This is a genomic window from Aeromonas sp. V90_14, assembly GCF_029967615.1.
Lineage (GTDB): Bacteria > Pseudomonadota > Gammaproteobacteria > Enterobacterales > Aeromonadaceae > Aeromonas > Aeromonas hydrophila.
The window spans coordinates 1-57,347 of sequence record NZ_JASCAS010000048.1 but is presented as its reverse complement, the minus strand read 5'-3'; the positions used below and the strand labels follow the sequence as shown (position 1 = coordinate 57,347).

50 protein-coding genes and 1 pseudogene (1 of these 51 running past the window's edge) are annotated in these 57,347 nt (G+C 63.1%); 21 read left to right on the top strand and 30 right to left on the bottom strand.

What is annotated here, in order from left to right; translation table 11 throughout:
- From nagA to ast, 3 genes are all read left to right on the top strand, one after another.
- Window positions 1-1,153: the 3' portion of an N-acetylglucosamine-6-phosphate deacetylase gene (gene nagA, locus QLG02_RS20945; RefSeq protein WP_215783273.1), read on the top strand. The gene continues 47 nt to the left of window position 1, outside the view; only the last 1,153 of its 1,200 coding nucleotides appear in the window; its start codon lies beyond the left edge, outside the window; the stop codon is at window positions 1,151-1,153.
- Window positions 1,144-1,998: a tagatose bisphosphate family class II aldolase gene (locus QLG02_RS20940; protein ID WP_029302393.1), complete on the top strand. Its 855-nt coding sequence runs from the start codon at window positions 1,144-1,146 to the stop codon at window positions 1,996-1,998. The genes nagA and QLG02_RS20940 overlap by 10 nt, the downstream gene beginning before the upstream one ends.
- Before the next feature lie 102 nt (window positions 1,999-2,100).
- Entirely contained in the window at window positions 2,101-4,011 is a 1,911-nt protein-coding gene (gene ast, locus QLG02_RS20935) for a thermostable cytotonic enterotoxin Ast (protein ID WP_282466041.1), read from the top strand.
- Between the two features lie 88 nt (window positions 4,012-4,099).
- Here ast and pdxJ read toward each other — a convergent pair whose 3' ends face one another.
- The 10 genes from pdxJ to rpoE all read right to left on the bottom strand — a co-directional run bounded on the left by pdxJ (window position 4,100) and on the right by rpoE (window position 12,844).
- On the bottom strand, window positions 4,100-4,837 hold the full coding sequence (gene pdxJ / locus QLG02_RS20930) for a pyridoxine 5'-phosphate synthase (RefSeq protein WP_029302395.1): 738 nt from the start codon (window positions 4,835-4,837) through the stop codon (window positions 4,100-4,102).
- Between the two features lie 140 nt (window positions 4,838-4,977).
- Window positions 4,978-5,685: a DNA repair protein RecO gene (gene recO / locus QLG02_RS20925; RefSeq protein ID WP_017410656.1), complete on the bottom strand. Its 708-nt coding sequence runs from the start codon at window positions 5,683-5,685 to the stop codon at window positions 4,978-4,980.
- On the bottom strand, window positions 5,686-6,585 hold the full coding sequence (gene era, locus QLG02_RS20920; RefSeq protein ID WP_011704750.1) for a GTPase Era: 900 nt from the start codon (window positions 6,583-6,585) through the stop codon (window positions 5,686-5,688).
- Window positions 6,582-7,253: a ribonuclease III gene (rnc, locus tag QLG02_RS20915; RefSeq protein ID WP_011704749.1), complete on the bottom strand. Its 672-nt coding sequence runs from the start codon at window positions 7,251-7,253 to the stop codon at window positions 6,582-6,584. Before rnc ends, era begins: the two co-directional genes overlap by 4 nt.
- Window positions 7,254-8,177: a signal peptidase I gene (lepB, locus tag QLG02_RS20910; protein ID WP_016349520.1), complete on the bottom strand. Its 924-nt coding sequence runs from the start codon at window positions 8,175-8,177 to the stop codon at window positions 7,254-7,256.
- A 3-nt stretch (window positions 8,178-8,180) separates the two neighbouring features.
- On the bottom strand, window positions 8,181-9,974 hold the full coding sequence (lepA, locus tag QLG02_RS20905; protein ID WP_016349519.1) for a translation elongation factor 4: 1,794 nt from the start codon (window positions 9,972-9,974) through the stop codon (window positions 8,181-8,183).
- Between the two features lie 120 nt (window positions 9,975-10,094).
- Entirely contained in the window at window positions 10,095-10,556 is a 462-nt protein-coding gene (locus QLG02_RS20900; protein WP_011704746.1) for a SoxR reducing system RseC family protein, read from the bottom strand.
- A gap of 93 nt (window positions 10,557-10,649) precedes the next feature.
- Complete coding sequence (locus QLG02_RS20895; RefSeq protein ID WP_016349517.1) at window positions 10,650-11,630, bottom strand: MucB/RseB C-terminal domain-containing protein; 981 nt, start codon at window positions 11,628-11,630, stop codon at window positions 10,650-10,652.
- 19 nt (window positions 11,631-11,649) lie between these two features.
- A complete protein-coding gene (locus tag QLG02_RS20890; protein WP_011704744.1) occupies window positions 11,650-12,240 on the bottom strand; it encodes an RseA family anti-sigma factor in 591 nt (196 codons plus the stop codon).
- A 22-nt stretch (window positions 12,241-12,262) separates the two neighbouring features.
- On the bottom strand, window positions 12,263-12,844 hold the full coding sequence (rpoE, locus tag QLG02_RS20885) for an RNA polymerase sigma factor RpoE (RefSeq protein ID WP_005309371.1): 582 nt from the start codon (window positions 12,842-12,844) through the stop codon (window positions 12,263-12,265).
- 182 nt (window positions 12,845-13,026) lie between these two features.
- Here rpoE and nadB point away from each other — a divergent pair, with 182 nt between their 5' ends.
- Complete coding sequence (nadB, locus tag QLG02_RS20880) at window positions 13,027-14,634, top strand: L-aspartate oxidase (protein ID WP_282466040.1); 1,608 nt, start codon at window positions 13,027-13,029, stop codon at window positions 14,632-14,634.
- 224 nt (window positions 14,635-14,858) lie between these two features.
- Here the strand turns inward: nadB and QLG02_RS20875 are convergent, their stop codons facing one another.
- Both QLG02_RS20875 and QLG02_RS20870 read right to left on the bottom strand, forming a co-directional pair.
- Window positions 14,859-15,236, bottom strand: coding sequence for a protein YgfX (locus QLG02_RS20875; protein ID WP_282466039.1), 378 nt, complete (start codon window positions 15,234-15,236; stop codon window positions 14,859-14,861).
- 19 nt (window positions 15,237-15,255) lie between these two features.
- On the bottom strand, window positions 15,256-15,525 hold the full coding sequence (locus QLG02_RS20870; protein WP_011704741.1) for a succinate dehydrogenase assembly factor 2: 270 nt from the start codon (window positions 15,523-15,525) through the stop codon (window positions 15,256-15,258).
- Window positions 15,526-15,638: 113 nt separating this feature from the next.
- Here QLG02_RS20870 and ygfZ point away from each other — a divergent pair, with 113 nt between their 5' ends.
- Window positions 15,639-16,544: a tRNA-modifying protein YgfZ gene (ygfZ, locus tag QLG02_RS20865; RefSeq protein ID WP_282466038.1), complete on the top strand. Its 906-nt coding sequence runs from the start codon at window positions 15,639-15,641 to the stop codon at window positions 16,542-16,544.
- Between the two features lie 13 nt (window positions 16,545-16,557).
- Here ygfZ and QLG02_RS20860 read toward each other — a convergent pair whose 3' ends face one another.
- Window positions 16,558-17,436: a LysR family transcriptional regulator gene (locus QLG02_RS20860; RefSeq protein WP_011704739.1), complete on the bottom strand. Its 879-nt coding sequence runs from the start codon at window positions 17,434-17,436 to the stop codon at window positions 16,558-16,560.
- A gap of 124 nt (window positions 17,437-17,560) precedes the next feature.
- Between QLG02_RS20860 and QLG02_RS20855 the strand changes: the two genes are divergently transcribed.
- Window positions 17,561-17,998, top strand: a complete 438-nt coding sequence (locus tag QLG02_RS20855; RefSeq protein ID WP_011704738.1) for a PACE efflux transporter — start codon at window positions 17,561-17,563, stop codon at window positions 17,996-17,998.
- 95 nt (window positions 17,999-18,093) lie between these two features.
- On the opposite strand, the gene QLG02_RS20850 is transcribed toward QLG02_RS20855, so the two are convergent.
- The gene (locus tag QLG02_RS20850) at window positions 18,094-18,435 is read right to left on the bottom strand and encodes a hypothetical protein (RefSeq protein WP_016349513.1); all 342 of its coding nucleotides are present in this window, start codon (window positions 18,433-18,435) and stop codon (window positions 18,094-18,096) included.
- Between the two features lie 193 nt (window positions 18,436-18,628).
- On the opposite strand from QLG02_RS20850, the gene cutA reads away from it, so the two are divergent.
- The 4 genes from cutA (at window position 18,629) to QLG02_RS20830 (ending at window position 21,698) form a co-directional block, all read left to right on the top strand.
- Window positions 18,629-18,946, top strand: a complete 318-nt coding sequence (gene cutA, locus QLG02_RS20845; protein WP_201905936.1) for a divalent-cation tolerance protein CutA — start codon at window positions 18,629-18,631, stop codon at window positions 18,944-18,946.
- The gene (locus tag QLG02_RS20840; protein ID WP_282466037.1) at window positions 18,943-20,724 is read left to right on the top strand and encodes a protein-disulfide reductase DsbD; all 1,782 of its coding nucleotides are present in this window, start codon (window positions 18,943-18,945) and stop codon (window positions 20,722-20,724) included. Before cutA ends, QLG02_RS20840 begins: the two co-directional genes overlap by 4 nt.
- Window positions 20,714-21,205 carry a GNAT family N-acetyltransferase gene (locus QLG02_RS20835; protein ID WP_076362660.1) on the top strand — a complete coding sequence of 164 codons (492 nt, stop codon included), beginning with the start codon at window positions 20,714-20,716 and terminating at the stop codon, window positions 21,203-21,205. The genes QLG02_RS20840 and QLG02_RS20835 overlap by 11 nt, the downstream gene beginning before the upstream one ends.
- A 79-nt stretch (window positions 21,206-21,284) precedes the next feature.
- A complete protein-coding gene (locus QLG02_RS20830; protein WP_024946158.1) occupies window positions 21,285-21,698 on the top strand; it encodes a hypothetical protein in 414 nt (137 codons plus the stop codon).
- A 181-nt stretch (window positions 21,699-21,879) separates the two neighbouring features.
- On the opposite strand, the gene QLG02_RS20825 is transcribed toward QLG02_RS20830, so the two are convergent.
- The 10 genes from QLG02_RS20825 to QLG02_RS20780 all read right to left on the bottom strand — a co-directional run bounded on the left by QLG02_RS20825 (window position 21,880) and on the right by QLG02_RS20780 (window position 35,131).
- On the bottom strand, window positions 21,880-23,184 hold the full coding sequence (locus tag QLG02_RS20825) for an FAD-binding oxidoreductase (protein ID WP_282466036.1): 1,305 nt from the start codon (window positions 23,182-23,184) through the stop codon (window positions 21,880-21,882).
- Between the two features lie 220 nt (window positions 23,185-23,404).
- Window positions 23,405-24,484 (bottom strand): class II fructose-bisphosphate aldolase, encoded by a 1,080-nt coding sequence (fbaA, locus tag QLG02_RS20820; RefSeq protein WP_282466035.1) that lies wholly within the window; start codon window positions 24,482-24,484, stop codon window positions 23,405-23,407.
- Between the two features lie 115 nt (window positions 24,485-24,599).
- A complete protein-coding gene (locus tag QLG02_RS20815; RefSeq protein WP_120415498.1) occupies window positions 24,600-25,763 on the bottom strand; it encodes a phosphoglycerate kinase in 1,164 nt (387 codons plus the stop codon).
- A gap of 62 nt (window positions 25,764-25,825) precedes the next feature.
- Complete coding sequence (gene epd, locus QLG02_RS20810; protein ID WP_010635047.1) at window positions 25,826-26,836, bottom strand: erythrose-4-phosphate dehydrogenase; 1,011 nt, start codon at window positions 26,834-26,836, stop codon at window positions 25,826-25,828.
- A 49-nt stretch (window positions 26,837-26,885) separates the two neighbouring features.
- On the bottom strand, window positions 26,886-27,815 hold the full coding sequence (locus QLG02_RS20805) for an ROK family protein (protein ID WP_282466034.1): 930 nt from the start codon (window positions 27,813-27,815) through the stop codon (window positions 26,886-26,888).
- Window positions 27,816-27,927: 112 nt separating this feature from the next.
- Window positions 27,928-28,995, bottom strand: a complete 1,068-nt coding sequence (hemE, locus tag QLG02_RS20800; RefSeq protein ID WP_282466033.1) for a uroporphyrinogen decarboxylase — start codon at window positions 28,993-28,995, stop codon at window positions 27,928-27,930.
- 142 nt (window positions 28,996-29,137) lie between these two features.
- Window positions 29,138-29,917, bottom strand: a complete 780-nt coding sequence (gene nudC / locus QLG02_RS20795; protein WP_282466032.1) for an NAD(+) diphosphatase — start codon at window positions 29,915-29,917, stop codon at window positions 29,138-29,140.
- Window positions 29,918-30,117: 200 nt separating this feature from the next.
- Complete coding sequence (putA, locus tag QLG02_RS20790; protein ID WP_282466031.1) at window positions 30,118-33,282, bottom strand: bifunctional proline dehydrogenase/L-glutamate gamma-semialdehyde dehydrogenase PutA; 3,165 nt, start codon at window positions 33,280-33,282, stop codon at window positions 30,118-30,120.
- A 269-nt stretch (window positions 33,283-33,551) separates the two neighbouring features.
- Window positions 33,552-34,157: a TIGR04211 family SH3 domain-containing protein gene (locus QLG02_RS20785; RefSeq protein ID WP_011704726.1), complete on the bottom strand. Its 606-nt coding sequence runs from the start codon at window positions 34,155-34,157 to the stop codon at window positions 33,552-33,554.
- A gap of 152 nt (window positions 34,158-34,309) precedes the next feature.
- A complete protein-coding gene (locus tag QLG02_RS20780; RefSeq protein ID WP_011704725.1) occupies window positions 34,310-35,131 on the bottom strand; it encodes a potassium channel family protein in 822 nt (273 codons plus the stop codon).
- A gap of 31 nt (window positions 35,132-35,162) precedes the next feature.
- On the opposite strand from QLG02_RS20780, the gene QLG02_RS20775 reads away from it, so the two are divergent.
- The 4 genes from QLG02_RS20775 (at window position 35,163) to QLG02_RS20760 (ending at window position 41,273) form a co-directional block, all read left to right on the top strand.
- A complete protein-coding gene (locus QLG02_RS20775) occupies window positions 35,163-36,413 on the top strand; it encodes a methyl-accepting chemotaxis protein (RefSeq protein ID WP_029302409.1) in 1,251 nt (416 codons plus the stop codon).
- A 77-nt stretch (window positions 36,414-36,490) separates the two neighbouring features.
- The gene (locus QLG02_RS20770; protein WP_011704723.1) at window positions 36,491-36,931 is read left to right on the top strand and encodes a GNAT family N-acetyltransferase; all 441 of its coding nucleotides are present in this window, start codon (window positions 36,491-36,493) and stop codon (window positions 36,929-36,931) included.
- A gap of 131 nt (window positions 36,932-37,062) precedes the next feature.
- A complete protein-coding gene (gene glnE / locus QLG02_RS20765) occupies window positions 37,063-39,936 on the top strand; it encodes a bifunctional [glutamate--ammonia ligase]-adenylyl-L-tyrosine phosphorylase/[glutamate--ammonia-ligase] adenylyltransferase (RefSeq protein ID WP_282466030.1) in 2,874 nt (957 codons plus the stop codon).
- Between the two features lie 245 nt (window positions 39,937-40,181).
- Window positions 40,182-41,273 (top strand): type I restriction endonuclease, encoded by a 1,092-nt coding sequence (locus QLG02_RS20760; protein WP_016349498.1) that lies wholly within the window; start codon window positions 40,182-40,184, stop codon window positions 41,271-41,273.
- 62 nt (window positions 41,274-41,335) lie between these two features.
- Here the strand turns inward: QLG02_RS20760 and QLG02_RS20755 are convergent.
- The 3 genes and pseudogenes from QLG02_RS20755 to QLG02_RS20745 all read right to left on the bottom strand — a co-directional run bounded on the left by QLG02_RS20755 (window position 41,336) and on the right by QLG02_RS20745 (window position 46,558).
- Window positions 41,336-41,872 (bottom strand): annotated as a pseudogene (locus QLG02_RS20755) (GNAT family N-acetyltransferase).
- A gap of 175 nt (window positions 41,873-42,047) precedes the next feature.
- The gene (locus tag QLG02_RS20750) at window positions 42,048-44,207 is read right to left on the bottom strand and encodes an AsmA family protein (RefSeq protein ID WP_282466029.1); all 2,160 of its coding nucleotides are present in this window, start codon (window positions 44,205-44,207) and stop codon (window positions 42,048-42,050) included.
- Window positions 44,208-44,410: 203 nt separating this feature from the next.
- Window positions 44,411-46,558, bottom strand: a complete 2,148-nt coding sequence (locus tag QLG02_RS20745; RefSeq protein WP_282466028.1) for a prolyl oligopeptidase family serine peptidase — start codon at window positions 46,556-46,558, stop codon at window positions 44,411-44,413.
- A gap of 235 nt (window positions 46,559-46,793) precedes the next feature.
- On the opposite strand from QLG02_RS20745, the gene QLG02_RS20740 reads away from it, so the two are divergent.
- The 5 genes from QLG02_RS20740 (at window position 46,794) to QLG02_RS20720 (ending at window position 51,089) form a co-directional block, all read left to right on the top strand.
- The gene (locus QLG02_RS20740; protein ID WP_282466027.1) at window positions 46,794-48,005 is read left to right on the top strand and encodes a threonine synthase; all 1,212 of its coding nucleotides are present in this window, start codon (window positions 46,794-46,796) and stop codon (window positions 48,003-48,005) included.
- Window positions 48,002-48,667 carry an amino acid ABC transporter permease gene (locus tag QLG02_RS20735; protein ID WP_011704716.1) on the top strand — a complete coding sequence of 222 codons (666 nt, stop codon included), beginning with the start codon at window positions 48,002-48,004 and terminating at the stop codon, window positions 48,665-48,667. Before QLG02_RS20740 ends, QLG02_RS20735 begins: the two co-directional genes overlap by 4 nt.
- A gap of 168 nt (window positions 48,668-48,835) precedes the next feature.
- Window positions 48,836-49,498, top strand: a complete 663-nt coding sequence (locus tag QLG02_RS20730; protein ID WP_282466026.1) for an amino acid ABC transporter permease — start codon at window positions 48,836-48,838, stop codon at window positions 49,496-49,498.
- The gene (locus QLG02_RS20725; protein WP_113995501.1) at window positions 49,495-50,256 is read left to right on the top strand and encodes an amino acid ABC transporter ATP-binding protein; all 762 of its coding nucleotides are present in this window, start codon (window positions 49,495-49,497) and stop codon (window positions 50,254-50,256) included. Before QLG02_RS20730 ends, QLG02_RS20725 begins: the two co-directional genes overlap by 4 nt.
- Window positions 50,253-51,089: a transporter substrate-binding domain-containing protein gene (locus tag QLG02_RS20720; RefSeq protein ID WP_043160407.1), complete on the top strand. Its 837-nt coding sequence runs from the start codon at window positions 50,253-50,255 to the stop codon at window positions 51,087-51,089. The genes QLG02_RS20725 and QLG02_RS20720 overlap by 4 nt, the downstream gene beginning before the upstream one ends.
- 304 nt (window positions 51,090-51,393) lie before the next feature.
- Here the strand turns inward: QLG02_RS20720 and QLG02_RS20715 are convergent, their stop codons facing one another.
- Together QLG02_RS20715 and QLG02_RS20710 are read right to left on the bottom strand one after the other, a co-directional pair.
- Window positions 51,394-53,340 carry a MacB family efflux pump subunit gene (locus tag QLG02_RS20715; RefSeq protein ID WP_282466025.1) on the bottom strand — a complete coding sequence of 649 codons (1,947 nt, stop codon included), beginning with the start codon at window positions 53,338-53,340 and terminating at the stop codon, window positions 51,394-51,396.
- Window positions 53,341-53,342: 2 nt separating this feature from the next.
- On the bottom strand, window positions 53,343-54,503 hold the full coding sequence (locus QLG02_RS20710; protein WP_282466024.1) for an efflux RND transporter periplasmic adaptor subunit: 1,161 nt from the start codon (window positions 54,501-54,503) through the stop codon (window positions 53,343-53,345).
- Window positions 54,504-54,664: 161 nt separating this feature from the next.
- On the opposite strand from QLG02_RS20710, the gene QLG02_RS20705 reads away from it, so the two are divergent.
- Window positions 54,665-55,345 carry a response regulator transcription factor gene (locus QLG02_RS20705; RefSeq protein WP_045529234.1) on the top strand — a complete coding sequence of 227 codons (681 nt, stop codon included), beginning with the start codon at window positions 54,665-54,667 and terminating at the stop codon, window positions 55,343-55,345.
- Entirely contained in the window at window positions 55,342-56,625 is a 1,284-nt protein-coding gene (locus QLG02_RS20700) for an ATP-binding protein (RefSeq protein WP_282466023.1), read from the top strand. Before QLG02_RS20705 ends, QLG02_RS20700 begins: the two co-directional genes overlap by 4 nt.
- 29 nt (window positions 56,626-56,654) lie before the next feature.
- Here the strand turns inward: QLG02_RS20700 and QLG02_RS20695 are convergent, their stop codons facing one another.
- Window positions 56,655-57,155, bottom strand: coding sequence for an NUDIX domain-containing protein (locus tag QLG02_RS20695; protein WP_282466022.1), 501 nt, complete (start codon window positions 57,153-57,155; stop codon window positions 56,655-56,657).
- Window positions 57,156-57,347: the final 192 nt, after the last annotated feature.

Genomic DNA, 57,347 nt, shown 5'->3' with positions numbered 1-57,347 from the left:
GCGGGAACATCAGGTACTGGCCCATGAAGGGGGCGTCATCACCGCCATCGACCCCATCCCGGCCGACGACCCGGTGAGGGAGGTCGAGCTGCTGGTGCCCGCCCTCATCGATGGCCATGTCCACGGCGGGGCCGGCGTCGACGTGATGGATGAGGCGGCCGACGCCCTGGCCCGCCTCTCCCTTGCCAAGGCGGCAGAGGGGGTGGGCGCCTTCCTCGCCACCACGGTCACCGCCCCGCTGCCCGCCATCCTCAGCACCCTGGGTCGCATCGCCGATGCCATGGCCAGTCCCCTGCCGGGCGCGCAACTGCTCGGCAGCTATCTGGAGGGGCCCTATTTTACCCCGGACAACAAGGGGGCCCATGATCCGGCCCTGTTCCGGGAGCTGGATCTGGCGGAGCTCGACCGGCTGCAACAGGTGGCACGAGGCACCCTGAAAGTGGTCGCCCTCGCCCCCGAGAAGGCCGGGGCGCTGGCCGCCATCCGTCATCTCAAGCAGGCCGGCATCCGAGTGATGCTGGGTCACTCCGCCGCCGACCACGACACCACCATGGCGGCACTGACGGCGGGAGCCTCCGGGCTGGTGCACTGCTTCAACGGCATGCGCGGCCTGCACCACAGGGAGCCCGGCATGGTGGGAGCCGGCATGGTGCATCCCACCGCCTGGCTGGAGCTCATCGCCGACGGCCACCACGTCCATCCGAGCGTGCTCAGGCTCTGTCACTGCTGCGCCAGGGATCGCCTGCTGCTCATCACGGATGCCATGCGCGCCGCCGGCATGCCGGACGGTCACTACCTGCTCGGCGACTACCGGGTGGAGATGAAGGACGGGGTGGTGCGCACCGACACCGGCGGCCTGGCGGGCAGCACCCTCACCCTGCTCGGCGCCGTGCGCAACATGGTGCAGCTGGCCGGCGTACCGCTGGAGGAGGCCATCCGCATGGCTTCGCTGGCACCGGCCCGGATGCTGGGGATGGAACATCGCCTCGGCTCGCTGGCCGTCGGCAAGCAGGCCAACCTGCTCGCCCTGACCGCGGAACTCAATCAACAACACATCTGGGTGGCCAGCCGGGAGATCCTCCCCGCCCCTGCCCCGCTCTCTTTCCCTGAAGCTGGTGCCCGCCAGGGTGCCAAGGAGTCCTCATGTATCTGATCTCGTCCCACGAAATGCTTAAAGATGCCCAGCGCCGCGGCTATGCGGTGCCCGCCTTCAACATCCACAACCTGGAGACCGTCGAGGTGGTGGCCCGCACCGCCGCCAAACTGAACTCCCCGGTGATCCTGGCCGCCACACCGGGTACCTACCGCCACGCCGGGGTCGAGTACCTGGTCTCCATCTGCGCCTCGGCCGCCCAACAGTACCGCATTCCGCTGGTACTGCATCTGGACCACCACGAGGACGAACAGGATATCCACTACAAGGTCGAGGCCGGCATCCACTCCGCCATGATCGACGCCTCCCACCTCTCGTTCGAGGAGAACGTCGCCAAGGTGCAGCGGGTCGTCACCTTCTGCCACCGCATGGGGGCGAGTGTGGAGGCCGAACTGGGCCAGCTCGGCGGCCAGGAGGATGACCTCATCGTGGACGCCGCCAACGCCCATCTGACCGACCCGGACAAGGCAGCCGAGTTCGTGGCGCGCACCGGCATCGACTCCCTGGCCGTCGCCATCGGCACGGCCCACGGCCTCTACAAGGAGGAGCCGCGCCTGGACTTCGAGCGCCTCGCCGCCATCCGGGCCAGGGTAGCGGTGCCGCTGGTGCTGCACGGCGCCTCCGGCATTCCCGACCGGGACGTGCGCCGCTGCATCGAGCTCGGGGTGTGCAAGGTCAACGTGGCCACCGAGCTCAAGATCGCCTTCTCCGACGCCATGAAGGCGTTCCTGGCCTCCCACCCCGACGCCAGCGACCCGCGCCAGTATCTGGTGCCCGCCATGGCCGCCATGGAGGAGGTAGTCGCCGCCAAGATCCGCATGTGCATGAGCGACGGCAAGCTGTAATCCCCGAGCCGGGCCCGCTGCGGCGAGCCCGCCTCCATCCCGGTATCACAGGCGAGGTTCTGCCGACTCACATCTGACTCAAATCAACACATGGAGACAACCATGCACGCACGTACCGCCATGACGCTGCTGCTCATGCTGAGCCCCTTCGCCCAGGCAGAAACCCTGTCGCTGGAGGGTGACCAGTACCGTATCAAGGTCGAAACCGATGCCGGCAAGTTCCGGGAACTGACCTTCACCAATACCGCCAACGGCGATCTCATTCGCTCTGACAACCTGTTCGACATCAAGGGGACGGATGATCGGCTGACCCCCTCCGCCGATTTCAAGGTCACCGCATTTACCAAGAGCGACGACCGGATCGAGATGGCGTTGGAAAATGCCGACTTCGTGGTCAAGAGCGCCATCCGGCTGGGCCGGGACAAGCGCTACGCCAGCATCGACTTTGCCCTCGACACCCTCAAGAACGGCAAAAAGATCAACGGCTTCTCCATGCTTCCCTTCCACTCCCAGGCGCCGTTTGTCTATGGCGCCATCAACAGCTCGCCCATCGTCAGCGACAGCTTCTTCATTACCCCCCAGAATCCGCTGGTCAATACCCGGGCCTACGAGGGTGGCGTCAGCCAGCTGATCCCGCTCAAGCTGCCGCTCGCCGAGGGCAAGCCGCTCAGCTATCGCACCTATGTCGGCACCTTTGGCGAGGGTCAGCTCAGGCGCGACTTCAACCGCTTCCTCAACGAGGCCCGCGACCGTCCCTACGCCCCCTATCTGCATTACAACTCCTGGCTCGACATCGGCTTCTTCAATCCCTACACGGAGGCCGAGGCACTCAAGCGCATCGATCAGTTCGGCGAGGCGCTGATCAGCCGGCGCGGCGTGCCCATGAACGGCTTTCTGTTTGACGACGGCTGGGACGATCGACGGGGCAACTGGGGTTTCAGCAAGGATTTCCCCAACGGCTTCAGCAAGCTCAAGCGTGCGGCCGAACGCTACCATGCCCAGCTCGGGATCTGGCTCTCCCCCTGGGGTGGCTACAACAAGCCAAGGGATGAGCGGGTCTCCCATGCCGCCGAGTTCGGCTATGAGCTGAGCGATGGCAAGTTCGCCCTCTCCGGCCCGGTCTACTACCAGAACTTCCACCAAAAGGTGATCTCGCTCATCAAGGATCAGGGGGTCACCCACTTCAAGTTCGACGGGACCGGCAATGCGGACAAGCTGATCGAGGGGAGCCGGTTCACCAGCGACTTCGATGCCGCCATCCATCTGATTGCGGATGCCCGGGCCGCCAATCCGAAGGTGTTCATCAACCTGACCACCGGCACCACCGCCTCCCCCGCCTGGCTGTTCTTTGCCGACTCCATCTGGCGCGGCGGCGATGACATCAACTTCTACGGACCCGGCTCCAGGGTACAGCAGTGGATCACCTACCGGGATGCCGAGACCTATCGCTCCATCGTCAAGAACGGCCCCCTGTTCCCGCTCAACTCCTTGATGCTGCACGGGCTGGTCTATGCCAAACAGGCCAAGCATCTGGATCGGCAGTCACCGCAAGACTTCGCCGATCAGGCCTGGAGCTATTTCGCCACCGGCACCCAGTTGCAGGAGCTCTATCTCACGCCGGAACTGCTGAGCGGCCAGAACTGGGACCTGCTGGCCAAGGCCGCACTCTGGTCACAGCAGAACCAGGCAGTGCTGTTCGACAGCCACTGGATCGGCGGCGACCCCACCCTGCTGGCGGTGTATGGCTGGGCGGCCTGGAGTCCGAGCCGCGCCTTCATCACCCTGCGCAACCCCTCCAGCCAGCCGCAGACATTCCTGCTGGAGCCTCAGCGCCAGCTGGAGATCTCGGTGGGCGAGGCCACCCGCTTCACGGTGCAGCCACGCTATGGCAGCAATGCCAGCGTGCCGGCCACCCTCGATGCCCCCCGCCTCATCACGCTGGCTCCGCTGGAACTGATTACCCTGGAGCTGACCCCGGCGGGAACCAAACCCGCTGCTGCAGAAAAATCCTGATCCCGGACCACAAGTTTGACCTGACAAAAAGGGACGCCGTGGCGTCCCTTTTCTCTTCGTGCCGCGGGGCTCAGCCCCTGCCGACAGCTCAGATCCCCTGACGGGCTTCCTGCATCAGCAGGCGCATGTCGCTGACCGCCTTGGCCAGGCCGTCGAAGGCGGCGCGGCCGATGATGGCGTGGCCGATATTGAGCTCATAGAGCTCGGGGATGGCGGCGATGGCCTTGACGTTGTGGTAGTGCAGGCCGTGGCCGGCATTGACCTTCAAGCCCTTGCCGGCGGCGTAGGAGGCACCGGCGGCGATGCGCTTGAACTCGGCGTTGCGCTCGGCATCGGTGGTGGCATCGGCGTAACGGCCGGTGTGGATCTCGATGAAGGGGGCACCGCTCTCGGCGGCGGCATCGATCTGCAGCGGATCCGCATCGATGAAGAGGGATACCTGAGCGCCGACAGCAGAGAGGCGGGCCACCGCGTCAGCCACCTTGTCCAGCTGGCCGGCCACGTCCAGACCACCCTCGGTGGTCACCTCGGTGCGCTTCTCCGGTACCAGGCAGACGAAGTGGGGCTGGATGCGGCAGGCGATGCCGATCATCTCTTCGGTCACCGCCATCTCCAGGTTCATTCTGGTCTGGATGGTCTGGCGCAGGATCTCCACGTCACGGTCGGTGATGTGACGGCGATCTTCGCGCAGGTGCACAGTGATGCCATCGGCACCGGCCTGCTCGGCCACGAAGGCGGCCTGCACCGGATCCGGGTACTGGGTGCCGCGGGCGTTGCGCAGGGTGGCGATGTGATCGATGTTCACACCCAGATAGATTTCACTCATTGAGGACTCCTTGAAACTCTTCATCTGTTGACTGCGCGGCTACCGCGCGGATATCCGTATATCAGCTTGTAGGTTCGATTAGCGCAGCGTAATCGGACCTAGGTAACATTCTTGCCATGTCGGGTAACACCGAAAAGTGGTTAACCCAGACTGCTTCGTCGCTTCAAAAACAGCTCCCGGCTCTTCAACTGGCGCCGTCCCAGATAGGGCTGCAGCGCCAGCCGGCTGAAACGCTTGGCCGCCTGCAGCAGAGGCGGACTGTCGAAGCGCCCCTCGGCAAAGGCCAGCAGGTGCGCGCCGAGAAACAGGGTACGGGGATCCGGCGCCCGCTCGCAAGCGACAAAGCCCAATTCACGCTCGAAGCCGTACAGCAGCTCGGGCTGGATCGGCGACTCGTCGTCGGCGGCATATTCGAAGTCCACCGCGTAGCCGAGCGCCTGCAGCAGCAGGAATTCGAAGCGGCGCAGCGGCAGCTCCGGCGTCTCGCCGTCGGCCAGCGCCATGATGGCACGGGCATAGGCGTCAAATACTTCCGGGAACGGGGTGTGGGCTTCCAGCAGGTAGTAGACCAGCTCGTTGAGATAGAGGCCGTAGAAGAGGCGATCGCCGCCGAGCCGCAGGGAGTGGTCGGGGCACTCGACCTGGGTGAGATTCTTGAGATCGCCCTTGCCGCGCCAGGCGATGGTGAGCAGGGTAAAGGGTTGCAACAGCCCCTTCAGAGGCGAGCGTGGCCCGCGGGAACCGCGAGCCACCAGAGTAAAACGGCCACTATCCTGGGTGAAAACCTCGACCAGCTGGCTGGTCTCCCGATAGGGCCGACTGTGGATGACGAAAGCCGGGGTCAGCAATCAGTCGTCACCGTAGCCGAGACTGCGCAGGGCGCGCTCGTCGTCAGCCCAACCGGATTTGACCTTGACCCACAGCTCCAGGTGCACCTTGTTCTGGAACAGCCGCTCCATGTCGAGGCGCGCCTCGGTGCCGATGGTCTTGATCTTCTCGCCCTTGTTGCCGATGACCATCTTCTTCTGACCATCGCGCTCCACCAGAATGAGGCCGTGGATGTGGTAGAGACCGTTCTCCTCCACCTTGAAGCGCTCGATCTCCACCGTCACCGAGTAGGGCAGCTCCTCACCGGTGAAGCGCATCAGCTTCTCGCGGATGATCTCGGAGGCCATGAAGCGGGAGGAGCGGTCGGTCACGTAGTCTTCCGGGAAGAAGTGGACGTTCTCCGGCAGCAGATCCTTGGCCCACTCGCGGATCTTCTCCACGTTGGTGCCCTTCTCGGCACTGATGGGCAGGATGTGGGCGAAGTTCATCTGCTGGCCCAGCCACTCGAGGTGCGGCAGCAGATCCTCTTTCTCCTTGACGTTGTCAATCTTGTTGACCGCCAGCACCACCGGGCACTTGAGGTGGCGCAGCTTGCCGAGCACCATCTCGTCGTCCTTGGTCCAGTGAGTCCCGTCGACCATGAACACCACCATGGCCACGTCCCCCAGCGAACTGGTGGCGGCGCGGTTCATCAGTCGGTTGATGGCCCGTTTCTCTTCGATGTGCAGACCCGGCGTGTCGACATAGATGGTCTGGTAGTTCTCCTCGGTGTCGATCCCCAGAATCCGGTGACGGGTGGTCTGGGGCTTCTTCGAGGTGATGCTGACCTTCTGGCCAAGCAGCTTGTTGAGCAGGGTGGACTTGCCCACGTTGGGGCGGCCCACGATGGCGACAAAGCCGCAGTAAGTGGTATCTGTCATGACAGTTTTTCCAATGCTTGCTGCGCAGCGGCCTGTTCGGCCTTGCGGCGGCTGGTGCCGACCCCGACCAGCGGACCATCCAGGCCTTCCACGTCACACTGGACGGTGAACTCCTGGTTGTGGGCTTCGCCCTTGACGTTGGTCACTGTGTAGGTCGGCAGGGATTTGCGGCTTCCCTGCAGAATTTCTTGCAGACGGGTCTTGGGATCCTTCTGCTCTATGCCCGGCTTGATCTCGTCCAGGCGGCTGGCGTACCAGCCCAGCAGCAGCGTCCGTACCGTCTCAAGATTGGTATCCAGATAGACGGCACCGATCACCGCCTCGACCGTGTCGGCCAGAATGGATTCACGGCGAAAACCGCCGCTTTTCAGCTCGCCCGGCCCCAGGATCAGGTGATCCCCGAGGTCGAACTCCCGGCCCAGTTCGGCCAGGGTCTTCTCGCGCACCAGGGTGGCGCGCATGCGGCTGAGATCCCCTTCCGCCGCCTGCGGGAAGCGGTGGAAGAGATCATCGGCAATCACCAGACTCAAAATGGAGTCACCCAGGAATTCCAGTCGTTCGTTGTGACGGGAACCGGCGCTGCGGTGAGTCAGCGCCCGGGTCAGCAGTTCTTGATCCTGAAAGACATGCCCGAGACGGGACTGCAGTCTGTTCATCTTGATATTCATTTACTTGATTCCGCCAATGCGGTTGAAGCGCACCCCTGTCGGTACCCAGCTTGGCAGCAGGGAGCCTTCTTCGCGCTCGAATTCAAAACTTATCCAGATAGCGACCGCCTTGCCGACCAGGTTCTGCTCGGGCACGAAGCCCCAGAAACGACTGTCGGTACTGTTGTCACGATTGTCACCCATCACGAAGTACTGGCCTTCCGGCACCACCCATTCGTCTGGGTAGGTACCGGGCTGGCGGTAGTAACGGCCGACCATATCGGGCATCAGCGGGTTGCGCAGGGTCTCGTGAGACACCTCGCCAAGCTGCTCGGTATAGCGGTCAAGCGGGATCCCCATCTGGGTAAATTCACCCCTTTGTTCAAACTTGACGTCGAGCTTCTGGAAGCCCGGGCACGTTTTCCCTTCCTGCTCATCGCACTTGGGCCGGATCATCAGCTCCTTGTTGCGATAGATGACCCGATCCCCCGGCATGCCGACTACGCGCTTGATGTAGTCCACCCGGGTATCCAGCGGATACTTGAACACCACTACGTCGCCGCGCTTGGGCTCACCGGTCTCGAGGAACTTGGTGTTGGTCACCGGATCCTTGAGGCCATAGGCAAACTTCTCCACCAGGATGAAGTCACCCACCAGCAGGGTGGGCATCATGGAGCCTGACGGGATCTGGAACGGTTCAAAGATGAACGAACGCAGGATCAATACCAGCGTGATGACCGGGAATACCCCGGCGGTCTGCTCGATCCAGACCGGTACCGGCGCCACCTTGGCCAGGGTTTTCTCGTCCAGATGGGCGCCGCCGTGGGCACGGGCCACGGCAATCTTGGCGGCCCGCTGCTTGGACCAGATCATCTTGTCCAGACACCAGATAACACCGGTGATCGCGCAGACCACCACCAGGATCAGGGAAAACGTGCTTGCCATCTATTAGTCCTTTCCGACGTGGAGAATTGCGAGGAAAGCTTCCTGCGGCACGTCGACACGGCCCAGAGACTTCATCCGCTTCTTACCTTCTTTCTGCTTGTTCAGCAGCTTCTTCTTCCGGCTCACGTCACCACCGTAACACTTGGCGGTCACGTCCTTGCGCAGCGCCTTGACGGTACTGCGAGCGATGATCTGGTTGCCGATGGCAGCCTGGATGGCGATATCGAACATCTGGCGCGGGATCAGCTCGCGCATCTTCTCCACCACCTGGCGACCGCGGTACTGAGCGTTCTCCTTGTGGGTGATGATGGCCAGGGCGTCGACCCGCTCACCGTTGATCATGATGTCCAGACGGACCATGTCGGAGGTCTCGAAGCGCTTGAAGCCGTAGTCCAGCGAGGCATAGCCACGGCTGGTGGACTTCAGGCGGTCGAAGAAGTCGAGTACCACTTCCGCCATCGGGATTTCATAGGTCAGCGCCACCTGCTTGCCGTGGTAGACCATGTTGGTCTGCACGCCGCGCTTCTCGATACAGAGGGTGATCACGTTGCCCATGTACTCCTGCGGCAGCAGGATGTGACACTCGGCGATCGGCTCGCGCATCTCCTTGATGCTGGTGATGGCGGGCATCTGGGCCGGGCTGTCGATGTGGATGGTGGTACCGTCGGTCAGCTCGATCTCGTAGACCACGGTCGGCGCCGTGGTGATGAGATCCAGATCGTATTCACGCTCCAGCCGCTCCTGGATGATCTCCATGTGCAGCATGCCGAGGAAGCCGCAACGGAAGCCGAAGCCCAGCGCGGTGGAGCTCTCCGGTTCGAAGAACAGGGAAGCATCGTTCAGGGAGAGCTTGTCGAGGGCGTCACGGAACGACTCGTAGTCATCGCTGGAGATGGGGAACAGACCCGCATACACCTGCGGTTTCACCTTCTTGAAGCCAGCCAGCGCCTTCTCGGCACCGTTCTTGGCCTGGGTCAGGGTATCGCCCACCGGCGCGCCGTGGATGTCCTTGATACCGCAGACAACCCAACCTACCTCGCCGCAACCCAGCCCCATGGTGTCCACCTGCTTGGGCGTGAAGATACCGATACGATCGACACCCCACACCTGCCCGGTGCTCATCACCTTGATCTTGTCGTTCTTCTTCAGCGAGCCGTTCTTGATCCGCACCAGCGACACGACGCCCAGATAGGAGTCGAACCAGGAGTCGATGATCAGCGCCTGCAGCGGCGCATCCGGATCACCTTCCGGCGCCGGGATCCGGGCCACGATCTCTTCCAGCACCAGGTCAACACCCAGGCCGGTCTTGGCGGAGCAGCGCACCGCATCGACCGCGTCGATGCCGACGATGTCTTCGATCTCTTCGGCAACCCTCTCCGGCTCGGCGGCCGGCAGGTCGATCTTGTTCAGCACTGGCACCACTTCCAGATCCATTTCCATGGCGGTATAGCAGTTGGCCAGAGTCTGTGCCTCAACCCCCTGGCCGGCATCCACCACCAGCAGCGCCCCTTCACAGGCCGCCAACGAGCGGGAGACCTCGTAGGAGAAATCCACGTGGCCAGGGGTGTCGATAAAGTTCAGCTGGTAGGTGTTACCGTCTTGTGCCTGGTAGTTCAGGGTCACACTCTGTGCTTTGATGGTAATGCCGCGCTCGCGCTCCAGGTCCATGGAGTCAAGCACCTGAGCCTGCATCTCGCGGTCGGACAGGCCGCCACAAGTCTGGATCAGACGGTCCGACAGGGTCGATTTACCGTGGTCGATGTGCGCAATAATCGAAAAGTTACGAATGTGTTTCATCGAGCAAGAATCACTCAAAATTAGGTTAGGGCCGGATATGGAGGCAGGATTTTACTGGATAACCCGGTCGACGGCCAATCTTTAGTCGACGAAGCACCAGAAATACAGGCCTAGACAGTGTCAGGAGAGGTGGCGGGTGGGCAGGACCACACCCAGCATGCGGGGACCATAAGCCCCCTGATCGAGCCGGTTGGAAAAGTAACGAACCAGTGAAAATCCGATAAGGCCGCCCAGCAGGCAACTGAGGATGGTGACCCCCTCCCCGGCCGACAGCAAGGGAGCCAGCCAGAGTTGCCCCAGCAGGGCTCCCGCCAGCAGACAGAACAGCGGCAGCACGTAGACCAGCGCAGCCCCCTGCAGAATGCTCGCCTGGGGGATGCCGAGCCTCACCTGCTGGCCGACGCTCACCTCGATGGTGAGCGCCACCCGCAGCCGCTGCGCCTGCAACGGAAACGCCTTGGCTACCGTGCCGGTACCGCAGTTGGACTGTTGATGGCAACCGCTACAGGCGGAGCGCCGTTCGCACTCCACCCAGGCATGTTGTCCATCAATGGCCACTACGGTTGCCAGCTCTTCGCTCATTCCACTCACAAGACGGTTCCACATTAACTAGACAGAGATTGACCCAATCTGAACATGACTGCCCGAATTGGGCAAGCAACTGTGCATCGGCGACTACTGGACGGTCTCGTTGCGGGCCAGCGGTTGCACCGACTCGGCGATGCGTTTGGCGGTGTCGGCCGGCACCTCACCCACCACAGTGATCTCGACCCCCACGTCGTTGACATAGCTCACCAGCGAGGTGGCGCCCTGACGGATCAACTGCTGGCGCACCGCCTGCTTGGGATCAACCCGGGCAACGTAGACCGAGAGATCCACCAGCCCGTCGGAGAGCATCATGTAATCCACCGGCAGGCTGGTGGTGACCAGCTGATGCCGATCCCGCGAGAGCACCTTGAACCCCTCCGGCAACCAGGTCAGGTGCCAGTTCAGCTGCTGCTGCGGCGCCGGGTAAGCGTCTTCCAGTGCCAGTGCCTGAGGCAGCTTGCTGCCAGCCAGTTTCACCAGCCAGGGCGCCGGGGCAGGCAGCCTGTCCAGATCCACCCCCAGCACCTGTTCCACCAGATTGCCTTCCCGATCCACCATATCCACCCGCACCAGCAGGTGGCTCTGCTCGTCGATCCAGAGCACGAAGCCGTACTTGTCGGCCTCTTTGGGCACCAGCCGCACGACCTGAGCCACCAACCCGGCCGCCCGGCTGCGGCCGGCCAGCACGGGGTCATAGCTCTCCAGCACCCGTGGCAGCGGCATCCTGACCAGGCTCGCCCACACACCGGGGAAGCGGGCGCCCTTGAGGGTGTAAGGTTCGTGGGTATTTTCGAAGAAGGTGTACTCATCCTGGCGCTGCAGATACTCGATGGTCTTGCCATCGAGATAGCTGAGGTGGGCCACCTCCTTGCCATCGATCACGCCGTGGCTGAAGCGGATGGGTTCGAGGCGCCCCTGCCGGGCCTTGACCATGGACAATTCAAAATTCTGTTGCGAGACGGCACTCTGCATCTGCTGCAACAAGGCCTCGGCCGACTTGTCGTCGGCCGAGGCCTTGGCACTGATCAGCAGGAGAGAGGCCAGCAAAATACGGCTGGACTGGCGCACGTTCTGATCCCTAAATCCGTTATTCCTGAATCTGCTTGTCTTGCAGCAGACGCTGTTGCAACTGGTGGTCACGCAGGAAAGCATTGATGCGCTCGCGCTGCTCCTGCATCTGCTGCTCGCTCAGCCCTTGCTGACGGGCAGTGGCCCGGTTGCCATCCTGCGGGTAGTGCACGCTCACCGGAGAAGCACTGCCGCCAACGGGGATAGTGTTGAGTACCGGATTGGTCGGCAGACCATCCTGCCCCTGATACTGCTGCACCCCGAAGATGACGGCGGCAGCGACCGAGGCGGCGATGGCGTATTGCCCCACCTGCTGGCCGGCACGGCGCAGAAACGGCACGACCTTGGCGGTACCCGGCTGCGGTGCGGCAGGTTTGCTCTCCACCGGCTTGGGCGCCAGGATGGTGGGCTCATCTTCCAGCGCAGCCATGATGCTGTCGCTCAGATCCAGTTGCAGATTGACCGGCAGGTCCCCCCGCATGGCATCACCGATCAGGTGGTAACGAGACCAGGTGTCTTGCAGAGCCGGATCCGTTCCCAGCTCGTTCAGAACCTCAACATCGCTCAAGTCACCGTCCATCAGGGCCGAGAGTTGCTCTTTAGTTGCCATAAGTTAACCTGTCTTTCCCCAGTTAATTCTCGATCAGAGGTTGCAGCTTTTTATCGATTGCTTCCCTCGCCCGGAAGATGCGGGATCTCACCGTACCCACCGGACAATCCATGATTTCGGCAATCTCTTCGTAGCTCAGCCCTTCCAGTTCGCGAAGGGTGATAGCTGTCCTCAAGTCTTCCGGCAAAGCTTCTATGGCAGAAAACACGGTGCGCTTGATCTCGTCGGTCAGCGTCAGATTTTCCGGGGTAGCCACCTCTTGCAAGGCTTCGCCACCGCCATAGTATTCTGCCTCTTCCGCCTCTACGTCACTGCTGGGCGGCCTGCGCCCTTGAGAGGTCAGATAATTTTTGGCCGTATTCACGGCGATCCGGTACAACCAGGTGTAAAACGCGCTCTCGCCACGGAATGTCGGCAGCGCACGGTAGGCTTTGATGAATGCCTCCTGCGCCACATCCGGTACATCGCCCGGGTTGTTGACATACCTGGCCACCAGGTTGACCACCTTGTGCTGGTATTTTTTTACCAACAGGTTGAATGCATTTTTATCGCCACGCTGGACCCGTTCAACCAGCTGTTCGTCCAGTAGATTCTGGTCGCTCATCAGAGCCGTAAAACCCCCATCAGGTTATCGTTTTTCTTTTCCGGCCCTTCCTAAGCGCACAAGTTCAGACAGGAGGAATCAGGGAAAGTTCGCTTGCATTGAAAAAAATGTGACGCAGGCTGCATCACCACCCTCGCTTGGGCTACCATGGTGCCAGTTCTTAATCCAGGCCAATGATACTTATGAAAGCAAGTGTTGAATACCTTTGCGACGTACTGATCATTGGCAGCGGTGCCGCCGGTTTGTCTCTCGCATTGCGATTGGCAGACCAGGCCAAAGTCCTGGTTCTGAGCAAGGGGCCCATCAGTGAAGGGGCCACTTTCTATGCGCAAGGAGGCATCGCTGCCGTGTTCGACGAGACCGACAGCATCGAATCCCACGTGAGCGACACGCTCAACGCCGGGGCCGGGTTGTGTGACCCGGCCGTGGTGGAGTTCACCGCCCGCAACGCCCGCGAGTCCATCCAGTGGTTGATCCAGCAGGGGGTCCCCTTCGATCAGGAGGAGGACGCCGAGGGCGAATCCCACTATCACCTGACTCGCGAAGGGGGCCACAGCCATCGCCGCATCTTCCACGCAGCGGATGCCACCGGCAAGGCGGTGCAGCTCACCCTGATCGACCAGGTGCGCGCTCACCCCAACATCCAGCTGATGGAGCGCTTCAACGCGGTCGACCTCATCACCACCCGCAAGCTGGGTCTGCCCGGCAACCGGGTGCTGGGCGCCTATGTCTGGAACCGCAACGCCGAGCAGGTCGAAGTGATCCGTGCCCGTTTCGTGGCGCTGGCCACCGGGGGCGCCTCCAAGGTGTACCAGTACACCTCCAACCCGGACGTCAGCTCCGGTGACGGCATCGCCATGGCGTGGCGCGCCGGCTGCCGGGTGGCAAACCTGGAGTTCAACCAGTTCCACCCCACCAGCCTGTTCCACCCCGATGACCCCAACTTCCTGCTGACCGAAGCCCTGCGCGGTGAGGGGGCCTACCTGCGCCGTCCCGATGGCAGCCGCTTCATGCCGGAGTTTGACGAACGGGCCGAGTTGGCGCCCCGGGACATCGTCGCCCGCGCCATCGACCACGAGATGAAGCGGCTCGGGGCGGATTGCATGTATCTGGACATCAGCCACAAGCCGGCCGATTTCATCATCAAGCACTTCCCAACCATCCACGAGCGCTGCCTCGCGGTCGGCATCGACATCACCAAGGAGGCGATGCCCATCGTCCCTGCCGCCCATTACACCTGCGGCGGCGTGATGATCGACAACAACGGCCAGACCGACATCCCCGGCCTCTACGCCATCGGCGAGGTGACCTACACCGGGCTGCACGGCGCCAACCGGATGGCCTCCAACTCCCTGCTCGAATGCGTGGTCTATGCCCATCAAGCGGGGGCCGACATTCTGGCCAAGCTGCCGATGAGCGTGGAGCCGCCCCATCTTCCCGTGTGGGACGAGAGCAAGGTGGAAGATTCGGACGAACTGGTGGTGATCCAGCACAACTGGCACGAGCTGCGACTGATGATGTGGGACTACGTGGGGATAGTGCGTACCAACAAACGCCTGGCACGCGCCAAGCGCCGCATCGACCTGCTCAAGCAGGAGGTGCAGGAGTACTACGCCAACTTCCGGGTCTCCAACAACCTGCTGGAGCTGCGCAACCTGCTGCAGGTGGCCGAGCTCATCGTCAACTGCGCCCTGCAGCGCAAGGAGTCTCGCGGCCTGCACTACAACCTGGACTACCCGGATATGCAGCCGGACTCCAAGCCGACCGTGCTGACGCCAGAGCGGGACTAACCCTTTTGTTCAGTAATGAGCCAGAGGGTCACGCGGCCTGCACTGCTGCAAACCGGACTACCCGGACATGCAGCCGGACTCCAAGCCGACCGTGCTGACGCCGGACAAGGATTGATCCTGCCCGCCATGAACCAGCATTGCTGACGATGGATAGAGATTAATCGATCCGCATCCCCCAGATGACCTCGCTCCGGCGGGGTCGTCTGTTTTATGGGGAAGAGAGACTAGCGGGTCGGCTGGGAGCAGTGGATGGCGCGGGCCAGCGTACGGTAATGAGCTGGCGACAGCGCATCGCTGAACAGCCAGAGCCGGATGGCGGGACGCTCCGCCGTCACCAGTTGCAGCCAGAGTACCCCGGGCCAAATGCGGCTGCCCGCCCCCAGCTGATAACGGTTGCCCTGCCAGCTGAGCCACTGCCCATCCCACTCCAGCACACCGCTCATCCGGCTGGCACCAAGCCAGGTGCGCCATAGCCCCAGCCCCCAACAGGGCAGCAACAGTGCCCACTGCCAGCCGTGGATCAGGGCGGCCAACGGCCACAGGATCAGCAGAAACAGCGACAACAGCAGCAGGCGCTGCTGCCTGGAGACGGTGACGGGCATCGACACCCGTACGGGCAGATCAGCGCTGGCGATCGTGGCGGGCCTGATTGCGCTCCAGGATCAACGGGATCATGGCGGCAAAGGCGGGGTCTTCCGGCACGCCGTGGCCCATGCTCCAGCGGAACAGCTCCGGATCCTCGCATTCCAGCAGGCGGATGAAGGTTTGCTGCTCCGCCTCGCTCAGACCGTCGAACTCGTGTTCGAAGAAAGGCATAAAGATCACATCCAGCTCGAGCATGCCACGGCGGCAGGCCCACTTCAGGCGGGATTTTTCAATTGGGCTCAACATGGAACTCTCCTTACAAAGACCCGGCGATGGTAACAGCTGGATTTTCCGGCTGACAAACATTCCTTACGTCTTTACCATGCAGGTCACATACTTTCTGTCTCTGGAATGCCATCGTGAGCCTGCCAACCCTTCCCGCCGAGCCAACCCTGTTCCCTCTGACCGATCTGGCCATCACCAGCCTGAGCGGCCAGGATCGCGCCAAATACCTGCAGGGCCAGGTCACCTGTGACGTCAACGCCCTGCAGCCGGGCCAGCACACCCTGGGCGGCCACTGTGATCCCAAGGGCAAGCTGTGGAGCGATTTTCGCCTGCTCTGCCTGAGCGATCGCCTGCTGATGCTGACCAAGCCGTCGGTGCTGGCCCGCCAGCTGCCCGAGCTCAAGAAGTTCGCGATCTTTGCCAAGGTCGAGATCAGTGAAAATCACGGCCAGGCGGTCGGCGTGGCCGGTCAGGGGACCGATGGCTGGATCGCAGGGCAATTCGGCCTGCAGGAGAGCGGCCTCATCGAGGGTGGCATGGCGGTGCGGATCGAGGCCGACCGCTGGCTGCTGGTCAGCGAACAGCCGCTGGCGCTGACCCTGCCCAGCGGCCCCGAGTCGCTCTGGTGGGGACTGGAGATCAAGGCCGGCATCCCCCATCTGGAAGCAGTTCATCAGGGTGAGTACATTCCCCAAATGCTCAACCTGCAGGCGCTCGATGGCATCAGCTTCACCAAGGGCTGCTACATGGGGCAGGAGACGGTGGCCCGCGCCAAATATCGTGGCGCCAACAACCGCGCCCTGTTCGTGCTGAGCGGCACCGCCACTACACCGGTTGCCAGCGGCGACACCCTGGAGATCCAGCTCGGTGACAACTGGCGCCGCAGCGGCATGGTGCTCAACGCCTGGCAACAGGATGGCGAGCTGTGGCTCACCGCCGTGCTGCCCAAGGACACCGAGGCCGACGCTCGCTTCCGGCTCAAGCAGGAGGAGGGCTCAAGCCTGAGCCTGCAGCCCCTCCCCTATCCGCTGACCGAGTAAGCGAAGAGCCCTGCTAGCGCGCCCGCGCCAGCAGGGCCTCCTTCAGCCAGCGCCCCGCCTGCCCGAGCGGGCGGGCGCGATGCCACTGCAGCTCCAGCGCCAGCTCCGGCTGGGTAATGAAGTCCGGCTTGAGCACCACCACCTCGCCCCGAGCCAGCGGCCGGTGCAGCAGAAAATCAGGCACCGCCGCCCAGCCCAGTCCCAGCTTGACCAGCTCCAGCACCCCCAGATCCCCCTCGACCCACCACACCTGTGCCGACAGGCGGAAACGATGGCGCTCAGTCCCTTCCCGCCGCCCCGTCACCATCAACTGGCGTGCCCCCTGCAGGTCGCTTTCCCGCAGCGGCGCCTTGTGGGCCAGCGGATGCTCGGGGGAGACCACCAGCGGCATGGGTACGCCCCCCAGCGAGCGGGCGACGATCTCCCGCTGCGGATGCTCCTTCTGATAGCTGATGCCGAGCTGGGCACGGCCGCTGGTCAGCATCTCGGTGAGATCCTCCATCAACGGAAACAACAGCTCCAGCTCCACCGTCGGGTAGCGGGTGGCGAACCCCTCCAGCACAGAGCCAAGCCAGGGCAGGTGGGAGTCATCGTCGATGGCCAGGGTGAGGCGTGACTCGACACCGGTGGCCAGCTCGCCGGCGATGGCCTGCAGTCGCTCGCTCTGGGCCAGCAAAATGCCCGCCTCCTGGCTGATGCGTACGCCCGCCTCGGTCAGCACCGGATAGCGGCCGCTGCGATCGAACAGTTCGAGCCCCAGGTCTATCTCCAGATTGGCGATGGCGGTGCTGACCACCGACTGCGCCTTGCCCAGCTGGCGCGCGGCCGCCGAAAAGGAGCCGGCCTGTGCGGCGGCCAGCAATACCCTGAGTTGTTCCAGCGATGGATTCATCGTCCTGCTCCTGCAAATGCGGTCATCTATCTATTTTAGCGATGGATACCAACGTGAAACTATCAACAAATAGGGATAGATTGCCAACCAGTCAGTCAACATACCTGTTTAAAGAGAGGAATTTATGCGTACCCGCAACGACCGTATCCGCCATGCCATCGGCTTTGAAGTGATAGGTCTGCTCATCGCCGCCCCCCTGGCCAGCTGGGTCACAGGTATCGAGCTCAGCCACATGGGGCCGCTGGCCATCCTGTTCTCGGTGCTGGCCACCGTCTGGAACTATGTCTACAACATCGGCTTCGACAAGCTGCTGCTCAAGTACCAGGGTCACCCGCACAAGACCTTGTGGCAGCGCGTGGTCCATGCGTTCGGCTTTGAAGGAGGCTTCATGGCACTGACCCTGCCGGTCATCGCCTGGTGGCTGGATCTCGCCCTGCTGGCGGCTCTGGCGCTCAACATCGGCTTCGTGACCTTCTATCTGGTCTACGCCTTCATCTACAACTGGAGCTACGACAAGGTGTACCCGATCCCGGGCCAGTGGCAGCAGAACGCACTGGGTTGAACGACGGCAAAAAACGGCAGGAAAAACGAGGCACCATCATGCAAGGGGCATGATGGTGCTGGGGGAGGACAAGCCCGGCGGGCCTGCCGCGGCGTTCAGGCTTGTGCCTTCAGCTCTTCGGTCGGGGCCTCTGCCTCGGCCGACTCCTGCGTCAGCATGGCCTCGATGTCGCTCTGGTACTGGGTCAGCAGTCGCTGGGCCGCGACCATGTCACCCTTGTGCAGGCGCTCGAACAGATGGTGCTGCACCACGCCATTGAGATACTCCACCGTGACTGGTTGCTCGAGGGTATCCAGCAGCTCCTCTTTTTCCAGCTCGGCATTGATTTCATCGGCACTGGTACGCAGCAGACCGGCCAGTTGCACCAACATACGGCGCTCACCTTCGCGCAACAGGCTCAACATACGGTTTCTCTGCTGCTCATTCTGTTGGGTCATACATTTCCTTACGTCGAATGGGAACAAGCCCGCTCATTCTGCCTTGTCGCTCTGACAGCGTCTATCTCATGCCCCCCACTTATTTTCATGTCGCAGCCGCAAAGTACGCCAGATGCTATTTGACCCGTCGCTAGGTATAGTAGCCACTGGTTTACGGGCGCCGAGCCGCCCCGATCGGACGAGATATTTCACCATGACCGACACCATTCTGGTGCTTTGCACCTGCCCGGATGAGGCCAGTGCCGACCTCATCTGCGCACAACTGCTGAACCAGCGGCTGGCGGCCTGCATCAGTCAGCTGCCCGGCCTCACCTCCGTCTATCGCTGGCAGGGCCAGATCGAACGGGCCACGGAGATCCAGCTCATCATAAAGTCGCACGCAGCCCTGTTCGAGCCGCTGCGCCATTGCATTCTTGCTCATCACCCCTATGAGGTGCCGGAGATCCTGGCGCTGCCCACAAGCCAGGGCCATCAGCCCTATCTCGACTGGATAAAACAGGAAACCTCATGACACCGTCTCGCCTGCTCTTTCCCCTGTTGTTGCTCTGTGCCCTGCTGGCCGGCCTGGGCTCACTGCCGGCCCGCGCCAGCAGCACGGATCTGCTGAGCGCCCTCGGCATCGAGGCCAGCGCCCAGCCCAAATTTCTGAAAGTGGATGAGGCGTTCGCCCTCGAGAGCGAACAGCAGGGCAATCGGCTGCTGCTGCGCCTGCGCATCGCCGACGACTACTACCTCTACCGCCACAGCTTCCGCTTCAAGGGGGAAAACCTTGCCTTCGAAGAGCCGGTGCTGCCCGCCGGCACCGAGCATGAAGATGACTTCTTCGGCAAGACCCAGGTCTATTACCGGGAGGTGCAGATCCCCGTCACCCTGACCGAGGCCGGCCAGCAGGCCAGCCTCAAGATCAGCTATCAGGGCTGTACCGACGGCCTCTGCTATCCCCCCACCGACAAGCTGATCAGCATCCAGCCGCTCATCGCCCAACAGAGCGAGCAGCCTGACCAGCCCACCCCGGCCAGCAGCCAGCAGGATCAGCTGGCGGCCGCCCTCGGCAGTCAGGGCTTCTGGCTCAGCGTCGCCGCTTTCTTCGCACTCGGGCTCGGCCTCGCCTTCACCCCCTGCGTCTTCCCCATGTATCCCATCCTGACCGGGATCATCGCCGGGGCCGGCCATCATCTCTCCACCCGTCGCGCCTTCCTGCTCTCCTTCGTCTACGTGCAGGGGATGGCGGTCACCTACACCCTGCTCGGGCTGGTGGTGGCTTCGGCAGGCTTGAAATTCCAGGCCGCGCTGCAACACCCCTACGTGCTGATCGGCCTCTCGGTGATGTTCGTGCTGCTGGCCCTCTCCATGTTCGGGCTCTACACCCTGCAACTGCCGAGCAGCCTGCAGACCCGGCTGTCAGGCCTCTCCAACCGCCAGCAGGGCGGCTCGGTAGCCGGGGTCGCCATCATGGGGATGATCTCCGGCCTGGTCTGCTCCCCCTGCACCACGGCGCCGCTCTCAGGAGCGCTGATCTACGTGGCCCAGAGCGGCGATCTCTGGCTCGGCGGTGCGGCTCTCTACGCCCTGTCGCTCGGCATGGGGCTGCCGCTGCTGCTGCTCGGTACCTCGGGCGGCAAGCTGCTGCCCAAGGCGGGCGCCTGGATGGACGTGATCAAGCAGCTGTTCGGGTTTGCATTGCTGGCAGTGCCCATCCTGCTGCTCTCGAGGCTCTGGAGCGATCAGGTCACCACCCTGGCCTGGCTCGGCTGGGGGCTGCTGCTGTGCGGCTACCTCTATCATCACAACCAGCATCAGGGCCATTCGGTGGGTCGCAGCCTGCGAGGCTTCGTGCTGCTGCTGGCCATGATCAGCGCCGTGGTGGTGGGCAAGGATCTGCTGCTGCCACCCCAGGGTGCCAGCACAGCCGCTCAGGCCGAGGCACCGGCCTTCATTCGCATCAAGACCCTGGATGATCTCAGGACCCAGCTGGCCGCTGCTCGCGGCAAGCCGGTGCTGCTCGATCTCTATGCCGACTGGTGCGTGGCCTGCAAGGAGTTTGAACACAAGACCTTCAGCGACCCGGCTGTGCGCGAGCGGTTCGGCCAGATGGTGCTGCTGCAGGCGGACGTCACCGCCAACGACGATGCCGATGTAGAGCTGCTCAACGGCCTCAACGTGCTGGGGTTGCCGACCCTGATCTTCTTCGACCGCGCCGGCAACGAGGTGAGCGGCCAGCGGGTCACCGGCTTTATGGGGCCGGCGGAGTTCCTCGATCACCTCGACAGGGTCAGCCATGCCAAGTGAACTGCGCCGATTGCAGGCAAGCGATGCACCTGCCTTGCAACGTCTGCTGGAACTGGCCCCTACCTATCAAGCGGCAGTGAGCGATGAGCCCCTCTCCGCACACGCAGCAGAAGAGGAGATGGTGGCGTGCCCACCCGGTCTGCCGCTCTCTGCCAAGCACCTCATCGGTCGCTGGGAAGAGGGGGAGCTGACCGCCGTCATCGATCTGCTGCGCGGTTATCCCGACCCGACCACCGCCTATCTGGGGCTGTTGCTGGTAGGGGAACCCTGGCAGGGGGCTGGCCGCGGTCAGGCGCTCTATCTTCACGCCTGCACGCTGGCTCGCTCATGGGGAGCCACCCGGCTTCGCCTGTCGGTCATTGCCAGCAATGAGTCCGCACTCTCTTTTTGGCGGCGCAGAGGGTTCACCGAGTGCTATCGTCGCGAGCTGGCTGGCTATCGGGCCGAGGCCATCGTACTGGAACGCGCACTGGAACCGTGAACCTAGGTTTGCCACTGCCCGTTCGCGTGGCACAATCTGCCCTCCCGTTTTGCTCTTTTTACACCTGTTCGGAGTTTTGATGAAAAAGTGGTTCATCCCCCTGCTGGCCCTCTGGCTGTATGGCTGTTACGCAGGCCCAGGTGAAGAGGCAATCCGGACCCAGGTCACCGCCAAGTTGCAGGCAGACACCGACGCCAATCTGTTCGAAATCAGTGACTTCGCCATCCTGGACAAGGAAGAGCGCATGGAGGGAGTCTATCTGGTCAAGGTGAGCTACCAGCTCCACTTCAAGCAGGGGATGGAACAGTTGCAGGTGCTGCACGACGAGGATCTGGTCTATGACAGGGTCGGCCCCTTCCAGCAGGAGATGGGACTGATGGAGCTGGAACGCAAATACGGCGAGTTCGAGGCGGGCCAGGTGCTGCCGCAGCAGGCCGAGGTGTGGATGATGAAAACCGAGCAGGGCTGGCGTCTGGCCGAGCCCGCGCACTGACACGCAACCAGCCAAGATACCCAGGCTGACTCAGGCCTGGGTATCCGCCCTATCCCCTTGCTATCCGGCGTGCAGCCCCGTTCAACACACGGGATGGACGAGCGCTGATCGTTTCACTACCCCTCGATTCCTGCAGGAAGCTGCAAATTTAAGCAGGCGGACTAACCAGACCAGGCTTCCCTTAGAACAGATCCTTGAAACGGTACCAGAGCATGCCGAGCGCCAGCAGGGGCGAGCGCAGCGCCGGGCCACCGGGGAAGGTCATGTGGGGCACGCTGCCAAACAGATCGAAACCCCGGCTCTCCCCCTTGATCGCCTCCGCCACCAGCTTGCCCGCCATGTGCGTGGCATTGAGACCGTGGCCGGAATAAGCCTGGGCGTAGAAGACGTTGGGCTGCTCCGGCAGACGGCCGATCTGGGGCAGCCGGTTGGCCCCGATGCCTATCATGCCGCCCCACTGGAATTCGATGGCGGTATCCGCCAGCTCGGGAAACACCCGCAGCAGCTTGGGCAGCATGAAGGCCTTGATGTCGCGAGGATCCCGGCCCGAATAGTTGCAGGCACCGCCAAACAGTAGCCGGCCATCGGCGGAGAGGCGGTAGTAGTCGAGCGCCACGTTCTGATCGCACACCGCCATGTTCTGCGGCAGCAGCCGCTGGCGCAGCCGCTTCTCCAGCACCTCGGTAGCGAGGATGTAAGAGCCCGCCGGCAACACCTTGCCCCCCAGCTCGGAGTTGAGGTCGTTGAGATAGGCGTTGCAGCCGATCACCAGGTAGTCGGCGCTGACCCGGCCGTGGGCGGTGGTGACCTGCAGCCGCTCGCCATAGTCGATGTGCACCACTCTGGACTGCTCAAACAGGGCCACCCCCAGGCTGGCCGCCGCACGCGCCTCACCTAGCGCCAGGTTGAGAGGGTGCAGGTGGCCGGAGCCCATGTCGATCATGCCACCGATGTAGCGATCCGAGCCCACCACACTGTGAATATCCTCCCGTGCCACCAGCTTCACCTCATGCCGGTAGCCGAGGCTCGCCAGGTGCGCCGCCTCCTCTGCAAACCCGGCCAGATGGCGCTGACGGGTGGCGAGATCGCAGTAGCCCCAGCGCAGGTCGCAATCGATGTTGAAGCGCTCGATCCGCTCGCGCACCAGCTCGACCGCCTCCAGCCCCATCAGGTCGAGCTCGCGCACTCCCTCGTCACCAATCCAGCGGGCGAACTGGCTGGTGTCGTGACCGATACCGCGAATGAGCTGACCACCGTTGCGCCCAGAGGCGCCCCAGCCGATGCGGTTGGCCTCCAGCAACACCACCTTGTAGCCGGCTTCGGCCAGATTGATGGCGGTGTTGAGACCGGTGAAACCGCCGCCGATGATGCAGACCTCGGCATTCAGTTCGCCACTGAGCTCAGGCCACTGCTGATTGTCGTTGCGGGTGGCCGCGTAATAGGAGGCCACGTGCTCCTGATGGGGGTAGTGCTTTCCTGCCTGCATGCTCAGCATCCTGCCTTGATAGCGTTGCGTTTACTAAAATAAACGGCCTGTCATCGATAATACTCAGCCACCCGCCGCCAATCCAGCCCGCAGGGATCACAGAAATGCAAAAGGTGCCTCGAAAGACACCTTGCTCACGTCCGCTGGCGACCCCGCCATGCGGCAATGCAAAGGGCGCCCCGCAGGGCGCCCTTTCATGCAATCAAACTACCGTAACGAATTACAGTACGTCGATGGCGTTCAGGTCGGAGAAAGCCTTCTCCAGACGAGCGATCATGGTAGTCTGGCCGGCACGCAGCCATACACGCGGATCGTAGAACTTCTTGTTCGGCTTGTCGGCGCCTTCCGGGTTGCCCAGCTGACCTTGCAGGTAGGCTTCGTTCTTCTTGTAGAAGCCCAGAATACCTTCCCAGGTCGCCCACTGGGTGTCGGTGTCGATGTTCATCTTCACCACGCCGTAGGAGATGGATTCGCGGATCTCTTCCAGAGTGGAACCTGAACCACCGTGGAATACGAAGTCCAGAGACTTGGCAGGGATGCCGAACTTCTCGGAAACGTACTTCTGGGAAGCGTCCAGGATGGACGGGGTCAGTTTGACGTTACCCGGCTTGTATACACCGTGTACGTTGCCGAAGGAGGCTGCGATGGTGAAACGCGGGCTGATCTTGGACAGACGCTCGTAAGCGTAAGCAACATCTTCCGGCTGGGTGTACAGGGCGGACTGATCCATGTGGCTGTTGTCGACGCCGTCTTCTTCGCCACCGGTGCAACCCAGTTCCAGCTCCAGAGTCATGTTCATCTTGGCCATGCGGGTCAGGTACTCGCAGCAGATGTCGATGTTCTCTTCCAGAGACTCTTCGGACAGATCCAGCATGTGGGAGGAGAACAGCGGCTTGCCGGTTTCAGCGAAGTGCTTCTCGCCCGCTTCCAGCAGACCGTCGATCCACGGCAGCAGCTTCTTGGCGGCGTGGTCGGTGTGCAGGATTACCGGCACGCCGTAGGCTTCGGCAACAGCGTGAACGTGCTTGGCACCGGAGATGGCACCCAGGATGGCAGCTTTCTGACCTTCCAGCTTCAGACCCTTACCGGCGGTGAACACGGCACCACCGTTGGAGAACTGAACGATAACCGGCGCTTTAACCTTGGCGGCAGCTTCCAGTACGGCGTTCACGGAGTCGGTACCAACGCAGTTTACGGCCGGCAGAGCGAAGCCGTTCTCTTTAGCGATGGCGAACACTTTCTGAACGTCATCACCAGTGATCACGCCGGGTTTTACGAAGTCGAAAATTTTCTTAGACATGTTTAATCGTCCTGTCTCGTATGCCGTTAATAAAAAATGGGGGGTTCATCATGAACCGGCACAGCGGGCACATGATAAACGAAACGGGAGGCTTTTGCCCCCCGTTCCGGGTCAATTAGGCTTTGGCGCGCTGTTCCAGAATCTCAACAGCCGGCAGAACCTTGCCTTCTACGAACTCCAGGAAGGCGCCGCCGCCAGTGGAGATGTAGGAGACTTTGTCAGCGATGCCGAACTTGTCGATGGCAGCCAGGGTGTCGCCACCGCCAGCGATGGAGAAGGCCGGAGAAGCAGCGATGGCTTCAGCGATAACCTTGGTGCCTTCGGCGAACTGGTCGAACTCGAACACACCAACCGGGCCGTTCCACAGGATGGTCTTGGCGTTCATGATGATGTCAGCCAGAGCCTTGGCAGAATCCGGGCCGATGTCGAAGATCATGTCGCCGTCGGTCACATCGTTAACAGACTTGATAGTGGCCGGAGTGGACTCGGAGAACTCGGCACCTACAACCACGTCGGTGGTCACAGGAATGTTGGTCTCGGCAGCCAGTTTCTTGGCGGTGTCGATCAGGTCGTGCTCGCACAGGGACTTGCCGACGTTGTGACCGGCAGCAGCGATGAAGGTGTTGGCGATGCCACCACCGACAACCAGCTGGTCAGCGATTTTGGAGAGGGATTCCAGAACGGTCAGCTTGGTGGAGACCTTGGAGCCGCCAACGATGGCAACCATCGGGCGCTCGGGCTTCAGCATGGCTTTGCCCAGCGCTTCCAGTTCACCAGCCAGCAGCGGGCCGGCACAGGCAACCGGTGCGAACTGGGCCACACCGTAGGTGGAGCCTTCGGCGCGGTGAGCAGTACCGAACGCATCCATTACAAAGACGTCACACAGGGCGGCGTATTTTTTGGCCAGCTCTTCGGTGTTCTTCTTCTCGCCTTTGTTGAAGCGGCAGTTTTCCAGCACAACCAGCTCACCGGCGGCGACTTCTACGCCATCCAGGTAGTCTTTGGCCAGACGAACCGGGCAGGACAGTGCGTCTTTCAGATAGTTGACAACCGGAGCCAGGGAGAATTCTTCGTTGTATTCACCCTCGGTCGGACGACCCAGGTGGGAGGTGATCATCAGCTTGGCGCCCTTTTCCAGAGCCAGCTTGATGGTCGGCAGAGTCGCCACGATACGTGCATCGGAGGTGACCTTGCCGTCTTTTACCGGCACGTTCAGGTCAGCACGGATCAGAACGCGTTTGCCCGCCAGATCCAGGTCAGTCATCTTGATAACAGACATATTCAGTCCTCTATATTTTCAGGTAATGTTAAAAACAGTAACCTTGCGCCCGGTGCAGGCTCTCAGCCTGCGGCCATCATGGCCCGGGTGGTATCCAGCATGCGGTTGGCGAAGCCCCATTCGTTATCACACCACATCAACATCTTGACGAGGTTGGCATCGCTGACCCGGGTCTGGGTACCATCAATGATGCAGGAGTGAGCATCATGATTAAAGTCTACGGAGACCAGTGGCTCTTCCGTGTAATCCAGAATACCGCTTAATGTACCTCTGGATGCCCGTTGCAGGGCTTGATTTACGTCAGTAACCGTCACTTTTTTACGAACAGTAATACTGAGATCCATTGCCGTTACATTGATGGTCGGTACCCGTACCGCGATCGCCTCGAACTTGCCGGCGAAGTGGGGGAGGATCCGCTCCAACCCCTTGGCCAGCTTGGTATCCACCGGAATGATGGACTGGCTGGCAGCACGGGTTCGACGCAAGTCGCTGTGGTAGGCATCGATGACTTGCTGATCATGCATGGCCGAATGAATTGTCGTAATAGTACCACAATTTATCTCGAATTCTCGATGCAATGTTTCGATGACGGGGACCACGCAGTTGGTGGTGCAGGAGGCGTTGGAGACGATCCGCTCGCGCCCGGTCAGCACCTGATGGTTGACCCCGTAGACGATGGTGGCGTCCACGTCCGCCTCGGCCGGATGGGAGAACAGCACCTTGCCCGCCCCCGCCGCCAGATGCAGCTCGGCATCGGCCCGCGAGCCGAACACCCCGGTGCAGTCCAGCACCACGTCCACCCCCAGCGCCCGCCACGGCAAGCGCGACGGATCCCGCTCGGCGAACAGGGAGATGAGATCCTCCCCCACCAGCATGCTGTTGCCGGCCAGCTGCACCGGATGGTGGAAGCGACCGTGGCTGGTGTCGAAGCGGGTCAGGTGCACCATGGCCTCGGGGGCGGCCAGCTCGTTGATGGCCACTATCTTGATGTTCTTGTCGCGGCCGCTCTCGTAGAGGGCCCGCAGCACGTTGCGGCCGATCCGCCCGTACCCGTTGATGGCAATCTTGATCATGAAAACTCTGGGTCCTTAGCTGGGACAAAGGGGCAAGCGGATGGCTGACTCACGACAGCAAAGCATCCTGAAATTCACCGCGGGCCAGCAGGGCCGCCCCGAATACCCCGGCGCTGTCCCCCAGGGCTGGAGCAATAATGGGGGTGGCGAAGCGGGGATTAAAGAGGAAGGGCAAAATAGTCTCCCGTCCCACACTGTACAGGCTCTGCACGTTGCCGACCCCGCCGCCAATGACGATCACATCCGGATCCAGGATGTTGACCACGTTGGCCAGCGCCTGGCCAAACAACAGATGCAGCCGGTCGATAGTGAGCTTGGCCACGTGGTCGTGAGCCGTCGCCGCCGCTATCTTGGCCAGCGAGAGGTGACGCTTGGCCTTGGCTTCGTACCAGGCCTCCAGCGCCGGGCCGCTGATGAAGGTCTCGACGCAGCCGCGCTTGCCGCAGTAGCACTCGGGGCCGTCGGGTGAGAGCACGTTGTGGCCCCACTCGCCGGCGATGCCGTGGTGACCGTTGAGGATGCGGCCGTTGATGACGATGCCGGAGCCGACCCCGGTGCCCATGATGATGCCGAACACCACTTTCGCATTGGGATGGTGCTGGCGCACCGCCCCCAGATGGGTTTCTGCCAGCGCGAAGCAGTTGGCGTCGTTGGCAATCAGCACCGGCACGCCGAGCCGGCGCTCCAGATCTTCCTTGAACGGCTTGCCGTTGAGCTCGGTGGTGTTGCAGTTTTTCATCAGGCCGGTCTGCGGATCACGCGCCCCCGGCGTGCCCATACCGATGACAGCCGGGCGCTGGCCAATCTTCTCGGCACACTCCTCCACCAGCTTGGCGATCTGGCCGATCATATGGTCATAACCGCCCGCCCGCTCGGTGAGGATGCGATGGCGCAGCAGCACCTCGTCGCCATCCAGCACCACACATTCACACTTGGTACCGCCAAGATCGATACCCCAATCCAGTGACTTGCTGCTCATCTTGCCTCCTGCGCTGGCGCCACGCTCTCGTCATTGCGGCGCCATTTTTTAATATAAAACGGGGCCTTGCGGCCCCGAATATCAAACAAACTCTTCTTCTCTCGCCCCGGCCTTAGCGGCCGTGGTACTGGGCGGAGAGCTCGTGTACCGCGTTGACGAACACGCCGGCGTGCTCCGGGTTCACATCCTGATGGATGCCGTGGCCGAGGTTGAATACGTGGCCGTTGCCGTGGCCGAAACCGGCCAGAATGGAGGCGACCTCTTCACGGATGCGAGCCGGAGTAGCGTAGAGCATGGAGGGATCCATGTTGCCCTGCAGCGCCACCTTGTCGCCGACCCGACGCTTGGCGTCGGCAATGTCGGTGGTCCAGTCCAGACCCAGCGCATCGCAACCGGTGGCGGCGATCTGCTCCAGCCACTGACCGCCGTTCTTGGTAAACAGGGTGACCGGCACGCGGCGACCGTCGTGCTCGCGGATCAGGCCATCGACAATCTTGTGCATGTACTGCAAGGAGAAGTCGCGGTAATCGCGCGGGGTGAGCACGCCGCCCCAGGTGTCGAACACCATGACAGCCTGCGCACCCGCCTTGATCTGGGCGTTGAGATAGCTAATCACGCTGTCGGCCAGCTTGTCGAGCAGCAGGTGCAGGGTTTGCGGCTCTGCGTACATCATCTGCTTGATCTTGGTGAACGCCTTGGAGCTACCCCCCTCCACCATGTAGGTGGCCAGAGTCCATGGGCTGCCGGAGAAACCGATCAGCGGCACTTCGCCCTTCAGCTCGCGGCGGATGGTGCGCACCGCATTCATCACGTAGCCCAGCTCATCTTCCGGATCCGGCACCGGCAGCGCCTGTACGTCGGCCATGGAGGTGATCGGACGCTCGAAGCGCGGGCCTTCACCCTGTTCGAAGTAGAGACCCAGCCCCATGGCATCGGGCACGGTCAGGATGTCGGAGAAGAGGATGGCGGCATCGAGTGGATAGCGGCGCAGCGGCTGCAGGGTGACTTCACAAGCCAGCTCGGCGTTGCGGCACAGGGACATGAAATCCCCCGCCTGGGCGCGCGTGGCCTTGTATTCCGGCAGATAGCGGCCAGCCTGGCGCATCATCCATACCGGGGTCATGTCCACTTCCTGGCGCAGCAGGGCACGCAGGTAACGATCGTTCTTCAGCTCTTTCATCCCAGTTCCTGAGTCATATCCAGCATAAAATGGCGGGTATGATACCACTTTGTGCGCGGCGGGGGGCGGCTCAAACGCCTGCCGCCGCCGTTGGAGTGCAAAGATGTGAAGGGGCGCAAACAAGCGCCCCTCTTTGCATCCCTCAGGCTTGGTCGCCGAGGCAGAGCGTGATGAGCCGCCGCGCTATGGTGCCATGGGGCGGCAGCCTTGGCAGCCCGTCGGCCTCGAAGAAATCGGCGGCCACCAGCTCCTCGTCCTGCACCCGGATCTCGCCGCTCTCATAATCGGCGGTGAAGCCCATCATCAGGCTATGGGGAAACGGCCAGGGCTGGCTCGCCACGTAACGCACATTGCTCACCCGGATGCCGCTCTCCTCGAACACCTCCCGCGCCACGCACTGCTCGAGGTTCTCCCCTGCCTCCACGAAGCCGGCCAGCACCGTATACATGGGATCGTCCGCCTGATAGTGACGGCGATGGGCCGCCAGCAGGATCGCCGGTCCCTTGCGCACCGCCACGATGATGCAGGGAGAGATGCGCGGGTAGACGACGTGACCCTGTTGGCACTCTTGTGCCCACTCCCCCGCCTTGGGGGCCATGGGGGCGCCGCACTCGCCGCAGAAGCGATGGCTGCGGCGGAAGGTGGCCAGCTGCCAGGCACGGCCCCCAAGGCGAAAACCCTCTTCATCGCCAGCCACCATCAGCTGGCGCAGCGGCATGAGCCGACCTGGGTCGGCCTCGGCCCCCAGATCCAGCAGATAACAGGGCAGATCGCCCCACTCATCAAAATGCTCAAAGGTGGCGGATTGCAGATGGGCGGGCAGGCTGGCGCGGGGGCCTTGTGGAATGCGCCCCTGTTCATCCAGCAGGACGAGGTGATCGCCCCCCAGCACGAACCAGCGGGCCTGTTCGGTTAATGGCATAGATGCAGCACTCTTTGTTGTGACGTCGGTCGGAATGTGCGCCCGGGGCTGGGCGGCGGTGACGGATGAAAGCGACAACCGGCCACCATATTAAGACGCGGCAAGCCGGGTGGCGACCCCAAGATGGCGGCTTTTCAATGCTCATGAGAACGCCCATGAAAAAGGCCGCCCGCAGGCGGCCTGATGTCGGTCACGGTCGATCAGGCATCGCCCATCGCCAGCAGGGAGGCGTTGCCGCCCACCGCCGTGGTGTTGATGGTGCGGGTCTTCTCGGTAATGAAACGGCTCAGGTAATGAGGGCCGCCCGCCTTGGGACCGGTGCCGGAGAGGCCCTGCCCGCCGAACGGCTGCACCCCGACCATGGCACCGATCTGGTTGCGGTTGATGTAGACGTTGCCGACGTTTATGCGGCTCGCCAGCTCCTCGGCATGGGATTCGTTGCGGCTGTGGATCCCCAGCGTCAGGCCGTAACCGGTGCCGTTGATGTCGCTGATCACCTTGTCCAGATCCCGGGCGGCGTAGCGCACCACGTGCAGGATGGGGCCGAACTGCTCGCGGGTCAGCTCGCGGATGGAGCCGATCTCCAGCGCGGTCGGCTGCACGAAGTGGCCCCCCAGGGTCACGGCCGACATGGGCGCCTGGGCGATCAGGCGGGCACGCGGGATCATGTGCACCAGGTGCGCATCCAGCCCGGCCTTGGCCTCGGCGTCGATGACCGGGCCGACGTCGGTGTTGTGCTCGGCCGGGTTGCCCACTTTGAGCTCCTGCAGGGCACCGGTCAAAATCTCCAGCACCCGCGGCGCGATCTCTTCCTGCAGGTAGAGCACCCGCAGGGCGGAGCAGCGCTGGCCGGCGCTCTGGAAGGCGGCGCTCACCACGTCGCGCACCACCTGCTCCGGCAGGGCGGTGGAGTCGACGATCATGGCGTTCTGGCCGCCGGTCTCGGCGATGAGCGGCAGGATGGCGCCATCACGCTGGGCCAAGGTCATGTTGATGAGCTTGGCGGTCTCGGTGGAGCCGGTGAAGCAGACGCCGCCGATGCGGGCATCCGCCGTCAGCTTGGCGCCGACGGTGGCGCCGTCACCCGGCAACAGCTGCAGCACGTCACCGGGAATGCCGGCCTGATGAGCCAGGGTCACCGCCAGGTGGGCGATGAGACCGGTCTGCTCGGCAGGCTTGGCGATGACGGTGTTGCCGGTGGCCAGCGCTGCGGCGACTTGTCCCAGGAAAATCGCCAGCGGGAAGTTCCACGGGCTGATGCAGACAAAGACACCGCGCCCCTGCAGGAACAGCTCGTTCATCTCGCCGGTGTAGCCGGGCAGCAGGGTGGCCTGCCCCATCAGGCTGCGGGCCTGCACCGCGTAGTAGCGGCAGAAGTCCACCGCCTCGCGCACCTCGTCGATGCCGTCCTGCAGCAGCTTGCCCGCCTCGCGGGTACAGAGGGAGATGAACTGCTCGCGGTTCGCTTCCAGCAGATCCGCCAGTTTCTCAAGGGCGGCGGCACGCTCGCTCACCGGGGTCTCGCGCCAGCGCGGGAAGGCGGCATGGGCCGAGGCCAGCGCCTGCTCCATCGCCTGCTCGTCGGCCCAGTGGATCTTGCCGACGGTCAGGCTCACATCCTGCGGGCTCAGCACCACGCGGGCTTCGTTGCGCTTGAGGGTCTCACCATCGACGATGGGACCCGCCAGCCACTGCTTGTTCTCCAGCTCCTTCAGCTTGGCGAAGAAGGGGCGCTGGATGGAGACGATGTTCATGTTGACGCCGCTGGAGTTCTTGCGGTCGCTGAACAGGTTCACCGGCTGCGGAATGCGATCGTTGGCCAGGCAGGAGTAGCGCTTGAGGGTACGCAGCGGGTGCTCGGCCAGGGAGTCGACCGGGGTGTTGGGGTCCACCAGCTTGTGGACGAAGGAGGTGTTGGCCCCGTTCTCCAGCAGGCGGCGCACCAGGTAGGGCAGCAGATCCTTGTGGGCACCCACCGGCGCATAGATGCGGCAGTGCAGGCCGGGATGTTCGTTCAGTACGGCGTTGTGCAGCTCCTCCCCCATGCCGTGCAGACGCTGGAATTCAAACTGGCGATCACCGGCCATCTCCAGAATGCTGACCACGGTGTTGGCGTTGTGGGTGGCAAACTGGGGCGAGATGAAGCCGCGGGTCGGCTCGCTCAGCAGGTAGCGGGCGCAGGCGAGGTAGGAGATGTCGGTGCCCGCCTTGCGGGTAAACAGCGGGTAGCCGGGCAGGCCGGCCTGCTGGGCGTATTTCAGCTCGCTGTCCCAGTAGGCGCCTTTTACCAAGCGAACCGGAATGAGATCGCCCTGCTCGCGGGCCAGCCCGGTGAGCCAGCAGAGTACCGGCAGGGCGCGCTTGGAGTAGGCCTGCACCACCATGCCGAGCTTGCCCCAGCCACGGTTCGCCTCGGAGCGATAAAGCTGCTCGAACAGATCGAGAGAGAGTTCGAGGCGGTCCATCTCTTCGGCATCGATGCTGATGGCCACGTCCTTGTCGCGGGCGAGGCGCACCAGTCCCACCAGCCGCTCGCACATCTCGCCGAGCACCCGCTCGCGGTTGGCCACGTCATAGCGCGGATGCAGCGCCGACAGCTTGATGGAGATGGAGGGGGCCGGGCCGCCGTCGCTGATGCGCTCGTTGCCCACCGCCTCGATGGCGCGCTGGTAGTCACCGAAATACTTGTCGGCATCGGCCAGGGTCAGGGCGGACTCTCCCAGCATGTCATAGGTGTGGGTGTAACCCTTCTCCCGGGACTTGCGGCTCGCCTTGAGGGCTTCCTTCATGTCGCGCCCCAGCACGAACTGCTTGCCCATGATCTTCATGGCGGCGTACATGGCGGAGCGCACCACCGGCTCCCCCAGCTTGTTGACCATGCGGCCCAGCAGGTTGGCCGGGTTGCCGTCCAGCTTCTTGTCCAGCTTGATGATCTTGCCGGTCAGCATCAGCCCCCAGGTGGAGGCGTTCACCAGGGTGGAGTCGCTCTTGCGAAAATGGGACGACCAGTTGGCGCCGGAGAGCTTGTCCTTGATCAGGGCATCGGCGGTCTCGGCATCGGGAATGCGCAGCAGCGCCTCCGCCAGGCACATCAGGATGATCCCCTCCTGGGTATCCAGGCTGTACTCCTGCAGGAAGGCGTCGATGCCGTCGCCGGAGCCGCTCTCCTTGCGCACCTTGGTCACCAGGGTGCGAGCACGCTGGGTCACCCGTTCCAGCGAGGCGCCGTCCCCCGGCAGCATGGCCGACAGCTCGGCCAGATAGGCATTTTCATCCACCACGTAGTTCTGGGTGATGGCTTCGCGCAGGGCGGCCAGATCGGAGGGAACATAGTCAGCGGCAAGCACTTGGGTAGCTTTGAACATATGGGGTCTTCCTGTACGCCCTAGGGCTGATATCGACGAAGGCGGCCATGCCGCCGAAACGCCAATAATGTATACAATATCGACCCATAGATGAAATGAAATTGTTGCCTATTATTAACAAAGATCGCTGATTGGCTCATATGGCGCACTATATCGGCGCCATATGCTAACCAGGCAAGATTCATCGCCTTATTTTGTATACAATTTTTCTCCAGGCAAAAAAGAAGGGTCGCCATGGCGACCCTTCACTCTGCTTCCGACAGCGGTTGTCAGTTCATCCAGCGATCGCCGCGGCTGCGACGACGGGGCAGCATGGGCAACAGGATGCCGAGCAGGATGCCGCCACCCACCATGGCACCACCGCGGATGAACCAGTCCATCTGCATGTCGTGCTCCTGGTTGTCGTAGCTCTGGGTCAGGGCGTCGTTCTGCTCTTTGAGATTGCCCATCTCCTCGCTCTGGCTGGCCAGCTGAGCCTTCAGGCTGGCGATCTCCTTGCTCTGCTCGGCGATCTTGCCATCCTTCTCGGTGAAGCGTTTCTCGTTGTCACCGTTGAGGTTCAGCAGGCGGGCCTTGGCCTCTTCCAGCTCTTTTTGCACCTGGGGCAGCCGTTCGCGCAGGCTGATCTCGCCCTGCAGCTCGCTGCTCTTGATCCAGCCTTCACGGCCACGACCATCCACCACCTGGGTGAAACCGGCTTCGTTGTTCACTGCCTTGACGTCCAGCGGCTCACCCGCCTTGACGCTGCCAAGGATCCGGTACTGGGTACCCGGACCATTGTGAATAAAGGTAAAGATGTTGTCTGAAACATAACGGGTATCGGCCAGTGCCTGTTGGGCACACAAGCAGATCAGGATCCCGAGAAGGGCGCGCATGGTCGATCGGTTCTCTTCGTTTGGTTAGGTGACTGGCGAATGTTAAGCCGCCTGCGGGTCAAAGGACAAGCAAAGAAAAGTGGCGCCCCCCGAGCTGAGAGCTGGCTCGCAACTTGTCTGCGCCGCGACGCGACCATTCCGGACGCCGCTGCCTATTTCTGTTTCAGTGCCTTCACCTCGTCCCGCAGGGCACGCAGCTCCTGCAACAACAGATCCTGCTGTGCACTCTGGTGATGGCGCCACTTCTCCAGCTCGCCATCCCCCCGCCCCGGCTGCAGAAACAGGCTGGCCATGAAACCGCTGATGGCGCCGAACAGGCCGACCCCGAACAGGATCAGCAGGCTGGCGACGAAACGCCCTTGCTCCGTCTTGGGCACCAGATCGCCGTACCCCACGGTCGACAGGGTCACCAGGGTCCACCAGAAGGCATCGTAGGGGGTCTGGATCTGGCTGCCGGGCTGGCCCGATTCGATCAGATACATGACCCCGGAACCGACCCCCAGCAGCAGGAAGAACAGGAACAGGATGCCAGAGAGGGTGGTCTCGTTGCGCTCGCGACGGAACATGGCCCAGAGATCCGGGTGCTCCTTGAACAGCTGATAGACCCGCCACAGCTGCAGCAGACGGGCCCAGCGCAGCTGCTCCACCATCGGCAGGCTGCCCGGCAGATAGAACCAGTTGGCCTTGAAGAAAGCCATCCGGTCGGAGGCGCGGGCCCAGCCGTAGGCGAAGTGGGCGAGGAAGAAGTAACAGATCAGGCTGTCGACGTCATAGAACAGCTGCAGGGTCTGGGGGGTGAGCTGGGCATGCCCCCACCAGCGGGCCGTGACCAGCAAAACCGAGATCACCGACAGAAACGCCATCAGCAGATCCATGGCGCGCAGATGAGTTAAGTGATGTCGCATACATTTTCCCACTTTAGGCACGGTGCGAATTAATAAAAAGGAAGATAATGCCGATAGTCCTGAGGACAAAGGAAAACCGGTCATTAAAAGGAGAAATATTATGCAGTTAAACCCGCTGGAGAGGCGAATGAGCAATATCCGGCTGGTACCCAAAGTGGTACTGCTCATGGTGTTCAGTACTGTGCTGCTGCTGGTCAAGCTCTGGTTCGACGCCAGCAATCTGGAAACCACCCTGCTCAGCGAAGGCATCGCGCCCGACAAGGCGGACACTATCGCCAACAGCCTGCTCTGGACCGGGTTGATGGAGACCGCCATCATGGGGCTGCTGTTCGTGGTGCTGCTGCTGACCGGCTCGCGCCTGATGGTCAAGCAGGTGCACTATCTGGTGGGCCTGCTGGAGCGCTTCGCCCGCAAGGATCTGAGCCATCGGGTACTGCTCAAGTCCCGTGACGAGTTCGGTGACATCGCCAAGGCGGTGGCCCACTCCCAGGAGAATCTCAAGGAGGTGTTCGGCACCCAGCGTGTCGCCTGCAAGGAGCTCAACGACATCGCCTCCCAGGTCACCCTTTGCATGGAGGAGGCCAACGAGGCCATCAGCGAGGAGTTCACCCAGATTGAGCAACTGGCCAGCGCCATGAGCCAGATGGTGGGCGCCATTCGCGAGGTGGCAGCCCATGCGGAGCAGGCCTCCCACGCCACCGCCGAGACCAGCCTGCTGGCCGAGGAGGGCAGCCGCTGCGTGGCCGCCACCGTCAACACCATAGATACCCTCTCCGGCAACATTCAGCGCTCCTCCACCGTGGTCAATCAGGTGGAACAGGGGGTCGAGCAGATCGGCTCCGTCGTGGATACCATTCGCGGCATCTCGGAGCAGACCAACCTGCTGGCACTGAACGCCGCCATCGAAGCCGCCCGCGCCGGCGAGGCCGGCCGTGGCTTCGCGGTGGTCGCCTCCGAGGTGCGCGAACTGGCCAACCGGGCCCAGGCCGCCACCGTCGAGATCCAGAAGATGATCGAGCAGCTGCAGGGCAACGCCCGCCAGGCCGCCGAACTGATGGCTCAGAGCGTGCAGCAGGCCGACAAGGGGGTGGAGCAGGTGACCCAGGCCGGTGACCAGCTCGCCACCATAGTGCAGCGGGTACAGGGGGTGGCCGACATGAACCGCCAGATCGCCGCCGCCTCCGAGCAGCAGAGCTCGGTGGCCGAGGAGATGAGCGGCAACCTGGAGCAGGTCAAACAGGTGGTGGAAGGCTCCGTGGTCGTCCTGCGCGAGCTGCAGGAGGCCTCCGAACTGGTGGAGCGCCACAGCCAGACCCTGGATACCCATATCCAGGCCTTCAAGCTGGCCTGACTTTCACGCAGCAATCTGGTTAGACTGGAAGGCCCCCACGAGGGGCCTTTCTTTTTTCATCGCGGCAAGGAGCCAGGATGCAGACTACAGAACTTGCGCTTGAAATCAGCGCCGACAAGGGACGGCTCGACGTGCCGCTCATTCACCGTTTTCTCTCTGAGGAGGCCTACTGGTGTCGCGGCATTCCCCTTGCCACCCTGCAGCGGGCCATCAACCATTCGCTCTGCTTTGGCGGCTACCTCGGCGCTCAGCAAGTCGCCTTCGCCCGGGTCATCACAGACAAGGCCACCTTCGGCTATCTGGCCGACGTGTTTGTCCTGCCTGAGCATCGCGGCCAGGGCTACAGCAAGGCGCTGGTGGCGGCCATGCTCGACCATCCCGAGTTGCAGGGATTGCGTCGCCTCTCCCTCGCCACCTCGGATGCCCACGGCCTCTACGCCGGTTTCGGCTTCGTGCCGCCCGCCAGCCCCGGCAGCCTGATGGAGATCTACCACCCCGATATCTACCAGCGCACCTGAACCACCGGCTGCCGATAATTCCCGCCGGATCATGCTTCTCGCCCCCCGCGCTGTGACGCAGGGGCCCGACAGTGCTAGATTGGCAGCCAGCGTTTTATCCGGCAGTTTCGTTAATCACAAGGACGGCAACCGTGGCCCAGCACTCTCCCTCTCTCTCCACCTTCTCCCCCCTGCTGCAGGAGCTGGCCCAGCGCCACTGGCAACGGCTGATTGAACTGGCCCCCGACTACGGCACGCTGCCCGAGCCGGTACGCCAGACCCTGCTGACCCTGCTTGGCCTCTCCGATTTTGTCGCCGATTCTCTCTTCAAACAGCCGGAATTGCTGACCGAGCTGCTCGCCTCCGGGGATCTGGATCAGGCCGAGCGCTGGCCCGCCTACCAGCACGATCTGACCGCCCTGCTGGCCGAGGTGGATGACGAGGAGGCGCTCAAGCGCATCCTGCGCCAGTTCCGTCGCAGCCGCATGCTGGTGATCGCCTGGCGCGAGCTGCTGGGTCACGCGGCGGTGGAAGAGAGCTTTATCCACCTCACCAGACTGGCGGATGCGCTGATCTGCGCGGCCCGCGACTGGCTCTACGCCAAGCAGTGCGGCGAGCTGGGCACCCCGATGGATGGCAACGGCAATCCGCAGCCGCTGCTGATCCTCGGCATGGGCAAGCTGGGGGGCGGCGAGCTCAACTTCTCCTCTGACATCGACCTTATCTTCACCTTCCCCGAGAACGGCTACACGGTCGGCGGGCGGCGCGAGCTCGCCAACCAGCAATTCTTTATCAAGCTGGGCCAGCGCATCATCAACGCCCTCCACCAGAGCACGGTCGACGGCCAGGTGTTTCGGGTCGATATGCGGCTGCGCCCCTTTGGCGACGCGGGGCCGCTCGCCATCTCCTTTGCCGCCATGGAGGATTACTACCAGCATCACGGCCGCAACTGGGAGCGCTACGCCATGGTCAAGGCGCGGGTGTTGGGGCCCCAGTGCGAACATGCGGTGGAGCTGGCCGAGATGCTGCGCCCCTTCGTGTTTCGCCGCTATATCGACTTCGGCGTCATCGACGGCCTGCGCCAGATGAAGGCGATGATCGCCGCCGAGGTGCGCCGCAAGGGGCTGGAGGGCAACATCAAGCTGGGGGCCGGCGGCATTCGCGAGGTGGAGTTTATCGCCCAGGCGCTGCAACTGATCCGCGGCGGGCGTGAGCCGGCGCTGCGGGTGCGCCACCTGCCCGAAGCGCTGGCCGCCATCGCCCAGTGCGGCGCCCTCGAATCCCCCCATTGCGACCGCCTGCTGACGGCCTACCGCTTCCTGCGCCGGGTCGAGAACATCTTGCAGGAGATCGGCGATCAGCAGACCCAGACCCTGCCCACCGAGGAGCGGGATCGCCAGCGGCTGATCGCTGCTCTCGGCTTTGCTGACTGGGGCGCCTTTATGGCCCATCTCGATGAGGAGATGGCGGCCGTCCATCAGGAGTTCGCCGCTGTGGTGGGGGAAGAGAAAGAGGCCCCCGCCCATCTGGAGCAGCTCTGGCTCGATCTCTGGCGCACCGAGCTCGACGCCGCCGAGCTGGAAAAACTGCTGATTGCGCAGGGGGTGGCCGAGCCCGCCCCGCTCTGCGCCGCCCTGCTGCGTTTCAAGGAGGAGTACAAGCGCCGTCAGGTGGGCCCGCAGGGGCGCATTGCGCTGGACTGGCTGATGCCGGAACTGCTGCGACTGGTGGTGGCCAGCGAGCAACCCGCCCGCCTGTTCGAACGGGTGTGCGAACTGTTGACCCGCATCTTCACCCGCAGCGCCTATCTGCAGCTGCTGGCGGAAAACCCGGGCGCCCTGCGCCAGCTGGTGCGGCTGTGCGACGCCAGCCATCTGGTGAGCGAGCAGCTGGCCCGCTACCCCATCCTGCTGGACGAGCTGCTCGATCCCCAGCACCTCTACCACCCCACCCCGCTCGATCAGTACAAGCCCCAGCTGCGCCAGTTCCTACTGCGCATCCCCGAAGAGGACGTGGAGCAGCAGATGGAGGCGCTGCGCCAGTTCAAGCAGGTGCAGCTGCTGCGCATCGTGGCGGCCGACATCGCCGGCGCCCTGCCGCTGATGAAGGTGAGCGACCACCTCACCTGGCTGGCGGAGGCGATCACCGAGGAGGTGGTCAATCAGGCCTGGGCCCAGATGAGCGAACGCTACGGGGTGCCACCCGAGGTGGCGGTGAGCGGCCAGCGCGGCTTTGCGGTGGTGGCCTATGGCAAGCTCGGCGGCATCGAGCTCGGCTACGGCTCGGATCTCGACCTGGTGTTCCTGCACGGCGGCGACCCCAACAGCTATACCGACGGGCGCAAACCCATCGACAGCCGCCAGTTCTACCTGCGCCTGGCCCAGCGGATCCTGCACCTGTTCAGCACCCGCACCCCGTCCGGCATCCTCTACGAGATCGACATGCGGCTGCGCCCCTCCGGCGACTCAGGCCTGCTGGTCTCGTCGCTGGCGGCCTACGAGCAGTACCAGCAAAACGAGGCCTGGACCTGGGAGCATCAGGCGCTGGTGCGGGCCCGCCCCATCTATGGCGATGAGGCGGTGATCGCCGAGTTTGCCCGCATCCGCCGCGCCGTGCTGGCCAAGGAGCGCGAGCTGCCGACGCTGGCCCGCGAGGTGCGCGAGATGCGCCACAAGATGCGGGATCACCTGCTCAAAGCGGGCGCCGGCGAGTTCGACCTCAAGCAGTCCCCCGGCGGCATGGTGGACATCGAGTTCATCGCTCAATACCTGGTGCTGGCCCATGCCTGCGGCGAACCCGAGGCGCTCACTCGCTGGTCCGATAACGTGCGCATCTTCGATGAGTGCGTGCTGGCGGGGGTGCTGACCCTGGAGCAGGCGGAGGGGCTCAAGCATGCCTATCTGGAGATCCGCAACCTCGGCCATCGCCTCAACCTCTCCGAGGTCTCCCGCAAGGTGGGCGACGACAGGCTGCTGCCGGAGCGCGGCCATGTGCTGGCAGTCTGGCAACAGCTGCTGGGGGAATAAACAGCAGGGGCGCCGAGGCGCCCCTTCTCATTGCTCGGGGCAACAATGGACAAATATTCTCCATATAAAACTCAATAGCGGTGAGCTAGATCCTGTTTCAAGAATACAAGCCTTGGAATCGTATGGCGCTTTGCTGAATATAAGCAGAGGTTATGGGTATCTGTCCCCCATTATTCTGACCAGGGATGATGGTGGGGAATATAGCGTTAAAAAGTAGAACTTTGCCGCCATACAGAGAGGAAGAAATGGATTTTTCAGAACAGCTACAGAGTCTATCCAAGAAAATTGCTCAACAGTCATCGATGATCACGACTGAAGAAGCGACCAAAAATGCCTTTGTCATGCCGTTTCTCAACCGCGTTCTCGGTTACGATGTCTTTGACCCCACCGAGGTAATCCCTGAGTTCACCGCAGACACCGGTATCAAAAAGGGAGAAAAGGTTGACTATGCCATCCTCAAGGATGGTCAAGTTCAAATTTTGGTTGAATGTAAAAAATACAGTGAAAAACTGTCTGCAAAGCACTCAGGTCAACTCTTCCGTTATTTCTCGGTAACCAATGCCAGAATTGGCATTCTCACTAATGGCGCTCAATATGAGTTTTATACCGACTTGGATGCGCCGAATAAAATGGATGAAAAACCTTTTCTGACACTTGATCTTGAGGACATAGATGAGCATGTAGTTCCTGAGGTATTAAAACTGACTAAAACAGCTTTCGATGTTGAGTCAGTTGTTGATGCAGCTGGAGAACTTAAATATCTTAGCCAGATAAAGAAACTACTTGCTGAGCAGTTCGCCTCTCCAGAGGAAGATTTTGTCAAATTTTTTGCGTCTCGAATTTATGATGGTGTACTTACTGCCAGGGTAAAACAGTCGTTCACGGATATCACCAAGAAAGCTCTGAATCAGTTCCTCAACGATAGCATCAATGCCAGATTGAAATCTGCAATAGGTAACAGTGTCAGCACCTCGTCTGTCTCATCAGCCTCAGAGAGTGAGCTACCGAATGACAACAGTGAAAATGATAACAACAAAGAAAAATCTAGAGTAGATACAACTATTGAAGAAATGGAAGCATTCAACGTTGTAAAAGCTATTCTCAGACAGAAATTTGATGTTGCTAGAATTGCGCCGAGGGATACCCAGAGTTATTTTGGGATTCTGCTTGATGATAATAACCGAAAACCACTTTGCAGATTACATTTTAACTCTCGCCAAAAGTATATAGGGCTGTTTGACGCTGAAAAGAAAGAAACTAGACACCCGATTGACTCAATAGATGAAATTTTCACTTTTGCAGATCAATTACTTCATACAACTGCTGTCTACGAATAATCCTGCTATTAGGGGGAGATTCCTCCCCCTTTAATTCAAAATACAAATATCAGTCACCTTATTTAAATCAGGCCGTGATCCATCACAGTCTCCACCAGCACCTTGTTGAAGCGCCGATAGCCCTGCTCATCGAGCGGGGCCGGATAGCTCAGCACCCGCAGCGCATGGCCTTGATAATCCGGCTGATAGGGCGGGTGCACATGGTCATGCTCGCTCAGGCAAAAACCCAGCGACTGGTAGAAGCGCAGCCGGCGCAGGGCGATCTCGTCCTCTGGCGGGTCTATCTCCAGGATGACCGGACGCCCCGCCGTCTCGCAGAAGGCGGCAAGCAGGCGTGAGCCGTGGTTCTGGCCGCGCAGGGCCGGGTTGATGGCGAGGTGTTCGATGTAGATCTGCTCGCCGCAGTCCCACCAGAAGATAAAGCCGAGCAGCTGCTCGCCCTGATAAAAGAGCTGACAGTGAAAGCGGGAGTCTCCCATCTTGAGCTCTTGATGCTACGGCTGGCGCTGTTCGTAGCGGGGAAAGCTGCTGCCGTAGATCTGCCAGACCAGCGGCCAGTCCGGATGGGATGTCTCTCTTGCGATTTCACTTCGACTCATTCATCTGCTCCTTGGTAAAACCACAGTGATACCATCTTTGTCCAGCCCAAACACCCCTCTCTTTCGCTACCGACGCCGGCAGCATCCCGCTTAAACACCTTGCCAGGCAGCGACCCACAATGCACAGAGCCCGCACGGGGCGGGCTCTGCATGGCGATAACACGAAAGGCCGGGGCTATTTGAACAAGCCCTTGAGCAGCTGATCGGCCACCCCCTTCACCCCTTCGTTGTCGGCCTTGTCGCCCAGCAGCTTCTTGAGACCGCGCTCGGCCTCCTTGCGGGCCTTCTCCTCCAGCAGCTTGTTGTTGCTGAGCAATTCCTTCACGTCGAGCCGGTAGCTCGGCGCCTGCCAGTGGCCGCCGATGCGCACCGGTATGGTGATGTCCTTGAGCTCGTCCACGCTCTTGCCCCCCTGCCCCTTGCTGCTCTCCACCACAGAGGTGAGGAACAGGAAGTCGAGGGTCTCCGGCACCAGGGCGGTCTGGCCCTGCCCCTTCACCCGCAGGGCGGGGGCAAACAGCTGGATGTCGTCGCTCCTGGCAACCCCGTCGGCAATCCGGAAGCTGGCGGTGAGGGCGCTGAAGTCGGTCTTGCGCACCTCCTTCACCTGATCCGCCCCCTTACCAGTCAGGGTCGCTCGCGCCTCGCGGATCATCTCCGCCAGGTTGATGCCGTGCAGGGCACCGTCGCTCAGCCTGAGGCTCACCTTGCCCTGCATCCGGCTGCGCAGCGCCTGCTCGGAGAGTCCTGAGCCCTGCGCCTCCACCTCCAGATCCCCCTTGCCTTCCAACAAATCGGTCTGGGCCAGGGTCTGCAGCAGCGGCCGCACATCGACCCCCTGCACCCGCTTGTGCACCTGATAGCGAGCCGGCTGCTGACGGGCATCGAGCACGCCGCTGGCGGTCACCTGACCACCGGCCACGCCGGCGCTGAACTGCTTGAGGGTGAGCTGGCCACCGGCCAGGGCCAGCTGCAGATCGACGGCGCTCAGATCCAGCCCCTTCAGTCGCAGGCTACCCAGTTGCAGCCGGCCCGCCAGGTCCACCGCCTTGAGGGCGGTCAGATCCGGTTCGGCCGTGGAGAGCGCCTTGGCGGCGGGCGCGACGGTCTGTACCGGCGCCCCGGCCGGCGCTGCGGCGCCCGAGGTGGCGGCCACAGGTACAGCCTTGGCCGGCTGACCGAGCCAACTGTCCAGGTCAAGCTTCTCCCCCTTCAGGTCGAACCCTACCCTGGGCACGGCGCCCAGCTGCACGCTGCCGTTGCCGCTCAGCAGAGCGTCATCCACCCCCATCACCAGGTTGCTGAGGGTAACGGCCTGTTTGCCCAGCTCGGCGCGGGCAAAGCCCGCCAGCTTCACCTGCATCTGCGGGCGCGGCAGGGCATCGCCGCTCAGCTTGGCGGCCAGCACGGCATCCGATATCTCCAGCAGTTGCCGGTTCTCATCGAGCCGCGCCTTGAGAGTTCCCTCCAGCGTACCGGCCAGGGCCGGCTTGTCCGCCGCTCCCTGTGCCCCCTGCAGACTGAGGGTGAGGCTGCTCCACTGCCCCAGTGCCAGCCGGTCGGCCTTGAGGGAGAAGGCATCCAGCCGCTGGGTCGGTTCGCTCAGGCTCCCCGCCAGCGCAACCTCTTTCAGCTCGCTGCGGCTGGCATCGGGCGCCAGCTTGAGCTGAGCCGACCCCTTGAGATCAAACGCCAGCTCACCCTGGGCCCCCTTGGCGGCCAGGGTCACCGGCACCCATTGATCGACCGCCAGCTGGCCCAGGTTCAGGTCCAGCTGTTCGAGGCGGGAGACGGTGCCGTTGCGATCGTCCTGCAGCAGGGCGCTGGCCTGTTGCAACTCCACCCCTTGCAGGCTGATCTGCCAGGGCTGCTTGTCACTGGCGGGCGGGGGCGTCGTTGCGGCAGGCTCGGAGGTCGTCGCCTCCCCCTTGGGCTCGGCGGAGGCCCTGAGCAGATCGCTCAGGTTGGAGCTGCCGTCAGCCTTGGTCTGGATAAACAGATGAGCGCCGCTCAGGGTCACCTTGCCGATCTCAAGCTTGTGGGAGAGCAGCGGCAGCAGGCCCACCGAGGCCTCCCCGCGCGCGAAGCGCACCAGGTCGGGCTCGGCAAAGCCGGCGGGGTTGCGCAGCGCCACCTGCTCGAGGGAGAGGCCGAGGCTTGGCCAGAAACGCCAGCCGATCGCCCCTTGTATCACCAGCTCGCGACCGGTGCTCTTGCGCACCTGTTCCACCAGCTGGGGCTTGAACTGATTGGGATCGATGAGGGACACCAGGGCGGCGATGGCCACCACGGCCGCCAGCGCCAACCCCAGCAGGATGTAGATGATCTTCTTCACGATGGACTCCTTGAATGCGGATCTTGTTGCTGACTATACCACCGGGGGGATGACAGATGGGGCCCGTCTGCCAAAACGGGCCAGCGGCGAGACAGGGATGGTCGCAGCTAGTCCTGCCAGCGCAAGCCTTCCAACGCGCGGCAATGAAAAGGGCCCCGCAGGGCCCTGATGATAGTGGATGGCTGGCACCCGTCTCGCCCGGATCAAGGCTGACGCGGCAACTGCTGATAGCCCATCTCGTACAGGGTGAAGGCATAGATGTCCGCACTCTGCTCGATAAGCTTCGCCACCGGCGTGCCCGCCCCGTGCCCGGCATTGGTCTCGATGCGGATGAGCTGGGGATGGGGGCCGGCATTGTCGGCCTGCAGGGTGGCGGCAAACTTGAAGGAGTGAGCCGGCACCACCCGATCGTCGTGATCCGCCGTGGTCACCAGGGTCGAGGGGTAGCTGACCCCTGGCTGCACCTGGTGCAGCGGCGAGTAGCCCTTCAGGTAGTCGAACATGGCCTCGCTGTCGGCGCTGGTGCCGTAGTCATAGGCCCAGCCCGCTCCGGCGGTGAAGGTGTGGTAGCGCAGCATGTCGAGCACCCCCACCGCCGGCAGAGCGACCCGCATCAGATCCGGCCGCTGGGTCATTACCGCCCCCACCAGCAGACCGCCGTTGGAACCACCGCGGATCGCCAGCCGCTCGGTGCGGGTGTAGCCCTCGGCCTTGAGATACTCGGCCGCGGCGATGAAGTCGTCGAACACGTTCTGCTTGTTCATCCTGGTGCCCGCCAGGTGCCAGGCCTGGCCGTACTCGCCGCCCCCGCGCAGGTTGGCCACCGCATAGACGCCCCCCAGATCCAGCCAGTTGGCCACCGACACGCTGAAGCTCGGAGTCAGGCTCACGTCGAAGCCGCCATAGCCGTAGAGGATGGTCGGGTTGCTGCCATCGAGTTTCAGCCCCTTGCGGTAGCTGATGATGAGCGGCACCCGGGTGCCATCCTTGCTCTGGTAGAAGCGCTGCTCGGAGACGTAATCCTCCGGCTTGAACGGCGCCGCCGAGGCGCGATAGAGGCTGATGGCGCCGCTCTTTGGCTCGAACCGGTAGAGCGTGGGCGGCTGGGCATAGTTCTCGAAGCCGAAGTAGAGGGCGGGATCATCGTGCTTGCCGTTGAAGCCGCTGACGCTGCCAAGGCCGGGCAGCGCCACCTCGCGCACCCGCTTGCCTTCGTAGTCGAACTGCTCGACCCGGGCGGTGGCATCCACCATGTACTCGGCGAACAGGTAGCCGCTGCCACTGTGCACCGTCAGCACCTGCTGACGCTCGGGGATCAGATCCCGCCAGCGGGCCGGTCCCGGGTTGGCGGCATCCACCGTCACCAGCCGGCGGTTGGGGGCGTCCCGGTTGGTCAGCAGGTAAAGGGTGCTGCCCTGGTTGTCCACCAGGCTCACGTCCGCATCCAGATCCCCCTGCACCGTCAGCAGCGGCGCGTTCTCCTGGCTCAGATCCTTCACATAGAGGCGGTTGCCGGAGGTGGAGTTCGCCGCCGAGATAAGCAGGAAGCGATCATCTTCGGTGACGGTCGCCCCCACGTAGCGGTGGTGCTGGGCCGGGATGGCGCCAAACACCAGCCGGTCATCCTCCTGCGCCGTGCCGAGCCGGTGGAAATAGACCTTGTGCTGATCGGTCCTGGCCGACAGCTCGCTGCCATCCGGCTTGTCGTAGCTCGAGTAGAAGAAGCCCTCGTTGCCGAGCCAGCTGATGCCGCTGAACTTCACATCCTTGAGGGGCGCCTCCAGCGGCTGCTTGCTCTCTACGTCCATCAGATGGATCTCGCGCCAGTCGCTGCCGGCCAGCGACAAGGAGTAGGCCAGGATGCGGCCATCGCGGGAGAAGCTCAGCTGATCCAGCGCCGTGGTGCCGTCGGGGCTGAGGGTATTGGGATCGAGGAACACCTCGGCCGGCTTGCCCTCCTGCTGGCGCCACAGCACGTTCTGGTTCTGCAGGCCGTCGTTCTTGAAGAAGTAGTGGTAGCGCCCCTCGCGAAACGGCGCCCCCTCCTTGGCATAGTTCCAGGAGGCGGCCAGCTTCTCCTTGATGGCGGCGCGATACGGGATCTGTGCCAGGTAACCCTGAGTCACGGCGTTCTGGGCCTTGACCCAGGCCTCGGTCTCGGGGCTGCGATCATCCTCCAGCCAGCGATAGGGGTCGGCCACGGCCTGGCCGAAGTAGTGATCCACCTGCTCACCCTGACGGGTGACGGGGTAGTGAAGGCGCGCTTTCCCTGACATGGCATCCTCTTTGGTTGACTGGCCACTGCATGCACACAGCAGTGACAGGGCCAGCAGGCTGACAATGGCTCGCATCGATGCGGCTCCCTGCGATTTCGGGTGAAGCGGGCAGGTTAGCAAAGAGTGCCGGACGGCCCAACCCCCCAGCGGGTGACCAGGCGACATGAACGGGCAACCGCCACAACCCTGACCAATCGGAGTCATATGAATTTTTTCGCTTAGGTTTGCCAGTTTATTTTGTTTGTTATCCGGCACTTGGGTCACAGGATGGAATAAGCGACTGACCATCTCGACTCATTCAGGATAAAGCATGCCGTACAGCTACCTATCACATCTGCGTTGCAGCAAGACCGGCGAGATTGTGGATGCCGATCAGCCCCAGCAGCTGAGCCCGGTCGGCGCCCCCTTGCTGGCCAGCTACGATCTCGAGGCCCTGAAGCAGGCCTGGCATCCAGCCGCCCTGCTGGGGCGCCCCGCCAGTCTGTGGCGCTACCACGAGCTGCTGCCGGTGCGCGACCCCGCCCAGGTGGTCACCCTGGGGGAAGGCTTCACCCCGCTGTTGCCGCTGCCGCGTCTCGGCAAGCAGGTCGGCATTCCGGATCTCTGGATGAAGGATGAGAGCCTCACTCCCACCGGCTCCTTCAAGGCCCGCGGCGCCGCGGTCGGCGTCTCCCGCGCTCGCGAACTCGGCGTCACCCACTTCGCCATGCCCACCAACGGCAACGCCGGCGCGGCCTGGGCACTCTACGGCGCCCGCGCCGGCTTGCGCAGCACCATAGTCCAGCCCCAGGCGGCCCCCGCCATCACCCGGCTGGAGAGCGCCCTGGCCGGTGCCCGCCTCTATCTGGTGGACGGCCTCATCAGCGACGCCGGTCGCCAGGTGGCCGAGGCGGTGGCGCAGCAGGGGCTGTTCGATGCCTCCACCCTCAAGGAGCCCTATCGCATCGAGGGCAAGAAGACCATGGGGTTTGAAATCGCCGAGCAGCTCGGCTGGACTCTGCCGGACGTGATCCTCTACCCCACCGGTGGCGGGGTCGGCCTCATCGGCATCTACAAGGCGCTGCGGGAATTGCAGGAGCTGGGCTGGGTGCAGGGACCGCTGCCGCGCCTGGTGGCGGTGCAGGCGAGCGGCTGCGCCCCCATCGTCCAGGCCTGGCAGCAGGGGGAGCGCGAGTCGCGCTTCTGGCCCGACTCCCAGACCCTGGCGTTCGGCATCAACGTGCCCAAGGCGCTGGGGGATTTTCTGGTGCTGGACGCCCTCTATCGCACCGAGGGCTGCGCCGTCGCGGTGGAAGACGGCGCCATCCAGCGCGAGCTGCGCCAGCTCGCCTCCCAGGAGGGCTGCTTCATCTGCCCGGAAGGGGCGGCCGCCTTCGCCGCCGCCCGCCAGCTGCGGGAAGCGGGCTGGATCCAGGGAGGCGAGCGGGTGGTGGTGCTCAACACCGGTGCCGGCATCAAGTACCCGGACGCCATCACGGTCGTGCCCCAGCGGCTGCGCCGCGACGGGAGGATCCCGGCATGAGCTTCGACTGGTCCTTTGTTCTCACCACCCTGCCGGCGTTCGGCCAATCGGTCTGGGTCACCCTGCAGCTCGGCGCCATCGTGATCCTCACCTCGCTCGCCGTGGCGCTGCTCAATGTGACGCTGCAAAGCCTGCATCGGCCTTGGCTGAACGGGGTGATCCGCGCCTATGTGGAGCTGGCCCGCAACACGCCGCTCCTGATCCAGCTGTTCTTTCTCTACTTCGGGCTGCCGGCGCTCGGCCTGTCGCTGTCGGGCTTTGCCACGGCGGTGATCGCCATGACCTTCCTCGGCGGCGGCTACCTGACCGAGGCGCTGCGGGCGGGCATTCAGGCGGTCCCCCCCAGCCAGCTGGAGGCCGGGCGAGCCATCGGCCTCTCCCGCTGGCAACTGCTGCGCCACGTGCAGTTGCCCCAGGCCTGGCTCGCCAGCCTGCCGGCGCTGTTTGCCAACTTCATCTTCCTCTTGAAAGAGACCACGGTGGCCTCGGCGGTGGCGGTGCCGGAGCTGCTCTACACCACCAAGAACTACATCGCCCTCTACTACAAGACCTACGAGATGCTGGCGGTGCTGACCTTGATGTGCGTGCTGATCTTTCTGCCGCTGTCCCTTGCCCTGCGCGTCGTTGAAAGGAGGCTGCAACATGGTCAGTTCGGTCACTGAATCGCTGATGCAGGCATCGATCGTCCTGCTACCGCTATCACTCGTCACCGAGGTGCAGGAAAGGAGGGATCAATATGGTCAGTCCGGTCACTGAGCCACTGATGCAGGCATCGATCGTCCTGCAGCCACCGTCACTCGTCACCCATGCACCAGAAAGGAGGGGTCAATATGGTCAGTCCGGTCACTGAGCAGCTGACGCAGGCGCTGCCGCTGCTGGCGGTGGGCGCAGGTCAGACCCTCGCCATCTCGCTGCTCGCCATCCTGTTCGCCACCCTGGGCGGAGTCGGTTACGGCGTGCTGGCCCAGCAGGGGGGAAAGCTGACTCGGGGAGTGTTGCGGGTCTATCTGGAGCTGTTTCGGGTGGTCCCCGTGCTGGTCTGGCTCTACCTCTTCTTCTTCGGGCTGCCGATCTTCTTTGGCGTAGACATCCCGGCCTTCTGGTGCGCCGTGCTGGTGCTGGCCCTGTGGGGCGCCAGCGAGGTGGGTGAAGTGGTGCGCGGCGGTCTCAAGTCCCTGGCTCGTGGTCAACAGGAGGCCGGGCTGGCGCTCGGGCTCTCGACCTGGCAGCTCTATCGCCACGTGCTGCTGCCCCAGGCGCTGCAACGGCTGACGCCGCCGACCATCAACATCTACACCCGCATCATCAAGACCAGCTCGCTGGCGGTGCTGATCGGGGTGGTGGAGGTGATCAAGGTGGGCCAGCAGATCATCGAGCGCACCTATGGCTCGCTGCTTATCTACGGTCTGCTGTTCCTGTTCTTTTTTCTGGTCTGCTATCCGCTCTCGCTCGCCTCGCGCCGGCTGGAGCAACAATGGGGTAATGCGGTATGACACCTCTGCTTGAGCTCAATGCTGTCAGCAAACAATTCGGCCAAAACCGGGTACTGGACGAGGTCAGCCTCACGGTGAACCCCGGGGAAGTGATCGTCATCCTGGGGCCGAGCGGCTGCGGCAAGAGCACCTTGCTGCGCACCCTCAACGGGCTCGAACCCATTCAGGGGGGCGACATTCGCTTCGATGGAGAGCGGCTGGATGCCAGTACCGACTGGCAGCGGCTGCGCCAGCGCATCGGCATGGTGTTCCAGAGCTATCACCTCTTCCCCAACCTGACGGTGCTGGAGAACGTGCTGCTCGGCCCCCTTCAGGTGCAAAAACGGGAGCGGCAGGAGGCCCTGCTGCAGGCGGAACAGCTGCTGACCCGCATCGGCCTGTGGGAGCGGCGCCACGACTATCCGCGCCAGCTCTCCGGCGGCCAGCAGCAGCGCATCGCCATCGTGCGGGCGCTGTGCATGAACCCGCAGGTGATGCTGTTTGACGAGGTGACCGCTGCGCTGGATCCCGAGATGGTGCAGGAGGTGCTGGAGGTGATCCGCGATCTCGCCGGCAGCGGCATGACCCTGCTCATCGTCACCCACGAGCTGGCGTTCGCCCAGGCGGTGGCGGATCGCATCGTCTTCATGGACGGCGGCCACATCCTGGAGCAGGCCGCCCCCCATCAATTTTTCGAGAACCCGCGCAGCCAGCGTGCCCGCCAGTTCCTCGCCAAGTTTTCTTATACAAATGTCATCAAACGAAAGGAGTCAGCATGAAAAAAATCACCTCGGTTCTGTTCAGTGCCCTGTTGGGACTGGGTCTCGCCAGCGGCGCCGCCCATGCGGCGGACGGTTCCCTCGACAAGATCAAGGCCCGCGACAAGCTCATCGTCGGCGTCTTCACCGACAAGCCCCCCTTCGGCTATGTGGACGAGAAGGGCAACTACGTCGGCTTTGACACCGACCTCGGTCGCCGTTTCGCCAAGGACCTGCTGGGGGACGAGAACAAGGTCGAGTTCGTGGCGGTGGAGCCCGCCAGCCGCATCCCCTTCCTGCAGAGCGACAAGGTGGATCTGATCCTCGCCAACATGACGGTCACCCCGGAGCGGCGGCAGGTGGTGGACTTCACCAACCCGAACCTGCGAGTGGCGGTACAGGTGCTGGTGCCTGAAGGGAGTCCGGCCAAGAAACTGGATGATCTGGCCAGCAAGACCCTGATCGTCACCACCGGCACCACGGCCGACATCTGGCTGACCCGCAACCACCCGGAGTGGAAGGTACTCAAGTTCGAGAAGAACACCGAATCTTTGCAGGCGCTGGCCCAGGGCCGTGGTGACGCCTATGCCCAGGACAATCTGGTACTGTTCAGCTGGGCCAAGGAGAACCCGGGCTATCGGGTGCTGCCCGAGAAGCTGGGCTCGGAAGACCCCATCGCGCCGGCGGTGAAGAAGGGCAATATCGAGCTGCGGGACTGGGTCAACGACCGTCTCGCCAAGCTGGGGGAAGAGAAGTACCTGCTGAAACTCTACGACCAGTATGTGCGCGACAAACTGAGCGCCGATACCGATCCCAACGACGTGATAGTGGAAGGAGGCAAGTGGCAGGGCTGAGCCTGCCAGAAGTGCTGAGAGTGTGATGTGTGTGAAATCTTGGTTCCGTTGGTCCGCAAACCGCAAGGTTTGACCTTTCAGGCGTCCCCCTCGGGTGGCGCCTTTTTTTCGCATGAGAAAAAGAACCGGGCCAGGGGCCCGGTTGAAAACCCGCGCAGAGCAGGCTGTGTCACGTCGATGACACGGTTCAGGCTGCCGGACTGGCACAGAGTGCCGTCCGGCCAACTCGCCAGGCCACCGAGGCGGGATGAGCCCTCGGCAACGCCGGCGAATGAGGTGGCGCCGCAGGCGCCGAAGAGAGAGCCTACTCCCGCTCCAGTGCGTGGATGGGGTCCATCCGCGCCGCCCGCCGCGCCGGGAAGAAGCCAAACAGCACGCCAATGAGGCTCGAGCAGAAGAAGGCCATCAGCACGGCGTCCAGGGAGTAGCTCAGGGTGAACTGGCTGCTGAAGTGCTCGAACAAGACGCCGACCAGCAGAGAGAGCAGCACCCCGGCCGCCCCGCCCAGCAGGCAGACCAGCACCGCCTCGATCAAGAACTGCTGCAGTATGTCGCCGGTTCTGGCACCCACCGCCATCCGCACGCCTATCTCGCGGGTGCGCTCGCTCACCGATACCAGCATGATGTTCATCACCCCGATGCCGCCCACCACCAGGGAGATGAGCGCAATCATGGCGATCAGCAGGGTCAGGGTGGCATTGGTGCTGGTGATCGCCTGGCGGATGCTGTCGGTGTTGAGCACGAAGAAATCCTGAGCGCCGTGCCGCTCACGCAGCAAGCGATTGATGCCATCCTCGGCGGCGGCCAGCGCCACCTCGTCCTGCACCCGCACGCTGATGCTGCGCAGGTGGCTCTGGCCCAGCATCCGCGTCATGGCCGTGGTGTGGGGGATCCAGACGTTGAGATTCTCGTCGCTGCCAAAGCCGCTCTGGTTGCGGGCCACCACCCCGATCACCCGGCACGGCAGGCTCCCCAGCAGGATCACCTGACCGAGCGGCGACTCCCCCGCGGCGAACAGGCGCGCCTGACTGTTCTCGTCGATCACCACCTCCTGCGCCAGAGCGCTCACGCTGGCGGCATCGAACAGCATGCCCTGCAGCAGTCGGTAGCCACGCACCTGGAAGAGCTGCTCCCCCACCCCGTTCACCGAGCCCAGCACCGCCTGGCTACCCCGGCGCAGGGTGACGCTGGTGGCCAGACTGGGGGTCACGCTGTGCACATAGCCGAGCCCGGCGAGGGCCTCGGCATCCTCCACCCTGAGGGTCTGGACCGCCTCGGCCCGCCGATCGCCGAAGCCGCTGCCGGGGAATATCTCCAGGGTACTGGTGCCCATGGCATTGATGTTGGCCAGCACCTGCTGCTGGGAGCCACGCCCCAGCGCCACCACCGACACCACGGCGGCGATACCGATGATGATGCCGAGCATGGTGAGGAAGGTGCGCATCCGCTGGGCCCGCATGGCCAGCAGCGCCATCTTGAAGGCGGCGCCGAGCCGCCCGGCCAGACCACCGCGCCCTCCTGTGTCGGTACGGGGAGTGGTGGGCGCAGGGGACGGCGGTGTCGGCTGGCGACGACGGTCGGCCACCACCGCCCCGTCTTTGAGCTCGATGATCCGCTCGGCCTGTTCGGCGATCGCCATGTCGTGGGTCACCAGCACCAGCGTGTGGCCCTGCCGATGCAGCGCGCCCAGGATGTCGAGCACCTCGGCCCCGCTCTGGCTGTCGAGGGCACCGGTCGGTTCGTCCGCCAGGATCACCTGACCGCCATTGATGAGCGCGCGGGCTATGCTGACCCGCTGCTGCTGGCCGCCGGAGAGCTGGCTCGGCTTGTAGTCGAGCCGGCTGCCGAGCCCGAGCCGCTGCAGCAGGCTCTCGGCCCTCGCCTTGCGCGCGTCGCCGGCCAACCCGGCATAGAGGGCAGGCAGCGCCACGTTGTCGCGGGCACTGAGATCCCCCAGCAGGTGGTAGCGCTGAAAGATGAAGCCGAAGTGCTCGCGGCGCAGGGTTGCCAGTGCATCGGCCGTCAGCCGGCCCGTCTCCCGTCCGGCCACCCGATAGCTCCCCTCGCTCGGCTGATCCAGGCAGCCCAGAATATTGAGCAGGGTCGACTTGCCGGAGCCGGAGGCACCGACGATGGCCACCATCTCGCCTCGCGCTATGGTCAGGTCGATCCCCTTGAGCACCTCGACGCGCCGCTCCCCGTCACCAAAATGGCGGCGGATCCCGCTCAGTTGCAGCAGTGGTTCCCTCATGGTCACATCCCCATCGGCGGGCCCATTCGCCCGCTCTGCTGGCTCTGGGCCGTCAACTGACTGACCACCACGGACTCCCCGGCGGCCAACCCCGCCAGGATCTGGGCATCCACCTTGTTGTTGAGGCCCACCTTCACCTGCCGCCATTGGGGCTGGCCCGCACCATCCACCACCTGCACCCTGTCACCGCTCAGGGCGATGGCCGGGATCACCAGGGCATTGTGCTCGGTCGCCAGCACTATGTGCACCTGGGCCGTCATGCCGATACGCAGGACCCCTTCAGGGTTCTCCACCTCGAACAGGCCGTGGTAGTAGACGGCCGTGCTGGTCGAACTGCTGCTGGTCGTGTCGTCGTTGATGGTGTCGGGGGCGGGCTCGATGGCGCGCAGACGGGCCTGGTAGCGCTGCTCCGGCGCCCCCAGCACGGTGAAATAGCTGGGCAGGCCGGCTTTCACCCTGATCACGTCCGCCTCCGAGATCTGCGCCTCCACCGTCATGGTGTCGAGTCGTGCCACCTTGACCATGGTCGGGGTGCTCTGCACCGCGTTGACCGTCTGCCCCTGCTCCACCGGGATCGCCACTATGGTGCCCGCCATGGGAGAGACGATGCGGGTGTAACCCAGATTCACCCGGGCCGTGTCCACCGCGATGCGGGCCTGTACCGCTTGCGCCGTCAGCGCCCGGATGTCGGCGCGGGTGGCCGTCAGGGTCGCCTCCGCACTGTCGTAATCGGCCTGGCTGCCCAATCCCCGAGCCAGCACCTTGCGCTGACGCTCGAAGACCAGCTGGTTGTTGCGCAGAGTTGCCCGGCGCGAGGCCAGCTGGGCCTGCAAGTTGTCGAGGGCGGCTTCGGCATCCTTGAGGGCGTTCTGCTGGGTGAGATCGTCGATCTCGACCAGCAGATCGCCCTGCTTCACCTCAGCCCCCAGCGCCACGTGCAGCGCCTTGATCTGCCCCGACACCTGCGCCCCCACGCTCACCAGCTTCTGGGCCTGCAGGGTGCCGTCGGCCAGCACGCTCTGCTCCAGATCCCGCCGCTCGACCGGTGTGGTGATATAAGAGGCGGTTGGTGCCGCAGTGGAAGGCAGCAACAGCCAGCCGGCACCGATCAACACCAGGGCGGGCAGCAGCAGGCGAACAACGAGGAGACGGGCACGGGCCATCGCGGATATCCTTGGCTGAAACAGAGGGTGAAACAGACCCGGGCAATCTACTCCAATGTCCGGTTAAGCCTCTTGCAGGGCAGTGTAAGGATTGCGTAAAAGCAGCTGTCAGGCGGGGACGGACACGGGAAAACTGCGCCAACCCGAGATGGAGAAGAGCGATGAAGATCCTGCTGGTGGACGATGATCTGGAGCTTGGCACCATGCTGAGCGAATACCTGGCTGGCGAAGGCTTTGCCACCACCCATGTGCTGACCGGCAAGAGCGGCGTGCAGCACGCCCTCTCCGGCAACTATGCCGCCGTGGTGCTCGACATCATGCTGCCCGATCTGAATGGCAGCGAGGTGCTGCGCCAGATCCGCCGCGACAGCCGGATCCCCGTCATCATGCTCACCGCCAAGGGGGACAACATCGATCGGGTGATCGGGCTGGAGATGGGGGCCGATGATTATGTGCCCAAGCCCTGCTACCCGCGGGAACTGGTGGCCAGGCTGAGGGCCGTGCTGCGCCGGGTCGAGCCTGCCCCCGCCCATCCGGGCAAAGAGCAGGGTCTGCGCCTTGGCGAACTGGTGCTCTCCCCCGCCAGCCGTCAGTGTCACTGGCAGGCGCAGCCGCTGGAGTTGACCGCCACCGAGTTCAACCTGCTGGAACTGCTGCTGCGATCCCCAGAGCGGGTAGTCAGCAAGGATGAGCTCTCCCTGCACGGGCTTGGCCGCCCGCGCGAGCCCTATGATCGCAGCGTCGACGTGCACATCTGCAATATCCGCCAGAAGCTGCAGGCCCTGGCGGGGGAAGCCGTCGGCATCGAGACGGTACGCAGCATAGGATACCGGCTGGCATGATCCTCAAGGGGCGCTTGTTCTGGAAGATCCTGTTCGGCTTCTGGTTCACCATCATCATGATGAGCCAGCTGCTGTGGGTGGCGTTCAGCCTCTATCGCCACGAAGGGCCGCCAGAGCAGCGGATGGCAAACCAGCTGGCCGAGCGTCAGCTGGCAACCGCCGCCAGCCTGTTGCAGCGGCAGGGACCGGCTGCGGTTGCGGCCCTGCAGGCCAGCTGGCCTGCCCGGGAACGAAGGCTGCTGCAGCTTGAACCGGTCGCAGCAGAGCCATCCACAACACAGGGCGGCCGTATCCTGCTGGGAGCCGATGGCCAGCACTACCGGCTCGACTACGACAGTGCCGGCCTGCAGCAGTTGCTGGCACCGCCCCAACCCCGCCGCAACTGGCTCAACATGCCGCCCCCCATGTGGTGGATCGGCGGACTCGGCGGCCTCTTCTTCAGCGCCCTGCTCGCCTGGCACCTGACCCGCCCCATGAACCGCTTCCGGCAGGGATTCGAGCGCCTCGCCCAGGGGGATCTGGCAGTGCGCCTCTACCCCGCCATGCGGCGGCGCCACGACGAGATCAGCGATGCGGCCCGCGACTTCGATGCCATGGCCGAGCGGCTGCAACTGCTGGTGGAGAGTCGCGAGCAGCTGCTGCACGACGTCTCCCACGAGCTGCGCTCCCCCCTTGCCAGGTTGCAGCTGGCCATCGGCCTGACCCAGCAGGATCCGGCCAGGATCGAGGGATCCCTCGAGCGGATCCAGCTCGAGACCCAGCGCATGGACAAGATGATCGGCGAACTGCTGACCCTCACCCGCGCCGGCCATGGCGAGCGGGACGGCGAGGAGTATTACGATCTGCAGGGGCTGGTCGACGCCGTGGTGAGCGATGCCCGCTACGAGGCGCAGCACATGGGCGTCGAGATAAAAACCTGGGTGGATGAGCCCCTAGAATACACGGTCTGCGGACAAGCGGAGCTGATCCGCCGGGCCCTCGACAACGTGTTGCGCAATGCCTTGCGCTTCTCGCAAGCGGGCCAGACTATCCGCCTGACCCTGATGCGGCAGGGCGACGAGTTTATCGTCGAGGTAGCGGATCAGGGGATGGGGGTGGATGAGAGCAAGCTCTCCAGCATCTTCGATCCCTTCGTGCGGATCGGCTCCCCTGCAGCAGGCAAGGGTTATGGACTGGGGCTCGCCATCACCCGCAAGGCGATCCAGGCCCAGGGCGGACGGGTCGACGCCAGAAATGGTGAAGAGGGCGGCCTGATCGTCACCCTCCACCTGCCGGGCTAGCAGCTTCCCCCTGTCATCACTGCTATCGGTTAGCCCCGCAGTCGCTGCAATTGACTGATGGCGGCGCCGGTAGAGCGGAAAGCAAACTCGGCAGGGGCAAGGCCGGCCAGCTTGCGCCATTCGCAGGCGGCCACATCGTCGGCTGCCACCACCAAAGGCTTGTCTGCCAACTCCAGCAGAAAGACGATGTCGCAGGTGTGATAGGTCACATCGTCATAGGGATAGACATTGGCATAGGAGCCCAGGTAGCGCGGCGTCTTCCCCGTCAGATCCAGCCCCAGCTCCTCCTTGAGCTCCCTCACCAAGGCTTCCTCCAGCGATTCGCCTGGATCGACGAAGCCACCTGGCAGATCCAGCAAGCCCCGGCCTGGATCCCGGGCCCGTACCGCGACCAGCAGCTCATCCTGCCAGCACAGCGCCACCATCACGGCCGACGCCACATTCTGGAAATAGTGAAAACCACAGCCACAGGCAAACTCTTTCTCGCTGCGCTGTTGCAGCGATCCGGAACCACAACGCGGACAAAACATAGGGGACTCCCATCTGACACCAAAGGCGCATTGTATGCCGAACTCCCTCCCTGATGGAAAGGGTTGAGGCACAACCCCCATGACGTGATAAATCAGCGGGATATAAAAGAGGGAGAGGGTGGCAATTCGGGGAAAGTGAAACGAAAAAAAGCCCAGTCTTTCGACTGGGCTTCTTAAGTAGTGGCGGAGCGG

Coding starts and splice junctions, on each gene's coding strand:
- hemE (WP_282466033.1), bottom strand. CDS start 28,995: ATGAAAGAGCTGAAGAACGATCGTTACCTGCGTGCCCTGCTGCGCCAG.
- QLG02_RS20850 (WP_016349513.1), bottom strand. CDS start 18,435: ATGACCCAACAGAATGAGCAGCAGAGAAACCGTATGTTGAGCCTGTTG.
- QLG02_RS20725 (WP_113995501.1), top strand. CDS start 49,495: ATGACACCTCTGCTTGAGCTCAATGCTGTCAGCAAACAATTCGGCCAA.
- QLG02_RS20700 (WP_282466023.1), top strand. CDS start 55,342: ATGATCCTCAAGGGGCGCTTGTTCTGGAAGATCCTGTTCGGCTTCTGG.
- QLG02_RS20815 (WP_120415498.1), bottom strand. CDS start 25,763: ATGTCTGTTATCAAGATGACTGACCTGGATCTGGCGGGCAAACGCGTT.
- fbaA (WP_282466035.1), bottom strand. CDS start 24,484: ATGTCTAAGAAAATTTTCGACTTCGTAAAACCCGGCGTGATCACTGGT.
- nadB (WP_282466040.1), top strand. CDS start 13,027: ATGAAAGCAAGTGTTGAATACCTTTGCGACGTACTGATCATTGGCAGC.
- lepA (WP_016349519.1), bottom strand. CDS start 9,974: ATGAAACACATTCGTAACTTTTCGATTATTGCGCACATCGACCACGGT.
- QLG02_RS20745 (WP_282466028.1), bottom strand. CDS start 46,558: ATGCGAGCCATTGTCAGCCTGCTGGCCCTGTCACTGCTGTGTGCATGC.
- QLG02_RS20760 (WP_016349498.1), top strand. CDS start 40,182: ATGGATTTTTCAGAACAGCTACAGAGTCTATCCAAGAAAATTGCTCAA.
- QLG02_RS20855 (WP_011704738.1), top strand. CDS start 17,561: ATGCGTACCCGCAACGACCGTATCCGCCATGCCATCGGCTTTGAAGTG.
- pdxJ (WP_029302395.1), bottom strand. CDS start 4,837: ATGAGTGAAATCTATCTGGGTGTGAACATCGATCACATCGCCACCCTG.
- QLG02_RS20890 (WP_011704744.1), bottom strand. CDS start 12,240: ATGGCAACTAAAGAGCAACTCTCGGCCCTGATGGACGGTGACTTGAGC.
- QLG02_RS20860 (WP_011704739.1), bottom strand. CDS start 17,436: ATGAATCCATCGCTGGAACAACTCAGGGTATTGCTGGCCGCCGCACAG.
- QLG02_RS20740 (WP_282466027.1), top strand. CDS start 46,794: ATGCCGTACAGCTACCTATCACATCTGCGTTGCAGCAAGACCGGCGAG.
- QLG02_RS20940 (WP_029302393.1), top strand. CDS start 1,144: ATGTATCTGATCTCGTCCCACGAAATGCTTAAAGATGCCCAGCGCCGC.
- QLG02_RS20875 (WP_282466039.1), bottom strand. CDS start 15,236: ATGCCCGTCACCGTCTCCAGGCAGCAGCGCCTGCTGCTGTTGTCGCTG.
- QLG02_RS20870 (WP_011704741.1), bottom strand. CDS start 15,525: ATGTTGAGCCCAATTGAAAAATCCCGCCTGAAGTGGGCCTGCCGCCGT.
- cutA (WP_201905936.1), top strand. CDS start 18,629: ATGACCGACACCATTCTGGTGCTTTGCACCTGCCCGGATGAGGCCAGT.
- putA (WP_282466031.1), bottom strand. CDS start 33,282: ATGTTCAAAGCTACCCAAGTGCTTGCCGCTGACTATGTTCCCTCCGAT.
- QLG02_RS20770 (WP_011704723.1), top strand. CDS start 36,491: ATGCAGACTACAGAACTTGCGCTTGAAATCAGCGCCGACAAGGGACGG.
- QLG02_RS20835 (WP_076362660.1), top strand. CDS start 20,714: ATGCCAAGTGAACTGCGCCGATTGCAGGCAAGCGATGCACCTGCCTTG.
- epd (WP_010635047.1), bottom strand. CDS start 26,836: ATGATCAAGATTGCCATCAACGGGTACGGGCGGATCGGCCGCAACGTG.
- QLG02_RS20840 (WP_282466037.1), top strand. CDS start 18,943: ATGACACCGTCTCGCCTGCTCTTTCCCCTGTTGTTGCTCTGTGCCCTG.
- QLG02_RS20805 (WP_282466034.1), bottom strand. CDS start 27,815: ATGAGCAGCAAGTCACTGGATTGGGGTATCGATCTTGGCGGTACCAAG.
- QLG02_RS20785 (WP_011704726.1), bottom strand. CDS start 34,157: ATGCGCGCCCTTCTCGGGATCCTGATCTGCTTGTGTGCCCAACAGGCA.
- QLG02_RS20695 (WP_282466022.1), bottom strand. CDS start 57,155: ATGTTTTGTCCGCGTTGTGGTTCCGGATCGCTGCAACAGCGCAGCGAG.
- QLG02_RS20720 (WP_043160407.1), top strand. CDS start 50,253: ATGAAAAAAATCACCTCGGTTCTGTTCAGTGCCCTGTTGGGACTGGGT.
- QLG02_RS20830 (WP_024946158.1), top strand. CDS start 21,285: ATGAAAAAGTGGTTCATCCCCCTGCTGGCCCTCTGGCTGTATGGCTGT.
- QLG02_RS20710 (WP_282466024.1), bottom strand. CDS start 54,503: ATGGCCCGTGCCCGTCTCCTCGTTGTTCGCCTGCTGCTGCCCGCCCTG.
- era (WP_011704750.1), bottom strand. CDS start 6,585: ATGACAGATACCACTTACTGCGGCTTTGTCGCCATCGTGGGCCGCCCC.
- QLG02_RS20735 (WP_011704716.1), top strand. CDS start 48,002: ATGAGCTTCGACTGGTCCTTTGTTCTCACCACCCTGCCGGCGTTCGGC.
- rpoE (WP_005309371.1), bottom strand. CDS start 12,844: ATGAGCGACCAGAATCTACTGGACGAACAGCTGGTTGAACGGGTCCAG.
- QLG02_RS20715 (WP_282466025.1), bottom strand. CDS start 53,340: ATGAGGGAACCACTGCTGCAACTGAGCGGGATCCGCCGCCATTTTGGT.
- QLG02_RS20730 (WP_282466026.1), top strand. CDS start 48,836: ATGGTCAGTCCGGTCACTGAGCAGCTGACGCAGGCGCTGCCGCTGCTG.
- QLG02_RS20900 (WP_011704746.1), bottom strand. CDS start 10,556: ATGAGCGAAGAGCTGGCAACCGTAGTGGCCATTGATGGACAACATGCC.
- nudC (WP_282466032.1), bottom strand. CDS start 29,917: ATGCCATTAACCGAACAGGCCCGCTGGTTCGTGCTGGGGGGCGATCAC.
- QLG02_RS20705 (WP_045529234.1), top strand. CDS start 54,665: ATGAAGATCCTGCTGGTGGACGATGATCTGGAGCTTGGCACCATGCTG.
- QLG02_RS20775 (WP_029302409.1), top strand. CDS start 35,163: ATGCAGTTAAACCCGCTGGAGAGGCGAATGAGCAATATCCGGCTGGTA.
- rnc (WP_011704749.1), bottom strand. CDS start 7,253: ATGAATATCAAGATGAACAGACTGCAGTCCCGTCTCGGGCATGTCTTT.
- ast (WP_282466041.1), top strand. CDS start 2,101: ATGCACGCACGTACCGCCATGACGCTGCTGCTCATGCTGAGCCCCTTC.
- QLG02_RS20825 (WP_282466036.1), bottom strand. CDS start 23,184: ATGCAGGCAGGAAAGCACTACCCCCATCAGGAGCACGTGGCCTCCTAT.
- lepB (WP_016349520.1), bottom strand. CDS start 8,177: ATGGCAAGCACGTTTTCCCTGATCCTGGTGGTGGTCTGCGCGATCACC.